This is a genomic window from Streptomyces sp. NPDC059398 (genome assembly GCF_042751845.1).
Classification (GTDB): domain Bacteria; phylum Actinomycetota; class Actinomycetes; order Streptomycetales; family Streptomycetaceae; genus Streptomyces.
The window spans coordinates 20211-61022 of record NZ_JBHYWP010000006.1 but is presented as its reverse complement, the minus strand read 5'-3'; the positions used below and the strand labels follow the sequence as shown (position 1 = coordinate 61022).

At 70.0% G+C, this 40812-nt stretch carries 37 protein-coding genes and 5 riboswitches; of the genes, 11 read left to right on the top strand and 26 right to left on the bottom strand.

Going from position 1 to position 40812, the window contains the following annotated elements:
- Window positions 1–84 precede the first annotated feature (84 nt).
- The gene (locus tag ACFXBC_RS04160) at window positions 85–291 is read right to left on the bottom strand and encodes a DUF2180 family protein (protein WP_385018458.1); all 207 of its coding nucleotides are present in this window, start codon (window positions 289–291) and stop codon (window positions 85–87) included.
- A gap of 169 nt (window positions 292–460) precedes the next feature.
- Window positions 461–539, bottom strand: a riboswitch (Fluoride riboswitch).
- Window positions 540–752: 213 nt separating this feature from the next.
- Window positions 753–1253, bottom strand: coding sequence for an inorganic diphosphatase (locus ACFXBC_RS04155; protein ID WP_385018456.1), 501 nt, complete (start codon window positions 1251–1253; stop codon window positions 753–755).
- Window positions 1254–1563: 310 nt separating this feature from the next.
- Window positions 1564–1628: riboswitch (Fluoride riboswitch) on the bottom strand.
- 245 nt (window positions 1629–1873) lie between these two features.
- On the opposite strand from ACFXBC_RS04155, the gene ACFXBC_RS04150 reads away from it, so the two are divergent.
- Window positions 1874–2890, top strand: coding sequence for a phosphotransferase family protein (locus tag ACFXBC_RS04150; protein ID WP_385018454.1), 1017 nt, complete (start codon window positions 1874–1876; stop codon window positions 2888–2890).
- Here ACFXBC_RS04150 and ACFXBC_RS04145 read toward each other — a convergent pair.
- From ACFXBC_RS04145 to ACFXBC_RS04125, 5 genes are all read right to left on the bottom strand, one after another.
- Window positions 2885–4327 (bottom strand): hypothetical protein, encoded by a 1443-nt coding sequence (locus tag ACFXBC_RS04145; RefSeq protein WP_385018452.1) that lies wholly within the window; start codon window positions 4325–4327, stop codon window positions 2885–2887. The two genes, ACFXBC_RS04150 and ACFXBC_RS04145, sit on opposite strands and share 6 nt — an antisense overlap.
- The gene (locus ACFXBC_RS04140; protein WP_385018450.1) at window positions 4315–5010 is read right to left on the bottom strand and encodes a hypothetical protein; all 696 of its coding nucleotides are present in this window, start codon (window positions 5008–5010) and stop codon (window positions 4315–4317) included. The genes ACFXBC_RS04145 and ACFXBC_RS04140 overlap by 13 nt, the downstream gene beginning before the upstream one ends.
- Window positions 5007–6104, bottom strand: a complete 1098-nt coding sequence (locus ACFXBC_RS04135; RefSeq protein ID WP_385018448.1) for a phosphotransferase family protein — start codon at window positions 6102–6104, stop codon at window positions 5007–5009. The genes ACFXBC_RS04140 and ACFXBC_RS04135 overlap by 4 nt, the downstream gene beginning before the upstream one ends.
- A gap of 456 nt (window positions 6105–6560) precedes the next feature.
- A complete protein-coding gene (locus ACFXBC_RS04130) occupies window positions 6561–6764 on the bottom strand; it encodes a hypothetical protein (RefSeq protein WP_385018446.1) in 204 nt (67 codons plus the stop codon).
- 39 nt (window positions 6765–6803) lie between these two features.
- A riboswitch (Fluoride riboswitch) is annotated at window positions 6804–6868 on the bottom strand.
- Between the two features lie 113 nt (window positions 6869–6981).
- Window positions 6982–7473 carry an inorganic diphosphatase gene (locus ACFXBC_RS04125; RefSeq protein WP_385018444.1) on the bottom strand — a complete coding sequence of 164 codons (492 nt, stop codon included), beginning with the start codon at window positions 7471–7473 and terminating at the stop codon, window positions 6982–6984.
- A 33-nt stretch (window positions 7474–7506) separates the two neighbouring features.
- A riboswitch (Fluoride riboswitch) is annotated at window positions 7507–7568 on the bottom strand.
- Between the two features lie 222 nt (window positions 7569–7790).
- Here ACFXBC_RS04125 and ACFXBC_RS04120 point away from each other — a divergent pair.
- From ACFXBC_RS04120 to ACFXBC_RS04095, 6 genes are all read left to right on the top strand, one after another.
- Complete coding sequence (locus ACFXBC_RS04120) at window positions 7791–8246, top strand: Crp/Fnr family transcriptional regulator (RefSeq protein ID WP_385018442.1); 456 nt, start codon at window positions 7791–7793, stop codon at window positions 8244–8246.
- A 68-nt stretch (window positions 8247–8314) separates the two neighbouring features.
- Window positions 8315–8378, top strand: a riboswitch (Fluoride riboswitch).
- 44 nt (window positions 8379–8422) lie between these two features.
- Complete coding sequence (locus ACFXBC_RS04115) at window positions 8423–8896, top strand: NUDIX domain-containing protein (protein WP_385018440.1); 474 nt, start codon at window positions 8423–8425, stop codon at window positions 8894–8896.
- 69 nt (window positions 8897–8965) lie between these two features.
- Window positions 8966–10633 (top strand): energy-dependent translational throttle protein EttA, encoded by a 1668-nt coding sequence (gene ettA / locus ACFXBC_RS04110; protein ID WP_385018438.1) that lies wholly within the window; start codon window positions 8966–8968, stop codon window positions 10631–10633.
- Between the two features lie 29 nt (window positions 10634–10662).
- Window positions 10663–11037, top strand: coding sequence for a hypothetical protein (locus ACFXBC_RS04105; RefSeq protein WP_385018435.1), 375 nt, complete (start codon window positions 10663–10665; stop codon window positions 11035–11037).
- A 284-nt stretch (window positions 11038–11321) separates the two neighbouring features.
- A complete protein-coding gene (locus ACFXBC_RS04100) occupies window positions 11322–11615 on the top strand; it encodes a DUF3040 domain-containing protein (protein ID WP_385018433.1) in 294 nt (97 codons plus the stop codon).
- A 167-nt stretch (window positions 11616–11782) separates the two neighbouring features.
- On the top strand, window positions 11783–12205 hold the full coding sequence (locus ACFXBC_RS04095) for a hypothetical protein (protein WP_385018431.1): 423 nt from the start codon (window positions 11783–11785) through the stop codon (window positions 12203–12205).
- A 214-nt stretch (window positions 12206–12419) separates the two neighbouring features.
- Here ACFXBC_RS04095 and ACFXBC_RS04090 read toward each other — a convergent pair whose 3' ends face one another.
- The 4 genes from ACFXBC_RS04090 to ACFXBC_RS04075 are packed head-to-tail and all read right to left on the bottom strand — an operon-like array spanning window position 12420 to window position 17233.
- Window positions 12420–13550, bottom strand: coding sequence for an XdhC family protein (locus ACFXBC_RS04090; RefSeq protein WP_385018429.1), 1131 nt, complete (start codon window positions 13548–13550; stop codon window positions 12420–12422).
- On the bottom strand, window positions 13543–15681 hold the full coding sequence (locus ACFXBC_RS04085; RefSeq protein ID WP_385018427.1) for a xanthine dehydrogenase family protein molybdopterin-binding subunit: 2139 nt from the start codon (window positions 15679–15681) through the stop codon (window positions 13543–13545). The genes ACFXBC_RS04090 and ACFXBC_RS04085 overlap by 8 nt, the downstream gene beginning before the upstream one ends.
- Window positions 15678–16670 (bottom strand): FAD binding domain-containing protein, encoded by a 993-nt coding sequence (locus ACFXBC_RS04080; protein WP_385018425.1) that lies wholly within the window; start codon window positions 16668–16670, stop codon window positions 15678–15680. Before ACFXBC_RS04080 ends, ACFXBC_RS04085 begins: the two co-directional genes overlap by 4 nt.
- Window positions 16667–17233, bottom strand: a complete 567-nt coding sequence (locus ACFXBC_RS04075) for a (2Fe-2S)-binding protein (protein ID WP_385018423.1) — start codon at window positions 17231–17233, stop codon at window positions 16667–16669. The genes ACFXBC_RS04080 and ACFXBC_RS04075 overlap by 4 nt, the downstream gene beginning before the upstream one ends.
- Window positions 17234–17408: 175 nt before the next feature.
- On the opposite strand from ACFXBC_RS04075, the gene ACFXBC_RS04070 reads away from it, so the two are divergent.
- A complete protein-coding gene (locus ACFXBC_RS04070) occupies window positions 17409–18035 on the top strand; it encodes a TetR/AcrR family transcriptional regulator (RefSeq protein ID WP_385018421.1) in 627 nt (208 codons plus the stop codon).
- 305 nt (window positions 18036–18340) lie between these two features.
- Entirely contained in the window at window positions 18341–18844 is a 504-nt protein-coding gene (locus ACFXBC_RS04065) for an RICIN domain-containing protein (protein WP_385018419.1), read from the top strand.
- Window positions 18845–19006: 162 nt separating this feature from the next.
- Here the strand turns inward: ACFXBC_RS04065 and ACFXBC_RS04060 are convergent, their stop codons facing one another.
- The 3 genes from ACFXBC_RS04060 to ACFXBC_RS04050 all read right to left on the bottom strand — a co-directional run bounded on the left by ACFXBC_RS04060 (window position 19007) and on the right by ACFXBC_RS04050 (window position 21683).
- On the bottom strand, window positions 19007–19498 hold the full coding sequence (locus ACFXBC_RS04060) for a hypothetical protein (protein WP_385018417.1): 492 nt from the start codon (window positions 19496–19498) through the stop codon (window positions 19007–19009).
- Window positions 19499–19664: 166 nt separating this feature from the next.
- Window positions 19665–20981 carry an MFS transporter gene (locus ACFXBC_RS04055; protein WP_385018415.1) on the bottom strand — a complete coding sequence of 439 codons (1317 nt, stop codon included), beginning with the start codon at window positions 20979–20981 and terminating at the stop codon, window positions 19665–19667.
- Window positions 20982–21035: 54 nt separating this feature from the next.
- Complete coding sequence (locus ACFXBC_RS04050; protein ID WP_385018413.1) at window positions 21036–21683, bottom strand: GntR family transcriptional regulator; 648 nt, start codon at window positions 21681–21683, stop codon at window positions 21036–21038.
- Window positions 21684–21826: 143 nt separating this feature from the next.
- Here ACFXBC_RS04050 and ACFXBC_RS04045 point away from each other — a divergent pair, with 143 nt between their 5' ends.
- Window positions 21827–22210, top strand: coding sequence for a VOC family protein (locus ACFXBC_RS04045; protein ID WP_385018411.1), 384 nt, complete (start codon window positions 21827–21829; stop codon window positions 22208–22210).
- 121 nt (window positions 22211–22331) lie between these two features.
- On the opposite strand, the gene ACFXBC_RS04040 is transcribed toward ACFXBC_RS04045, so the two are convergent.
- From ACFXBC_RS04040 to ACFXBC_RS04030, 3 genes are all read right to left on the bottom strand, one after another.
- Window positions 22332–25139: a glycoside hydrolase family 2 TIM barrel-domain containing protein gene (locus ACFXBC_RS04040; protein ID WP_385018409.1), complete on the bottom strand. Its 2808-nt coding sequence runs from the start codon at window positions 25137–25139 to the stop codon at window positions 22332–22334.
- Window positions 25140–25307: 168 nt separating this feature from the next.
- Window positions 25308–25814: a cupin domain-containing protein gene (locus ACFXBC_RS04035; RefSeq protein ID WP_385018407.1), complete on the bottom strand. Its 507-nt coding sequence runs from the start codon at window positions 25812–25814 to the stop codon at window positions 25308–25310.
- Window positions 25815–25958: 144 nt separating this feature from the next.
- Complete coding sequence (locus ACFXBC_RS04030) at window positions 25959–26810, bottom strand: helix-turn-helix domain-containing protein (protein ID WP_385018405.1); 852 nt, start codon at window positions 26808–26810, stop codon at window positions 25959–25961.
- A gap of 112 nt (window positions 26811–26922) precedes the next feature.
- Here ACFXBC_RS04030 and ACFXBC_RS04025 point away from each other — a divergent pair, with 112 nt between their 5' ends.
- Window positions 26923–27750, top strand: a complete 828-nt coding sequence (locus ACFXBC_RS04025) for an alpha/beta fold hydrolase (RefSeq protein WP_385018403.1) — start codon at window positions 26923–26925, stop codon at window positions 27748–27750.
- Between the two features lie 166 nt (window positions 27751–27916).
- Here the strand turns inward: ACFXBC_RS04025 and ACFXBC_RS04020 are convergent, their stop codons facing one another.
- From ACFXBC_RS04020 to xylB, 9 genes are all read right to left on the bottom strand, one after another.
- Window positions 27917–29440 carry an aldehyde dehydrogenase family protein gene (locus ACFXBC_RS04020; protein WP_385018401.1) on the bottom strand — a complete coding sequence of 508 codons (1524 nt, stop codon included), beginning with the start codon at window positions 29438–29440 and terminating at the stop codon, window positions 27917–27919.
- A 131-nt stretch (window positions 29441–29571) separates the two neighbouring features.
- On the bottom strand, window positions 29572–31149 hold the full coding sequence (locus ACFXBC_RS04015; RefSeq protein ID WP_385018399.1) for a GMC family oxidoreductase: 1578 nt from the start codon (window positions 31147–31149) through the stop codon (window positions 29572–29574).
- Window positions 31150–31242: 93 nt separating this feature from the next.
- Window positions 31243–32865, bottom strand: coding sequence for an APC family permease (locus ACFXBC_RS04010; protein WP_385018397.1), 1623 nt, complete (start codon window positions 32863–32865; stop codon window positions 31243–31245).
- The gene (locus tag ACFXBC_RS04005) at window positions 32823–34292 is read right to left on the bottom strand and encodes an aldehyde dehydrogenase family protein (protein WP_385018395.1); all 1470 of its coding nucleotides are present in this window, start codon (window positions 34290–34292) and stop codon (window positions 32823–32825) included. The genes ACFXBC_RS04010 and ACFXBC_RS04005 overlap by 43 nt, the downstream gene beginning before the upstream one ends.
- A 199-nt stretch (window positions 34293–34491) precedes the next feature.
- Entirely contained in the window at window positions 34492–35745 is a 1254-nt protein-coding gene (locus tag ACFXBC_RS04000) for a GAF domain-containing protein (RefSeq protein WP_385018393.1), read from the bottom strand.
- Between the two features lie 87 nt (window positions 35746–35832).
- Window positions 35833–36435, bottom strand: coding sequence for an N-acetylmuramoyl-L-alanine amidase (locus tag ACFXBC_RS03995; protein ID WP_385018391.1), 603 nt, complete (start codon window positions 36433–36435; stop codon window positions 35833–35835).
- Window positions 36436–36493: 58 nt separating this feature from the next.
- A complete protein-coding gene (locus ACFXBC_RS03990) occupies window positions 36494–37510 on the bottom strand; it encodes an acetamidase/formamidase family protein (RefSeq protein ID WP_385018389.1) in 1017 nt (338 codons plus the stop codon).
- Window positions 37507–39054 carry an APC family permease gene (locus tag ACFXBC_RS03985; RefSeq protein WP_385018387.1) on the bottom strand — a complete coding sequence of 516 codons (1548 nt, stop codon included), beginning with the start codon at window positions 39052–39054 and terminating at the stop codon, window positions 37507–37509. Before ACFXBC_RS03985 ends, ACFXBC_RS03990 begins: the two co-directional genes overlap by 4 nt.
- A 134-nt stretch (window positions 39055–39188) precedes the next feature.
- Complete coding sequence (gene xylB, locus ACFXBC_RS03980) at window positions 39189–40634, bottom strand: xylulokinase (RefSeq protein WP_385018385.1); 1446 nt, start codon at window positions 40632–40634, stop codon at window positions 39189–39191.
- Window positions 40635–40812: the final 178 nt, after the last annotated feature.

The following is a 40812-nucleotide window of genomic DNA, read 5'->3' as shown; positions in this document are numbered from 1 at the left end:
GCGCTCTCTCAGACCCCTCCCCCGCGGTTCGTCGTTAGACACCACCGCTCCCACCCCCCCCCCACCCACCCCCACGGACGATCTCTAGGCGCTGTGTTCGGCTGCGGAGCAGACCTCGCAGAGGATGCGCCGTGCGGTGCGGGGCAGAGTGGCCACGCCCATCCCGTTGATGCGGTGCAGCGTTTGCGGTACGACGGACGAATGGTCGGCACAGGCGCCCGCGCCGCAGGACCGGCAGAGTGCGATGGCCGGGGTGATGCGGCCGGAAGTGTGGCAGTCGTAGCATTTCATGGCTGAGGTCCGTTCTCGTGAGAGCGCATGAGCGCATAACAAGGCGCCGCTCGGCATGCTGAAGTCTGGCGGTGCATGTGAGTGGTGAGTGATGTACGAAGAACGAGCCGGAGAGCTGTGAAGAGCGGTCTACCCACTTGGTGCACCTCCCTGGGCATGCGTCCTGACGCGGAAGTCAGGAGCCATCAGCCTCTGAAGGGCGGTTCGGACCGTGACCGGCCCAGGCGGGTTCCATCGCCACTTTTGAGTGGAACAGCTGACCGGCGTGCCGTCAAGCCGTATTCATCGTCGCATTCCGCGGATTCCCGGGTCCGGTGCGGTCGCGATCCCGTGCGGGTCCGGCGTGTGCCCGGCGGAAATGCGGAATCGGAAGACACGCGGCACCGTACCCGCCGTCACCTCCGCCAACGACTGCCAGAGCCCGTTCTCCGCTCGTCTTCGGGCCGATCAGTTGGTGACCGTCATGCGTGTTGCGCCGGATTCTGTTCGGCGGCGCGCTGTCGCGATGCTTCGATCTCCGCATAGGCCTGGTCCTTTCCGTCCCAGTGAGACCCCTCGACGGACTTGCCGGGTTCCAGGTCCTTGTAGACCTCGAAGAAGTGACTGATCTCCAGACGGTCGAACTCGGAGACATCGTCGATATCCTGGACATCTTGGTAGCGTGGGTCGTGAGCGGGCACACACAGGACCTTCTCGTCCTGTCCCATTTCGTCTCGCATCACGAACACACCGATCGCCCGGCACTCGATCAAGCAGCCGGGGAAGGTGCGTTCGCCGACGAGGACGAGCGCGTCGAGCGGATCGCCGTCCTGGCCGAGCGTCCCCTCGATATAGCCGTAGTCGGCAGGGTATCGAGTGGAGGTGAAAAGCATCCGGTCCAGGCGAATCCGGTTCAGGTCATGATCCATCTCGTACTTGTTGCGTGATCCCTGCGGGATTTCCACGGTCACATCGAATTCCACTGGGGCCTCCAGGCGGGGTGGGTGAGTGCGTATTTCGGCTGCGTCCGCGAGGACACAGTGGGGATCGGGTGCGCCTCTGCGAACTCGTATCCGGGGCCCCGTATCAGAGGCAGATACTCCGTGGCAGCCCGGGACGCCCGTCGCATCCGTTCATGGCGATCGGGAATTCCGGGTCCACGCGATAGGGCGGAGCCGGCTGTAGAGGGCTGACATGCGGACAGAAAGCCACCGGATCCGGCAGTCGCGGGAGGAGTGGGTTCTGAAGTGAGCGCTTCGGTACAGCCATGGGCAGAGTCCTCCTGGTCTCGTCGAACGACCAGGGACCGTCAGCGACTGAGTGTCGCGGTTGTGGTGAGCCCCATCACCGCGTGCACAGGTACACACCATCGGTATACCGTCCTGCACTGCCTGGCAGCATAGCGAACCAGGGCGGGAAGTCCGAACGGGGGAGCGCGAATGGTCCGGGCCGACGTGCGACTGCGCAGGTCATGGGAGGTCGCGCCGGACACGGTCGCGCCACGATCCCGGTTTAGCTGTGATGATCGGAGAGGTGCGGTCCGGTCTCGGCGGGCCACCAGATGTGACGTAAAGAAATTGTGCCCTGCTGGTACGGCTGAAGCGTGGAGGCAACGAGCCCGATGTCCGGCGAAAGCACGGAGGGTGCGTCCTTTCTGGACGGTCTGCCCGCTTGGGTGCGGTCGGTGCCCGAAGTCCGTGACGGGGAGTGGGCGGCCCGTTCCTGGCGGCCGGTCGCGGAATGGCGGCACGGCAGTAAGAGGTTCGTCGCGGGGGATTTGCTCTGCACCGACGCGTCCGGTGAAACCCTGGTGTTTCACCTGCTGATCGATCCGGGCGGGCGTCGAGCACCCGTGTGGCAGATTTATGAGGGACTGAAAGCACTGTGGGGGTCGGGGATGCGGGCCCCTTCGCCGTACCGGGTGCCGCGTCCCTTCGCCTGTGATACGGCTGCCAATGTACTGGTGCGCGAATTCCTGGCCGGCAGGACCTGGGCGGATTCGGTTCTGCGGACGGGGGCGGTGGACAGTGGTATCTCCGAGAGGGTCGCCGGGTGGCTGATCGCCCTGCAACGGATCAAAGCCCCTGGTCTATTGACCGCGAAGCCCTATCCGTACCGGATCATTGAGCGCGCAACGGAGTTGGCGGATACCCTTGACTACCGGCCGGTGGCCGACCGGATCGTCGGGATCGCTGAGTCCGTCTCCAAGAGCATCGATCGGTATGCGGGGCAGCTCGTTGTCTCGCACGGAGACTTCCATCCGAAGAACGTTCTGCTGTGTGGCACCGATGTGGTGGCATTCGATACGGACCGCCTGGGGCTGCGCGAGCCGGCCGCTGATCCAGGACGTGCCCTCGGGCAGTTGATGAGCATGTCGCTCGCCCGCCTGGGGGCCACGGATGCGGGGGCCAGAGCGGGGCGTTGGTTCCAGGACGCGTACGACTCCTCGGAGGGGCCCGCCCCACGGGGCCGGGTGGCCCTGCACTTCGTGGCCACGCTTTTCGAATGTGTCCACTACCGGGTTGTCATCGGCACCGGGGCGTGGCCGGGCACGCCCCGCGCGTGGGCGGATTCGCTGGAGCGCATTCTGGACGAGGGCTCATCGGATGATGGTTCATGACCCTGCTGATGGCCCGTCAGGTCTTTCGTCGTCGTGCAGAGTGCGGCGCGCGGTGGTGATCCAGTCCGCGACGGACATTTCATCGGCCGGGCCGCAGCCGAGCAGGATGTCGATATGGCCTTCGGAGCTGCGCAGGGCGAAGGGCCGGGAGTGTCCCGCAGCGCTCCAGTGCGGTGGGACGGGACGTGACTGGGCAGGGTCGAAACCGACCCAGCAGATCCGGCCCGACAGAGACCAGCCGGACCAGCCGTGGCCGCCGATCCGGTGCAGATCGGCGCGGCCGTCGAGCAGCGCGGTGAGGTAGTCGGGGATGAGGGCGCTTTCCACATCGAGCGGCTGACCGACCGCGCCACGGAGGCAGGCCGCGAGTGCGGGGACCCCGTTGATCAGTGCGTAACGTCGGCTGCCTGCCGAAGGCCGGGGCTCGGCCGGTACGAGGTCGACGGTGACGGCGTTCGGGAGTGGTACCGGCTGTGCGGCCGACCAGACCAGGTGGGGGTCGGCGGGGTCGGCGAGGGCTCCCGGATGGGCGGGCGGTGTGTCCATGAAACGGTGCAGTTGTTCCTGGAGGTTCCAGTGGTCGGCGGGGTTACCGACGATGAGGGCGCCTCCGGTGGCGTCGCCGGCCGGACCTGGAGGGGCCGCAGCGGGACTCTGTCTCGCGCTGCCTGCGGTGGTCGGTGGCGCGAGTCGGTGAATCAGCAGACAGACTCGCGCTCCCTCTCGGGGGGAGACGAGAGCCCACATGTCGTCGCCGCCCAGGAGGAGTTCCTCGACCTCGTCGGCGTCGATGTCACAGATGGTGCCGGTGGGTGGGAGACGGCCGGGCGTCGCCGCCCAGCGGGCCGCGGCCAGCAGGGGGAGCGCGAGGCGTGCGTGGGAGGCGGTGGCTCTGGCCCAGGGGGCAAGGACGGCGGGACCGTCATCATGCGGTGGGTCGTGCCAGGCGGTCTCATGGGTGCCCACCATCGCCAGACGGTCAGCGAGTGCGCGCAGCCGTCCGTCACTCTGTCGGGCGGCGGAGGCGGAACCCGACCTTTCGATCTCGCGCTCCACTCTTCCGAGGAGGCGCGCGTACGGGAGCCACTGTGGATCCGCGGCCCAGCCTGGGTAGTCCTCACCGGCTCGCCAGTCGACGGCGAGTTCGTAGTAACTCCCGGCGGGCGGGACATCACCGGGGTGAGGCGGATGGTTGTCGAGCCACTCGTCGAGTCCGACGACCTGTACCGGCGCCGCGGGGTCGGCGGCCCACTGGAGTACGGACCGGTAGCCGTCCGCCACCGGTTCCCATCCGCCGGTGCCGGCGGTGCGCTCCAAGTCGTCGGCGTAGACGAGCAACAGGGCGGACGGGTCGGACGCCTGGGCCTGCAGGGCGGTGACGAAATCATCGAGAGCCCGCAGATGCGCGGGGGTCCGGGCGGGAATCAGGTAACGCAAGTGGGAGGAGATGGGGACGAGTTCGAGCGGACGCAGCGCAGTCGGCGGGGCATCGCGAGCTCAGGGGCGATCAGGTCCGCGATGTCGCTCTGCGACGGCGGGACACCGTTCCACTCGTAGGGTCCGCGTCTGTCAACGGCCGCACGGAAGTGGCGGTGCTCACCGGCGGGGTGGCCGTGTCCGGGCGCGACGGTCAGCAGCCGGTCGTCCACCAGCGTGCGCCGGTAGCCGCCCCCGGGCAGCGAGGAGTCGGTGAGTACCGGTACCAGCGTAGGGTTCCAGACGCGCTCGGGCAGCCACGCAGTCCTGAGCGAGCCTCCGGGCACATGAAGATGGCGCTCCAGCAGGTCTGCCATGGCGATGAGTTGCCGGCGGCCGGCCGCGGGTGTCAGCAAGGGGAGGATCGGCTCGGCGTACGGGCCGCCGAGCAGGGAAAGCCACCCCTCGACGACGCTCTGGCGGGTCCGGTCGAGAAAGCGGGGACGGTGCCAGGCCAGTGCCTCGATCAACGTTCCGGACAGGTGCAGGGCGGCCGGGATGCCGTGAGCGCGGTGCAGGGAGAGAACTTCCTCGTACCCCAGGCAGATCCGGCTGAGCCCGTCACGCTCCGCATAGCCGTCCCCGATGATCAGTTGGTTGGCATGGTGGACGAACGCCAGCGCCACCTTCGGCCTGCGGTTCATCGCCACCCCGTTCCGTGGACGCCGAGGCGGTGCAGGGCCCCCGGCCCCTCCCGGCAGATCTGTACGGCGACAGAAGCCCAGAAGGAGAGGGACTCGATCGGCGCTCCGCCGAAGCCGACTTGCTCGAAGTGCAGGACCTGGACGAAGGCACGGGCGGTCTGGACGGCGATCCGTTCGTCGGAGGCAGGCCCGCCGGCCCTTCGGTAGGCGCACCACAGTTCGTGAGCGGTCCGGGCGGACTGTTCAAGGACGAGGCCGAGATGGCCTGCCGTCACCAGGACCTGGCAGAGCGCGTAGCCGAGGTCGGCGGCCGGTTCGCGCAGTCCTGCGTGGTCGAGGTCGATGACGGTGACAGCGGGGTAGCGGAATTGCTCCTGCGCCGGGTCGAGGAACACATTGCGGGGATGCAGGTCACCATGGCTCGGCACGGGACCGGCGCCGGCTGCTGTGGTCAGAGCGGAGTCCAGGTGTTCTGCCAGTGCCTCAAGATGCCGGGTGGCCCCGGGCAGGCGGTGCGCGGCCAGATCGAGCAGCCCCCGCAGTTCAGAGTCCGTGTGCCGTTGCACCTCGGGAACCGGTGGCAGGACTGCGCGGGTTTCCTGGAGGGCACACAGGAAGTGGGCCACCGCCTCGGCCCCGCGGGCGGCAGCAGATTCCCCGACGAGGGACTCGGCCCATGGCTGTCCGGCGGCGGTCTCGGCGACAAGGGTGCCGTCCGGGGCAGTGCCCAGCGTGCGGACCACTGTGAAGGGCGGACCGGCCAGACCGGCGGCGCGCAAGCGCCGGGCAGCGTGGTCAGCGGCCCAGCCTCCTTCGGGCGGGTGGTGTTTGAGGACCAGCGCCAGTGTCCTGGTGGAGTCGGTCATATGGTTGGTGATCTCGGCGCGAACCTCGGTGATCCGTGTCCTGCCGTGGTTCCGGTCACTGATCACTTCGACCCCGACCAGGGTCCACAGCCCCAGCACAATCTCCGGGATGGTCCTGGCGATGACATCGGCGCAGCGACGGTCCGCCGATGTCTCCGGTGCCCGTACCAACGGCTCTCCGTCGATGGACGGGCCGGTTGCCCGCGGACGGGGCAGCTTGTCCGTCATCGGCGTGCCACGGGGATCGCCACGCTCCGCCGCCTGCCGACGGGGTCGCGCTGATCGGTGCGAGGCCGGGCAGATACCCGACCGGTTGTGAGGGCCCACATGCTTGCTCCTGCTTGGTGAGAGCGCCCTGGAGACGGGCACGCGTCAGCACATGCAGGGACCGTTGGTGGCGATCGGTGCCACGGTTCGTAACCGGCGAGCCCCACCGCCGTCGACGCTTCGCGGGCGTCTGGCACGGACAGTAGCCCCAGGCGGCTCCCTGGTCCGGAACCTCGTGGCGTACACGCCGAGTCGCTGCTCCTTGTGCCGCCCTGGACAGCGGTACGGAGACCGTTTGCGAGTCATCGGAGTGCGGTCATGGCGACCGGCGCCGTCCCCGGTGTCTCGGCTCTCCACCGAAGGAGCACCCGGCCGCATCCTCATCGCGGTGTTGCGATGGGGCCGGGGCCATTGTGACTAGAGCTCGTCGGCACCCGTACGCTTCCGGGCGATATGTGCGAGCGCCGGGATCCATGAGGTGATGCCGACGAAAACTGCGATCATGGCGAATGCGCCGAACGGCATCGGCCAGAGCAGGCTCGCGATGCCGGCCAGGGCTGCTCCGCCCAGTACACAGACGATCAGCATGAGGAACAGGTGGGTCGCGAGGCCAATGGTCATACCTTTTTCCTTCACCGGGCACGGCGCCGTCGGGCGCGGATTTCGGTAGAGGCCATCAGCGGCGCATCCGCGGTTATGAGGCGAGCCTCATCGCCTGTGGTCAGAATGACCAGGATTTCAATTCGTGTCAATCAACCGGGCGATGATCAGCCTGGGCGGAATCCAAGGGGAATCGCTCAGAGGTGTTGATCCGCCGTCGTTCTGCTCCACCGTCACGTCATCCCAGAGACCCGGTCAGGCGCTCGAAATTATGCCGTGCGGTGCTGACGAATTCTTCGGCTGCCAGGGGGCCGTCGATACCGCGCACCTGCCAGTCGTGGGTCGGGCCGAATCGTTGAAGTACGTCCGCGAGCGTTGTCTCGTTGGCGTGCCAGGATTCAAGAGTCCGTATGTCGGTGATCTCGTCGAATCTCGCTTGGTCCGCGGCCACGCAGAGCAGTGTGTCGTTCGGAGTACCGTCAACGGTCAAATGGGCGAGCGCAATTGGGCGGGCCGGGACGGTCAGTCCTGGCAGGGCAGGCTCGTCGAGCAGTACCAGGGCATCCGCCGGTTCGCCGTCCTCGTCCAGGCTGCCTTCGAGCCACCCCTCCCCGACAGCGCAGCCGTACAGCAAGGGCGAGTAGACGTCGGCCCGCGCCGGGGCGGGCGGAGTCTCCGTGGTGAAGAGGGAACCCGAGGTCGCCTCGACTGTGACCGTGACGGTATCCATGGTGATCCTCCTGTGTGCGGTCTCTCGTCGCGTCGCCGCATAGAGGCCATCAGCACAGGAGTGCGGTTGAGGTGAGCCTCATCACCGTTATCGCCATTGTTCCGCCGGTGGTCCTGCCTGGCAAGTCCAGCAGCCTTTCCGTGTAAGGCAGTTGCTTTTTTCATACGGCAGGTGATAATTCCTGTCCGTGGCACCGCAAGGTGTTCGTGCCAAGAGCCGTACGGCATTCAGGATGCCAAAGAGAGCGTCGCGTGGGGAAATTGGTACGACATCCCCGCGCGCCCTGCGAGGTGCTCAAGGCAAGGAGCTTGCCGGTCATGACCCCTGTGACACGTCTGTTCGCGACCCTCTCGCACGAGCACGGAGAACGCCTCAACGGGCTGGCCAGGGACATCTCTTTCCCGGAAGACTTCCGGATCTTCGAAGAAGGGCAGCCCGCGGACAAGTTCTGGGTCATCCACTCCGGCACTGTCGCGCTCGATCTGGCGGTGCCCGGATCCCGCAGGACCAGGGTCGAGACACTCGGAACAGGTGATCTGCTCGGCTGGTCCTGGCTCTTCTCGCCCAAGGTCTGGCATTTCGGGGCCGAGGCGTTCAGCCCGGTGCGGGCTCATGAGTTCGAGGCCGCCGCGGTGCTGGCCCTGTGCCAGGAGGATCCTGGTTTCGGGCTCGCGCTGACCCACTCCATCGCGCAGATCCTCGCCCATCGCCTTGAGGTGGCGCGCACCAAGCTGCTGGAGCAGTACGAGGAGCACGGCGCCCCGGACTTCTGAGGCCCCCAGCCCCGTACCGCAGGGATGCGGCACCGTCTTGCGCTTCGACGGGTGCGGCGCAACGATGGAGGGCAGACGGCGATGAGGCTCGCCACAACCGCGGACCCCTCCGCTGATGGCCTCTGTGGATTCGTAGCGCTGCCCTCGGGGGCGCGCTGGACTGCAGAGGTGTTCCTATGCCGCCGTTCGGCCCTTCGGACCTCACTGAGACACGCTGCTCCGTAGCCGTGTTCCGAGGCGATTCGCTCCTGTTGGTGGGGAGCGAAGAGGACGGCCTGGAGGTGTGGAAACTGCCGGGTGGGCACCTTCACGCCGACGAGGGCTTGATCGCTTGCGCGCGGCGGGAGCTGCGTGAGGAGTCCGGTCTCACCGCGGGAACGCTGCATTGCGCCTTCGTTCTGGATGTGCACGACAAGGACACCGGGCGCTACATGATTGAGATCATTCTGGTTCCCTCGGAGCCGGTCACCGGCGAGCCCCGAGAGTGTGAGGCAGGGCGAACGCCGCGTTTCGTACCGATGAACGAGCTGCCGCAACTGGTGCTCCGGCCGACGGAGAACGATTACCTCTACGCCCTCCACGACCTGCACAGGGGGGAGACCGAAGAACCGCCTCCGGCTGGACCGACAGTCCAAGGAGTGGTGCGCTGAGCAAGCGCTCGGAAGCGTGATGAGCCGTGGTCATGATGTGCTGACCCGAAGGACGAGGGGTGTGGCGAAATGTATGTCTACACCATGCGGGATGCCCGGATGGCGCACGGCGAAAAGGTCATTCTCGACGACGTGACCCTGTCCTTTCTGCCGGGGGCGAAGGTCGGGGTGGTGGGGCCGAACGGCGCGGGCAAGTCGAGCGTGCTGCGCATCATGGCGGGGCTGGACAGGCCCACGGACGGTGAGGCGTTCGCGGCCCCCGGTACCAGCGTTGGGATCCTGGAACAGGAACCGGCTCTCGACGAGGACGCCACAGTGCGCGGCAATGCCGAGCACGCGGTAGCGGATACCAGAGCTGGACTGAGCCGCTACGAGGAGGTGACGGCGCAGCTGGCCGGGGCCGGCGGAGAGGAGACGCGGCAGCTCCTCGACGAGCTGGGCATCCTGCAGGAATCCCTCGACCACGCCGGGGCCTGGGACCTCGACTCCCGGCTGGAACAGGCCATGGACGCTCTGCGCTGCCCTCCGTCCGATGCGCCCGTACGGACACTCTCCGGTGGTGAGCGGCGCAGAGTCGCCCTGTGCCGGCTGCTGATGTCCCAGCCCGATCTACTGCTGCTGGACGAGCCGACCAACCACCTGGACGCGGAATCGGTGGCCTGGCTCGAAGAACACCTGGCGGGCTATCCGGGCACCGTGGTCGCCGTCACCCACGACCGGTACTTTCTGGATCACGTTGCCCGGTGGATCCTGGAACTCGATCGGGGCCATGTGTACCCGTACGAGGGGAACTACACGACGTACCTGGAGGCCAAGGCCGCCCGGCTCAGGGTAGAGGGCCGTAAGGGCGCCAAACGGGAGAAGCGGCTGAACGAAGAGCTCCAGTGGGTCCGCTCCGGCACCAAGGGGCGTCAGGCGACCTCCCGATCGCGGCTGCAACGCTATGAGGAACTGGCGGACGAGGCGTCCAGGGCACGGAAGCTGGATTTCGAGGAGATTCAGATCCCGCCGGGCCCCCGTCTCGGCAGCCTGGTCCTGGAGGCGGACCACCTGACCAAGGGATACGGCGGGCGCCTGCTGTGGAGCGATGTGTCGTTCTCGCTTCCCCGGGGAGGCATCGTCGGTGTCCTTGGTCCGAACGGCGTCGGGAAGACCACCCTCTTCCAGATGATCACCGGTGGTGAGCAGCCCGACTCCGGGCGCCTCAGGCTGGGGGAGACCGTCAGAGTCTCCTATGTGGACCAGACCCGTGCGGGCCTGGACGCGGAACGCACCGTGTGGCAGGTGGTGTCCGACGGGCAGGACCATGTCCGCCTCGGTCCAGTGGAGATGCCGTCGCGCGCCTATGTGGCCACATTCGGCTTCAAGGGCCACGACCAGCAGAAGCCGGTCGGCGTACTGTCCGGCGGCGAACGCAACCGGCTCAACCTCGCACTCACCCTCAAGCAGGGCGGCAATCTGCTGCTGCTGGACGAACCCACCAACGATCTCGACGTGGAGACCCTCGCCTCGCTGGAGAGCGCCCTGCTCCAGTTCCCTGGCTGTGCGGTGATCACGGCGCACGACCGGTGGTTCCTCGACCGCACCGCCACACACATCCTCGCGTGGGAGGGCGGAGCCACCTGGTTCTGGTTCGAGGGCAACTTCGCCGACTACGAAGCCAACAAGGCCGTACGCCTCGGTCAGGAGGCGGCCCGTCCGCACCGCGTCACCCACCGACAGCTGACCAGAGGCTGACAGCCGCCCCCCGACCCGAGGAGTACGCCATGACGACGGCCGAGTCCGACGCAGTGAAGGCAGCGGTGCGCGTGGCGCAGTCAGTGACGATCAACGCCAAGTGGCGCCTCTGTGAGGAAGAGGCGCTCCGACGCCTTGCCACCTGTCCGGGCCTGGCCTGTGCGCCTCTGTTTCCGGAACACCCGGTCATTCAAGTCATCGCCGTCGAAGGGCGGTTGCTGGGCCGGGCCCGTCTCAGTCGTACGGGGAAGGCGACCCGGTGGATCGCCACGGCCGCGGACACCGGACAACAGGTCGGCGTGTGCCACACCCTGCGGGGCGCCGCCCGTGCGCTCAACCGGACCTGCGGCCGACACAGCCGGCTGCGGGTGACGTGTCTGCCGGGGGCTGGTTCTCCCCGCTGACGCGTTGACGCGTTGACGCCTTGACGCGCTGACGCACTGACTCGTTGGCTCGGGCTGGGACTTGTGGGAGGCAGGAGGGGTATTCTGCGATAATCAGTGTGCGCAGGATGGCGGAGGGGCTCGCCAACATCCGCGGCCAGCAGCCGCCAACGGTCCCTACCTTCACCACAGGTAGGGGTTTGCCATGCTCGTCGCGCCGCCACATCAGTCCGCTTCATCGCCTGTGCCGAGTTCCATGCCTGTGCCGACCGGCACGGCGTGCCAGTCGCGGCGGCGGTTCTGACATGGGTCTCTCCGAGCAGGAGCGCCGGGAGCTCGACGCGTTGGAAGCCCGGCTGACAGCGCAGGATCCAGAGCTCGTCAAGAGGATGTTCGCACTCCAGTCCCAGCTGCACGCGCGCGTGACCGTCCCCGTGTTTCTGTCGGTCGGGCCGATCATCGCCGGCATTATCGGTGTCGTTTTCGTGATCATGGGGGCCATCGTCTCCAATGCCATGTTGATCTCCACGGGCGCGGCTGCCGTCTTCTGCGGGACGTTTCTGGTTTTCAGCAACCACTTCTTCAGAGGCGGTCGGTGAGCAGCAGCACGTCCCCTTGAAGCGATATGTCGTGGATCTGTAACGGAGCGAACGCGGCGCAACGGGCTGGGCGGTCGCCTCATCTGGGTAGTCAGCAAGGCGCACCGGGCGCCTTCGCGAAGGGGTTGAGTCTCACCCTGCGGGGGAGGCCCATGGAAGGGAAGTCCATGACCAGGACGAAGAAGACCGGGATGAAGGCGCGTGGTGGCCGGGTGGCCGTGCTCGGTGCGCTGGGTCTGGCCGCAGTGACTCTGGCCGCAGCTCCGGCGTTCGCCAAGGGCTCTGTGGAGATCACGGCGCCGCACACGGCCAAGGTCGGCAAGACCATCACGGTCAAGGCGCACGGCGACGACGACAGCGCCGGCTATCTGCATCAGCTGTGCCTGGAGGAGAACGGCTTCGGCGAGGGATGGCACCAGGAGAACTGCAGTGCTGCGGTCAAGGGCGATGCGCGGGTCACCGCTCATGGCACATCCGCCCGCCGGGGCAACCTGAAATTCCGTGCGGTGCTGTACGGCCTGACCAGCAAGCACGCCAAGAAGCCGGTACGCCTGCACGCCTCTGACGTGGTGACGGTGAACGTCCGCTGAGCAGCGGCGCGGCCGTGGACAGTCGACATGACCACTGTCCACGGCCGCGTGGTACTGCGGCATCTGTCCGGTGATGCCGCCCTCCGGGCTCCAACGGACTCCGATCGTCGCTCTCTCCACCGGACAGCTGCAGCAGCCGCAGCAGGTCCGCTGCCCTTCCGGCCGTGTACCGGTCCGCTCATGCGCTCGACGTCAAGCGCCCGAGGCCCAGCGCCTAACGGGCACGTACACGGTCCGGACGGTGGATCGGCCCCCCGCCACCACTCAGCGGAGCCCCGCTGCCGCCCCGGAGGACGGTGATGATCTCCGCGCCGATGGAGACGGCTGTCTCCTCCGGCGTACGGCCGCCGGTGTCCAAGCCGATGGGGGAGCGCAGCCCCGCAAGGCCCTTCTCGTCCACCCCGGCCTCCCGCAGCTTGCGGAGCCGGTCCTCATGGGTGCGGCGCGAGCCCATCGCGCCGACGTACGCGACCGGCAGCCGCAGGGCGACCTCCAGCAGCGGCACATCGAACTTGGAGTCGTGCGTGAGCACACACAGCACCGTCCGCTCGTCGGTGACGGTGCCGCGCAGATAGCGGTCCGGCCACTCCACCACCACCTCGTCCGCCTCGGGAAACCGGTCCCGCGTCGCGAAGACACCGCGTGCGTCGCAGAGGGTCACATGGAAGCCGAGCAGCTTCCCCACCCGCACCAGCGCCCCCGCGAAGTCCACCGCCCCGAACACGATCATCCGGGCGGGCGGCACGCTCGACTCCACGAACAGGGTGACATCACTGCCGCACCGGGCCGAACTCTCCGGCACCGCACACTCCCCGGTCCTCCCGATGCCGAGCAGCGCCCGCGCCTGTGCGGCGAGCCCCGAGTCGTCCGACGAGCCGAGCGCACCCTCGGCCGACCCATCGGGACGTACCAGCAACACCCCGCCGCTGTGGGCGAGATGGCCGGGCCCATCAAGGATCCGGGCCAGGGCCACCGCCTCGCCGCTCGCCGCGGCCGCAAGCGCCGCCTCCACCGTCGGACGGGACGGGGCGTCCGTACCCACCGGAACGACATGCACTTCCACTGCGCCGCCGCAGGTGAGCCCGACGGCGAACGCGTCGTCGTCGCTGTACCCGAACCGCTCGCGGCGCACCCTGCCGTCGCGCAGCGCCTCGACGCACAGCTCGTACACGGCGCCCTCGACACAGCCGCCCGAGACCGAACCGATGACCTGCCCGCCGGCGTCGACGGCGAGCGCCGAGCCGGGTGGGCGGGGCGCGCTGCCGGTCACCGAGACGACGGTGGCCACGGCGAACTCCCGCCCCTGCAGAGCCCACTGGTGCAGACCGGCTGCGAGATCAAGCATGCCGCTCATCCCGGTGCGCCTCGGCGAGGATCACCCGGTCGGGCCGGATGGGGAGATCGCGGTGGCGCACACCGGTGGCGTGCCACACGGCGTTGGCGATCGCCGCGGCCGTGCCGACGATTCCGATCTCGCCTACGCCCTTGATGCCGACGGGGTCGTCCGGGTCCGGGTCGTCGACCCAGTCGGCCTCGATGACCGGTACATCGGCGTTCGCGGCGAAGTGGTAGCCCGCGAAGTCCGCACCGACGTGCCCGCCGGACGCCTCGTCACGTACCGCCTCCTCGTGCAGCGCCATGGACAGCCCCCACGTCATGCCACCCACCAACTGGCTGCGTGCGGTGAGGGGGTTGATGATCCGGCCGGCCGCGAAGACACCGAGCAGCCGCCGTACCCGCACCTCCCCGGTGGTCACGTCGACGGCGGCCTCCGCGAACTGCGCCCCGTACGCGTACCGCTCCTTCTCGGCGAGCGCCGCGATGAGCGCTGCGGTGTCGGTGCGGGCCGTGAGACCTTCGTCCGGGATCTCCCCGCCGGACAGGACGAGGCGCTCACGCAGCTCACGCGCCGCGGACATGACGGCCCAGCCCCAGGACCGGGTGCCCATCGAGCCGCCGGCGACCCAGGCGGACCCGAAGTCGCTGTCGGCGATGCGGACATGGACCTGCCCGGGAGCCACGTCGAGGGCGTCGGCGGCGATGAGGGTGAGGGCGGTCCGTGCGCCCGTCCCGACGTCGGACGCGGTGATCCGGACGGTGAAGGTGCCACCGGGCTCCGCTGTGACCGAGGCCGTCGACGGGGCCGCGCCCGCCTGGAACGTGGAGGCGGCGACGCCGGTCCCCAGCAGCCAGCGGCCCTCGCGGCGCACGCGCGGACGGGGGTCGCGCCCGGCCCAGCCGAACCGCCGCGCCCCCTCGTCGTAGCAGGAGAGCAGGTTGCGGCTGCTGAACGGCAGCCCGGAGACCGGGCCGACCGAGGGTTCGTTGCGGACGCGCAGCGCGATCGGATCCATGCCGAGCCGCTCGGCGAGCTCGTCGAGCGCCGACTCCACAGCGAAGGAGCCAGGTGCCTCGCCGGGAGCCCGCATCCAGGTGGGGGTGGGGACGTCGATCGGCACGACGCGGTTGACGGTGTGGTGCGCGACGGCGTCGTACATGGTGCGTCCGTACGAAGCGCTGCTCTCGACGAACTCACGCAGATTCGAGGTGAGCGAATGGTTCTCATGGGCGAAGGCGCGCAGCCGCCCGTCCGCATCGGCTCCGAGCCGCACCCGCTGGGTGGTGGGGCTGCGGTACCCGGTGATCGCGAACACCTGGCGTCGTGTCAGGGCGATACGGACCGGACGGTGCAGCTCGGTCGCGGCCATCACGGCGGCCACATGGTGCGAGCGGAGTCCCTTGGAGCCGAAGGCGCCGCCGACGTGCTCGGAGCGTACGTGCACGGCGGACAGATCGAGCGAGAACAGACGGGCGAGGTCGTCGGCGATCCACTTGCTGCCCTGGTTGGAGTCGTGGACCTCCAGCCGCCCGCCGTCCCAGCGCACCGTCACAGCATGCGGCTCCATGGCGCTGTGATGCTGCTCGGGCGTCGTGTACCTGGCGTCCAGGACCACGGCGGAAGCGGCGAGTTCGGCCTCCAGGTCGCCCTTGGTGCTCTCCGCGTCCTCCGGCGTGTAGACACCCTCCTTGTCCGGGTGGAAGGAGACGTCATGCGGCTCCTCGTCGTACTCGACGGAGAGCGCCTCGGCGGCCTCGCGCGCCTGCTCGGGTGTCTCGGCGACGACCAGCGCGACGGGCCACCCGGCATGCGGGATCCGGTCGTGCTGGAAGACCTCGACGATCGGGTCGGGGCGGCCGAGCACCCCGACGACGTCGTCGTTCACCCGTGGCGCGTTGCGGTGGTGCAGGACGGCGAGCACCCCGGGCAGGGCGCGCGCCGCGTCTTCGTCGATCGCGCGGATACGGCCGCGGGCGACCGTCGACAACACCAGCCAGCCGTGGGTGAGTTCGGCGAAGGGAACCTCGCCGGCGTAACGGGCGGCGCCGGTGACCTTTTCGAACCCCTCGATCCGGGTGTGGGCGACGCCCACCGCTTCGGGCTTCGCCATGGTGGGCGCTGTGGGAGCTGTGCTCATCGGGTCGCCTCCTGCTCCAGTTCCGTGAGCAGTGCCACGACGAGATTGCGCATCAGTGGCACCTTGTACGCGTTGTGCGGCAGTGGCGATGCCTCTGCCAGCTCGGCATCGGCCGCCGCGGCGAACGAGGCGCCGTCCGCGGTCCTGCCCAGCAGTTCCCGTTCGGCGGTCCGGGCCCGCCAGGGCCGCGACGCGACCGCCCCGAAGGCGATCCGTACGTCCCGCACAGCCCCGTCGCGTACATCGAGCGCGGCGGCCACCGATCCGATGGCGAAGGCGTACGAGGCCCGCTCGCGGACCTTGCGGTAGCGGGAGCGGGCAGCGACCGGAGCGGGCGGCAGGGTGACTGCGGTGATGAGCGCGCCCGCGGGCAGCGCGGTCTCCAGGTGCGGGGTGTCACCGACCGGGCGGTAGAAGTCGCCGAGCGCCATCTCCCCGGTGCCGTCCGCGGTCTCGTACTCCACCACGGCGTCGAAGGCGGTGAGCGCGACACCCATGTCGGACGGGTGCACGGCTACGCAGTGCTCGCTCGCTCCGAGGATCGCCGCGTTGTGGTGCTCGCCCCGGACGGCGGGGCAGCCGCTGCCCGGTACCCGCCTGTTGCACGGCTTGCTCACATCGGTGAAGTAGCCGCAGCGGGTGCGCTGCAGCAGATTCCCGCCGACGGTCGCCATGTTGCGCAGCTGGCCGGAAGCCCCGGCCAGCACGGCCTGGGCCAGCGCCGGGTAGCGGCGGCGCACCTCGGGGTCCGCGGCGAGATCGCTGTTGGTGACGGTCGCCCCGATCCGCAGGCCGCCGGCGCTGGTGCGCTCGACGCGGTCGAGGGGCAGTGCCCGTACGTCGACGAGGCGTGCGGGGCGCTCGACGCCGGCCTTCATCAGATCGACGAGGTTCGTGCCGCCGCCGAGGAACCGCGCCTCCGGATCGGCGCCGAGCACCGCCACGGCGCCCGGCACATCATGCGCCCGCTCATATACGAACTCCCTCACGCCGCCTGCTCCTTCACGCTCTCGGCCGACTGTGCGGCCGCCTGGGCCACGGCCCGCACGATCGACACATAGGCGCCGCACCGGCACAGATTTCCGCTCATCCGCTCCCTGATCTCCTCCGGTGTCAGTGGCTGAGGGCCGGCCTCGGGCCGCACGTCCTCGGTCGCGGCGCTCGGCCAGCCGGCCGCGTGCTCCTCCAGGACCGCGAGGGCCGAGCAGATCTGCCCTGGGGTGCAGTAGCCGCACTGGTACCCGTCCAGTTCGACGAAGGCCTGCTGGACGGGGTGCAGCCCGTCATCGTCTGCGACGCCCTCGATGGTGGTGATCTCGCGGCCCTCGGCGGCGACCGCGAACTGCAGACAGGAAACGGTCCTGCGCCCGTCGACCAGCACGGTGCAGGCGCCGCACTGCCCCTGGTCGCAGCCCTTCTTCGTACCGGTCAGATCGAGCCGCTCGCGCAGGGCGTCGAGCAGTGTGGTGCGGTGGTCGACGGGCAGGGTGTACTTGTCTCCGTTGATGTGCAGCGTGACGGCGCTGGAGGTCGGGGTGCCCGCTGGGGCCATGAGGGGGCCTTCTTTCGCGTTCCTGTTGCGAGGAGAATCAGCGCTGTGAGTCGGGAGGGGCGACGGGGGTCGGCACGGTGCCGGGCCTGGTCCGCCGCTACGGTGATGAAGGCTAAACGGACAGCTGTCCGTTCAGAGTTCCCGACCGTAGTGGACAACTGTCCGCCCAGCAAGGATGATTCCGCGCCACACCGGAGGAGGACGTGTGCGACACCCCAAGAGGCAGCCTGCGCTGCGCTCGGACGCGCAGCGCAACCGTGACAGCATCCTTGAGGTGGCCCTCGCCGAACTGACGCGCTCGGCGGACACGCCTCTGAGTGCCATCGCGCGTAAGGCGGGCGTCGGGCAGGGCACGTTCTACCGGAACTTCCCCAGCCGGGAGGCGCTGGTCCTGGAGGTGTACCGGTACGAGGTGGAGCATGTCGCGCAGGCCGCCGAGCAGTTGCTGTGCACGCGGCCGCCCCGCGTGGCACTGCGCGAGTGGATGGACCGGCTCGCGCAGTACGCGATGGCCAAGGCGGGCCTCGCCGAGGCGCTGCGCGAAGCGACGGCCGCCCGCGGCACCATGAAGAGTCTCGCGCACGGTCCGCTGACGGAGGCTGTCGCGCTGCTGCTCGCGGCGAATGAGAAGGCGGGCACGATCCGTCCCGGAGTGACCTCGGACGACTTCATGCTGGCGATCGCGGGTCTGTGGATGATAGATCCGCAGAGCGACTGGCAGACGCGCGCCGGCCGGCTGCTGGATCTGGTGATGGACGGGCTGAGGTCGGGGGCGCCGGAGACGTCGCCGCGAGCGTTCTGAGCACTCAGGGATCTCGGTGCCGAACCGCTGACCGCGCCGGCCGCCCGCGTTCAAGTGAGTTGTCCGTTAACGGTATGAGCTGCTTTATGTCATCAAGACGGGTTAATCACTCCTTCTCCGGCATACCTCCGTACGGCCGATGGGGAGGCTCGCCCCCGTACATCCGTGGCAGGTGCGCGGCCGGTTCGAGGCCGCCTCCTCGTGGAAGGGGTTCCATCCATGCTCGTCCGAAAGCCGCTTCGTTCCCACCGGGGCCTGGTCTCTGCGCTGCCGCTGTCGCCGCGGTCAGCCTCTGTGGTGCCGTCATGCCTGGGCAGGCATCAGCGGCGCCCGGTGTAAGCAGTGTCCGGCATCAGGAGATCGTCAACCGGGCCGATGGCTCCCGGATGGAGTCCTTCAACGACTCCAAGGCCGCGGGCACCGCGCTGGCCACGATCCGTGCCGCGGTCTTCGACAAGCGGGTGGTGGTCGGCTGGGAGTTGGAGAGGCGGAGCGACAGCACCTGGGTGATCCGCAGTGAGGAGGCCGGGCTCTGTCTCCAGCCGACATCCACTGCGGCGGTCGGAGTGGCGGTGTCCATGGAGAACTGCGACGGAAGCGCGGCGCAGAGCTGGAAAATCGTCCCCGAGTCGACCAACACCGGTGCGGAGGGGGCGACCGGGTGGTGGAGCCTGCGGCCGGCCGGGAACACCAGGCTGGCCGCGGCGGTGGACACCGTCGGCGGCGCGTACTCGACGGTCAGCCTGTACCGGGCCACGAACAGCGCCGACCGCCTCTGGCACCACGAGGACCCCGGGCAGAGCTGGTAGGTGCCCCTCGGGCAGGCCGGGGCCCCGCCCTGGCTGCGGCGCTTGCGCCCTCCTCGGCGGTGAGGGCGGGTTCCGGCGTGCCGTCGTTGGCCCAACCACCCCTGTCCGCTGCCCCGGTAGGTCTTCCGCGACCTGCCGGGGCGGTTCCGTACCCGAGCACCGTCAGGATCCGTCCCACTGCGAGCCGCACTTGCTACGCCGACCGGCAGGTACCGCCACATCGTCGGAGGCCGCGGGAGCCGCCCCGGTGAGTTCGGGGGCGGGCTCGGGCATGACGGCGGTGAGTCCGTCCCGTGCCCCGAGGGGAGAGAACCCGGTCGTCCCGGAAGCCCGGGGAGCGGGGCAGGGGGTGGCGGCCTCGACGGCCGGGGCTGTCCCGGTGAGTCCGCGGTCGGCCCGGGCCATCCCCGCACGGGCGGCGCGGCGCAGCTCGCGGGCCCCGGGCATCGCCCGGAACAAGGTGGAGAGCACGGGAACCGCGAGCAGTGCGAGAACGGTGGCGGCGACCGGATGCGCCCCGGCCCAGTGCGCGAAACGTACGAAGAGCAGCACGGCGGCGCAGAGCACGGCTCCCACCAGCGCGAGGAGAACGACGGTGGGGGACAGCGCCTCCGTTGCTCCGGGACGTTTGGTGTCAGTCCTGGTCTCCCGCATCGGCACCGGGCCTCCTTCACATCGTCATGAACCCCTTCGAACGACGTCTGCCCCGACCACCGCAATCCATGATCAACAACATGGGTCCCGCGTCCCGTTGCCGAGCGGCAGGCCCGCCCGACCGCTCTTCCGGGCACCGCTGCCCAGCCCCGGCCGCCGTGGGGCGCTACTCTTCCCGAGCCGCCCGGAACCGGCTCTCCCGCTCCACCACGTCCGCTCTCATCTCCGGCCCCCGCAAAGGTTCTTGGACCTCTCGCCCCTCCGGCCGCCGCACTCCGTGGACCACGACGGCCAGGCACCCGGCCGCCACTGTCGCCACACCGGTCAGGAGCACCGGATACGGCACCCGGACGGACATCAGCGCGAGGAGGGTGGGCAGCAGAAACCCCGCATAGGCGAGTGCGTAGTACACACCGGTCAGCCCCGCCAGATCATCCGCACCGGCGATGCGCTGCACCTCAAGGAGCCCGGTCACCACCGCGATTCCGTACCCCGCGCCCAGCACCAGCGCCGCGGCCAGCGCCAGCCAGGGGGAGCGGAGCACCGCGTCGACGGCGCACACCGCCGTGCCGGCCACCATCACCGTCATCGCGATGACACCGGGATTCGGTGCGCTCCGCGCCCGGTCGAGCCGCTTGGCCAGCGGTTGGACAGCGACGCCGGCACCCAGATAGAGGACGGTGAGGGCAGTCGCGTAGACCAGGCCCCAGTCCCCGAGACGGTCGTCGACCAGTTGCGGCATCACCGCGTAGGCCAGCCCGGCCGCCCCGAACACCCAGGGCGCCATCGGCAGCACCAGCAACCGGAACCGGCGGCGCCCGCGCGGAGGGACACGCAGATCGCTCAGCAGTCCGCGGACCGTGCCCGGGGAGGCGGCGCGCGTCTCCGGCACACCGGGCAGAAGCGCCAGGACCGGGAGAGTGAGCGCGATGTGCACCACGTACGGCAGCACCATCGGCCACGGCCCCCACTGGGCCAGCAGACCTGCGAGTCCCGCCCCGAGGCCGAAACCGGACGTGAGCCACAGCGACGCCCGCCGGGCGCCGAGGGTCGCGTCTGCGGACGCCGTGGACAGCTCCTTCACCCAGCTGCTGCCGACGGACATGGCGACCCCGACCGCGATACCGGTGAGCAGCCGGCCTGCGTAGATCGGCCACGGGCCCTCCGCGCCGAAAGCGAGAACCGCGCTCGCGATCACCGACAGGACCGTCCCCGCGAACATGACGCGACGTCGGCCGTGCCGGTCGGACAGCGGGCCCGCGCACAACAGGCCGGGAATCAGCCCCACCACGTAGGCGCCGAGAAACATGTCGACACTCAGCACCGAATAGCCGCCGACCCGGCGATACATGATGAGCAGGGGGGTGAACTGGTTTCCGCCCCAGCCACAGGCGAACATCGCGGAGGCCGCGATCCTGGGCCACGCCGGGGGAGTGGTGGGAGCGCTGGGAGTGGTGGTGAGGGTCGGTTGAGCGGCGGACATACGACTCGCGGTCTCCTGGAGCTGGCTGTGTGCGTGTGCCTGGTGCCGTACGGCTCAGGTCTGCCGGTGTGTGTCGCGCAGATGTGATCTCAGCGTCGTGGCGAACCGTGCGCTGTCCCCCGACAGCAGCAGCTCCAGCAGAGCGGTGTGCTCCCCGGCAAGTTGGGCCAGGCGCTCCGGACGCAGGTGCAGTGCGTAGACGCTCATCCGCCGCTGCCGGTCCGTCAGTGTCCGGTAGAACTTGCTCGACAGCGTGTTGCCCGCCGCGTCCACGACGCCGCGGTGGAACATCTCGTCGGCCTCGGCGAACCCCTCGACGTCCCCGGCCTCCGCCCGCTCGTGCTGGAGATCGATCACGGCGCGCAGCCGTGCCGTGTCCTCGTCCTCCAGGCCCTGCTCGGCGATCCGTTCCGCGGCCGCCTGTTCGAGCGCCTGCCGCAGCTCCAGGACGTCCTGTGCCTCACCCGGCGAGACCGGCACCACCACAGCGCCGCGCTTGGGGTGGAGCTCAAGCAGATCCTCACCGGCCAGCCGGAGGAAAGCCTCACGCACCGGTGTACGGCTCAGGCTCGCCCGCTCCGCGATCTCTCCCTCGCTGATCAGACTGCCGCCGGGCAGCCGGCCGCTCAGGATGAGTTCCTTCGTGAGCGCGTAAGCGGCGTGGGACGCGGAAGGTCGCGCTGTGGTGTCTCGGGTGGCCATGGCGTCACTCTAACTCAATAGATGCATGCATGGATACATGCAGATAGCATGTTTGCTCCGCCGGGTGCCTCTCCGGTCCGTACAGGCCGGTGATGGCTGCAATCCGGTGGCGTCGGACGCGGCGATCAGGAAGGCTCGCGTGCATGGTCTCGGTACTGCAGAACGTCGCGATCGACTGTGCGGACGCCTACGGGCTGGCCCGGTTCTGGAGCCGGGTGACCGGCCGCCCGCAGCACCCCGAGGACAGGCCGGGTGACCTGGAGACCCAGGTGCTGCTTGCGGAGGGCCCGGTGCTGTACTTCAACCAGGTGCCGGACGCCAAGACGGTCAAGAACCGGCTCCATCTGTGTCTGCGCCCCGAGACCTCACGCGATCAGGAGGTGGACCGGCTGCTGGGCCTCGGAGCCACCTTTGTCGCGGATCGCCGGAATCCCGACGGTTCGGGCTGGGCGGTCCTCGCCGATCCCGAAGGCAATGAGTTCTGCGTTCTGCGCAGTGAGGCCGACCGGGCGGCCATGCTTTCCTGACGCTCGCGTGCCGCGCCCCTGGACGGTTCCGTACGACAGACCGGCGCAGCCGCTGCGAGAGCACAGGCAGAGCCAGAACCGTGGGCGGGCCGGACGGGACCGGCCCACCCACGCGTCCCGGTTACCCGCCGAAGGTCTTCTTGGACGGGTGGGTCGCGAGTGCCGCCTGGTTGAAGGTCACGGCGACCCCGTGCCCCCGCAGCCGGGAGGCCCGCTGGTCGATCTTCCAGCCGTCGATCCGTACACCGACGTCCCGGTGGTGCCGGATCTGGTCGTCGTCGAGCTGTACCCGGACCGTGCGGGATTCGCCGCCCACCAGGTTGAGGTAGTTGTCGCTGAACGTGGCGGGCAGGACGCGTTCACCGGTCCTGGTGTCGTACACCTGAAGATGCAGCATCAGCGCCACGGCCCGGCCGGTGTTCTCGACCTCCACCGACAGGCCGAGTCCGTCCCGTCCGTGCTCCGTGCCGGCCACGACGGAGACGGCGGCCGCAGGTGCCTCGTCCAGGCTCTCGAATCCCGCGGCGCGGGCCGGATTCTCGGCCCAGTAGAAGTTACGGACCAGTTCCTTGCCGTGCGCGTCGCTGAACACGAGCCGGACGAAAGCGACTTCGGACGGTGCGTCCTTGAGCTGTGAGGCGATGGAGCCGATCACGGTGTGGTCGGACGCATCCGCTCCACCGACGCGCAGGGAAGTGTGGGCGAAAGCGGCCCCGTTCAGGTCGTGGAGCGTGACGGCGACGGTGCCCCGCACCACCGAGCGGGTGTGGTTGGCCACCACCACATCAAGGGTCTGGCTGTTGAGGATCACGTTCACCCGCCGGCACGCGTGCTGGACCGCGTAGAACGTCGCATGCGCCTCCAGGTCGTGGCTGTACATCTGCCAGACGAAGCTGGGCTGCGCGGGGTTGGTCATCCACATGATGACACCGGTGCGCGGATACGGCTTGTTCTCGGCGGCGCTCTCCATGTTCGCGGCGTGCGCCTCGTAGATCGCCTTGGTGCACTCGTAGTTCATCAGCTGGGACTTGCGGGCGAAGTCCGGCAGGTTGAGCACTTCGCCGTAGCGCTCCGCGGTGAGCCGCAGATAGCCGGCGCCGCCGCCGTTGCCCCCGTTGCCGTTGACGTCCCGGTCGGCCCAGAAGTCGTCCGGGTGCTCCCACGACGCCTCCGGGAGCATCTTCCTGATGAACTCCAGCGTGGGTATCGAGTACGAGCCGACCTCGTTGTGGAACGGGGGCCAGTGCGTGCCGTCGTTGAGGGAGAAGTGGGTGCTCGGAGTGACCCAGTGGTACGGCCCGCCCGAGCTGTACCCGCCGATCGGGTCCTTGCCGGTGTCCCCGGCCGAACTCGTCAGCACGGCGCGCTTGGGGTCGAGTTCGGCGACCAGCGAGTCCAGGCCGTCGATGAGCTGCTGCGGCGGCGGGCCCTCGTTGCCGCCGCACCAGAGCAGGACCGAGGGGTGGTTGCGGAACCGCACGATGCAGTCGCGGATGTTGTCCAGGTCACGGGCGACGTTCCCCGGCGGGGGGCCCTCGGTCGAGCAGAAGAAGTCCTGCCAGACGAGGATGCCGTACGCGTCGCAGGCATCGAAGAAGTCCTCGGTGCTGCTCTGGCCGTTCCAGTTCCGGATCAGGTTGAGGTTGGCGTCGCGGTGCAGCCTCACCTGCTCCCGCAGCCGTTCCCGCGGAATACGCCTGAGTGCCTCGTCCAGGCCCCAGTTGCCGCCCATCACCAGGATCGGCTGGTTGTTGACGGTGATCGCCAGGCAGTCGGCCGGGGAGCCCGACGGTGACTGGATCGGCTTGGTGTACTCGATCCGCCGGACGCCGAAGTCCACCGTACGTTCGTCGTGGACCTGGCCACCGGACTCGACGCCGATCGCCAGCCGGTAGCGGTAGGGGTCACCGTAGCCGTTGGGCCACCACAGCTTCGGGCGATCCAGCCGCAGGCAGGTGATGTCCTTCGACGTCAGGGTGACCGAGGACGAGCCGGCCGGCACGGTGACGGTCCGTTCGAATGCGTGACCGTCGATGGACCCCTTCACCACCACGGCCCTGGCCTTGTCGAAGGCGCTGTCGAGGGCGAGGTCGATCGCGATGTCGGCCGTACGGAGATCGGCGGAGAGCGTGGGGTCGACGCGGACGTCGGTCAGCCGGACCGGCCCGGTGGTGGACCAGGTGACCGGCTGCCAGATACCGAGGTCCCGGTCGGGGATGGTGGGCAGCCAGTCCCAGCCCGCCGTACAGAAGGCTGTCGGCCCGTTCTTCAGGGTGATCCCGGTCTTGCCGCCGTTGTGGCCGCCGCGGGTGACGCCGCTGGCGTAGCTCGGCAGCGACGGGGGGTCGGTGTACTCCAGCTTGCCGACCAGCACCGCGAGATGGGCCGTACCGTGCGCCTTCGCGACGATGTCCGTGACATCGAAGACACCGCGCCTGTACGCCCCCTCGATGGTGCCCACTTCGGTGCCGTTGAGCCAGATGGTTCCCAGGTAGTTGATGCCCTCGAACTGCAGCCAGAACCGCTGGCCCGGGATCAGCCGCGGTACGGGGAAGGCGACCCGGTACCAGTAGCCGGTGTCCTTGAGGGTGTCCGGGACCGTATCGGTCACGATGTGGCCGTAGAGGGGATCGGGGTACTCGCCGTTGGCGATCATGCTGGTGAGCGGTGTCCCCGGCACGACGGCCGGCTTCATCCCGGCGATGTGCCCGGCGCCGGCCAGCCCCTCACCGTGCAGGCCGGCGCCGTCGGCGGCCGCGAAGGTCCAGCCGCTGGTGATCTCGTGGCCGTGGCTGCGGAGGGGGCCGGTGCCTGCCGGGCCGCCCTGGGCGGCGGCCGCGACGTCGGAGAGCCCGAACGCACCGAGGACTCCACCGCCTGCGACGGCGATCCCACTGGACAGGAAGTGCCTGCGATTCAACTGGGTCACGTCGCTCCCGAGGTGATGACAACGTTGTCAGACGTGAGTTCTATGATCGATAGGCCGCACTCTCTTTGTCAAGAGGTCTGCCCAGGGGGAGGACCCGGTCGTCGGTCACCCGCCGGCCCGGTCAGGACGCTGCCCGCGAGAAGGGCCGCCGGGGACCGGGCGGGTGGGTCAGGTCTGCGCGGTCGGCAGCGCGTACAACCCGGCGAGGTTCACCACGATCGCCTCCTGAGTGCTGCGGGCGATGACGACAACGGCCTCGTCGTCGGGGTCGGGGTTCTCCTCCCGGTGCGGTACGAACGGCGGGACGAAGACATAGTCACCGGGCCCGGTACGCAGCCGTACCTCCTCCGGCCCCTGGCCCGAATCATCCAGGAAGACGAACTCGGGGTGACCGCTCACCACATAGATGGCGGTCTCGGACTCGCCGTGGTGGTGGTCGGACGATGAGGTCGCGGCCGCGACGCGGGTCTCGCCCATCCAGAGTTTCTCGGAACCGGTCGTCGTCCCGCTGATGGCCGCGAACCGGCGCATCCCGTCGGTCTGTGCCGTGCCGCCGTCCAGGGAGCCCGCCCGGATGTGGTGCAACCGGGTGCGCAGCGGTGCCGCCGCGTGGTCAGGTGAATCGTGCAGGTGTGGGTGGAAACCCTCGCCGGGGCTGGTCAACGGCTCGCTCATGGCCGCACGCTAGGGCCCGCCCAGAAGGACGTCAAGCGGCGCCCTCCGTACGGCGTCCGGTCGCGCACCTGCTACTTCCGTTGGTGTTTCACCCGGCATTTCACCTGCGGCAGCGCAGGCTCTCGGGGTCCCGCGGCGGCGGAATCAGACCGAGGTGAGGCCCGTGCGCGGCTGTGTGATCTCCGTGGTCCGCCAGGCGCCCGGGCGGACACCTGTCGCCCTCCGGAAGAACACCGAGAAGTTGGACGCGTCGGGGAAGCCGAGCGCGCCGGCGCAGCCGGCCGCGGTGAGGCGGTCGTGAGCGAGGAGCCGTTTGGCTTCCAGGACGATCCGATCGGCGATGTACGCCTTCGCCGTGCGGCCGGTGGCCTGCTGCGCCGCTCTGGAGAGGGTGCGGGGCGCGTACCCCAGGGACCGGGCGTAGTACCCGGCGTCGTGGTGCTCCCGGAAGTGCGCTTCGACACTGGACCGGAACAGACTGAACACCGGATTCGCCGGCCGTGCTTCGGAGTGCGGCGGCCGGAGCCGGGCGATGAGCGCGGAGAGCAGGATCCGTGGCAGCTCCGCCGATACGTCTCCGGGCGGGGCGGATGCTTCGAGGAGGAGATGGTTCCGCGCGGCGTCGACGTACGGCCATTCGGCGTCGGGGACGGTCCACCGCGCGTCCGTGTCCGGGGTTGCGACGAGTTCGCGGGTGGTGTGGGTGACCGGTGCGGTGGGGACGAACAGCACGATGTGCCCTGCCACGCCCGCGATTTCGTCCCACCGGTGCACCGTGCCAGGAGGGAGCCATACCGCGGACCGCTTCCCGAGCGGGTGCCGGAGGAAGTCGACCATGACGGATCCCTGTCCGGCGTCGACGACGGCGAGTACATGGAAGTCGGCACGTTGTGTGCCGCCGTCGTTGAGCTCGCGAAGCCGGTCGAACGTCATCGTCTCGACAGCGGCGGCGTCACGCCCGACGGGCTGGTAGGTCATCTGCCGGATCGCGGTCATGTGTCCAGTTTCCACCATGGGGCGACCAGTCACGCCGATGCCCGGGACGTCCCGCGGACATTCAATGGATACGCGGAAGATCCGCCACGGCACACCGATCGAGGGAATCGCGATGAACACGGCACCACAGTCCCTGCTGCCCGCTTACGACCACCGGCCGGGGACCGGACCGACTCTGGTGTTCCTGCACTACTGGGGTGGATCCGCCCGCACCTGGGACCTCGTCGTCGATCGCCTTCCGGGACATGACGTACTCACCCCGGACTTCCGTGGGTGGAGCCGCTCAAGCGGTCTGCCCGGCCCCTGCACGCTGCGCCGGCTCGCGGACGACACGCTCGCCGTGATCGCCGACGCGGGTGTCACCGATTACCTCCTCGTCGGACATTCCATGGGCGGCAAGGTCGCCCAACTGGTCGCGGCGGCCCGGCCCACCGGCCTCCGGGGGATCGTCCTCGTCGGCTCCGGCCCGGCGAAGCCCGCCGCGGAGATCACCCCCCAGTACCAGGAAGACCTCTCCCATGCCTACGACTCCGACGAGTCCGTCGCCGGAGTGCGGGACAACATTCTCACCGCGACCGAGCTGCCCGAATCGGTCAAGCAACGGATCGCGGCCGATTCACGTGCCGGCGCCGGCGCCGCCCGTACGGAGTGGCCGCTGCACGGCATCGCAGAGGACATCACCGGGCACACCCGCCTGATCAGGGTGCCCGCGCTGGTCGTCGCCGGAGAGAACGACCGTGTCGAGCCGGTCGGCGTGCTCATCGAGCACCTGCTGCCTTATCTTTCCGGAGCCGACTTCGTGGTGATCCCTCACACGGGTCACCTGATCCCGCTGGAAGCTCCGGCCGACCTCGCCGAGGCGATCACCTCCTTCGTACTGAGGGCCGTGCCGCGGGTCGGCCAGGATGATCCTTGGGAGGTGGACGCGTCCCGGGAGTAGACGCCGCGCGGGCCCGCGGGCACAGGCCACGATCGCCGGTCGGCCGAACCGGCGATCGTGGGGAAGTCCCGGTCCCGGCCCCTGCGAACACCCGCGAGGGCCCGGTGGCCCGGGGCCGCCCTGGCCTGCTTTCCGTGCGCCCGCCAGGGATTACGGGACAGCCGTGTCAGAAGAACCCCAGCTTCTTCGGCGAGTAGGACACCAGCAGGTTCTTCGTCTGCTGGTAGTGGTCGAGCATCATCCGGTGGTTCTCCCGCCCGATCCCCGACTGCTTGTAGCCGCCGAAGGCCGCGTGCGCGGGGTAGGCGTGGTAGCAGTTCGTCCAGACGCGGCCCGCCTGGATGGCGCGGCCGGCACGGTAGGCCGTGTTCATGTCCCTGGTCCATACGCCGGCGCCGAGCCCGTACAGCGTGTCGTTGGCCGTGCTGATCGCGTCGTCGAAGTCGGAGAAGGACGTGACGGCGACCACCGGGCCGAAGATCTCCTCCTGGAAGACCCGCATCCGGTTGTCGCCCTCGAAGACCGTCGGCTGGACGTAGTATCCGCCGGCCAGTTCGCCGTCGTACTCGACGCGCCGGCCTCCGGTGAGGACCTTCGCGCCCTCCTGCCGGCCGATGTCCAGATACGAAAGGATCTTCTGCAGCTGGTCGTTGGAGGCCTGCGCGCCGATCATGGTGTCGGTGTCCAGGGGGTGGCCCGGCTGGATCTGCTCGGTGCGTGCGATGCCCGCTTCCAGGAACTCGCTGTAGTGACCGCTCTGGATCAGCGCGCGCGAAGGGCAGGTGCACACCTCGCCCTGGTTGAGCGCGAACATCGTGAAGCCCTCAAGTGCCTTGTCGCGGAAGTCGTCGTCCGCCGACCACACGTCGTCGAAGAAGATGTTCGGTGACTTGCCGCCGAGTTCGAGTGTGACCGGTTTGATGTTCTCGGAGGCGTACTGCATGATCAGCCGCCCGGTGGTGGTCTCGCCGGTGAACGCGATCTTCGCCACCCGCGGGCTCGACGCCAGCGGCTTGCCCGCCTCGGCGCCGAAGCCGTTGACGATGTTGACCACACCGGCCGGCAGCAGATCGGCGATCAGGCCCATCAGGAAGTGGATGGAGGCCGGGGTCTGTTCGGCGGGCTTGAGCACCACCGCGTTCCCCGCGGCCAGCGCCGGTGCGAGCTTCCAGGTCGCCATCAGGATCGGGAAGTTCCACGGGATGATCTGGCCGACCACACCGAGCGGCTCGTGGAAGTGGTACGCGACGGTGTCGTCGTCGATCTCGCTGAGCGTCCCCTCCTGGGCCCGCAGCGCGCCCGCGAAATAGCGGAAGTGGTCGATGGCGAGCGGGATGTCGGCAGCCAGCGTCTCGCGGACGGGCTTGCCGTTCTCCCAGCTCTCGGCGACCGCCAGCTCCTCCAGATGCGCCTCCATCCGGTCGGCGATCCGGTTGAGGACGGTGGCCCTGTCACCCGCCGGGGTGCGCCCCCAGCCGGGGGCCGCCGCATGCGCCGCGTCCAGGGCGCGTTCGACGTCCTCGGCGGTGCCGCGGGCGATCTCCGTGAACGGCCTGCCGTTGACCGGGCTCGGGTTCTCGAAGTACTGCCCGCGTGCGGGCGGGACGAACTCCCCGCCGATCCAGTGGTCGTAGCGCGACTCGTACGAGACGATCGCGCCCTCGGTACCCGGCGCTGCGTAACGGGTCATGTCAGTGGCCTCCCGGAATCCGCGCCGCCCGCCGTCGGACGGCGCTCGGAGCCGAGGGTAGGGAGCGCGACGTTGCGACCACGTTGCGACGGCGGACTTCCTGTTTCAGCCCTCAGCCCTCAGTTCTCCGGTCAGCCCTCCTTGATCATGTCGGCGCACTTCTCGCCGATCATCATGGTGGTGATGCAGGGATTCACGGTCGGCAGGAACGGCATGACCGAGGCGTCGGCGACCCGCAGCCCGGTGACGCCCTTCACGCGCAGCTGCGGATCGAGCGGCGATTCCGGGTCCCCCGGCGCGCCCATCCGGACCGTCCCGGCCGGGTGGTACACGGTGTTGTGGGTCTCCCGGATGTACGAGAACAGCTCGTCGTCGGAGCGCACGGCCGGCCCCGGCGCCAGCTCGGGGCCCGCCCAGTCGGCCATCGGCGCCTGGGAGACGATCTTCCGCGCGAGCCGCAGCCCGTAGGTCATCACCCGGATGTCGTGGTCGTCGGTGAAGTAACGCGGATCGACCCGGGGCTTGTCGCGGAAGTCGCGGGTGCGCAGCCGTACCGTGCCCATCGAGCGGGCCCGGGTGACGTTCGGCGTGAGGCAGAACGCGTTGTCCGTCGTCGGATAGCCGCGCCGGTAGGTGTTCATGTCGAAGGGCACCGAGCCGTAGTGGAACATCAGGTCGGGCCGGTCCAGGTCCGGTTCGGTGTCGGAGAAGATCCCGATCTCCCACCACTGGGTGGACGAGGTGACCATGGGCTGCTTCGCCTCCCACATGATCACGCCCTCCGGGTGGTCCTGGAGATGCGACCCCACCCCGGGGGAGTCCACCCGTACGCCGATCCCGTTCTCCCGCAGATGCCCAGCAGGTCCGATGCCGGAGAGCATCAGCAGCTTCGGTGAATCGATGGCCCCGCAGCTGACGATCACCTCACGCCGTGCGGTCACCGAGCCGCTGTGGATGGTGTCGGGCTCCAGATACTCGACACCCGTGCAGCGTTCGTGCGCGTCGAAGAGCAGCCGCCTGGCCTGGAGGCCGGTCCGGATCTCCAGGTTCGGCCGCTCCGCGAGCACCGGGTGCAGATACGAGACCGATGCCGACGAACGCGTGCCGTCCGTACGGGCGTTGATCTGGAACCAGTCGGCCCCGCGCACCACGGTCCGCCCCGTGTTGAACGGTGTACGGGGGATCCCCGCTTCCGAGCAGGCGTCGAGCAGCGCCACACCGCACGGGTCGGCCGGCGGGACGGTACGAATGGTGACAGGGCCGGAGCGGCCGTGGTGGTCACCGGGAGCGTCGTTGCTCTCCAGCCGCCGGTAGAGCGGGAAGCAGTCCGCCGCGCTCCATCCCGTACAGCCCAGCGCGCCCCACTCGTCGAGGTCCTCGGCCGGGGCCCAGAAGGCGATGCAGGAGTTGTGCGACGAGCAGCCGCCCAGCACCTTGGCGCGGGCGTGCCGCATGAAGCTGTTGCCGTTCTCCTGCGGCTCCACCGGGTAGTCCCAGTCGTAGCCGGACTCAAGGAGCTCCATCCATCGGTCGAGTTGCAGCACATTGTCGTCGCCGGCGTCCGAAGGCCCCGCCTCCAGCACACAGACGGTGACCGAGGGGTCCTCGCTCAGCCGGGCCGCGATGACCGCGCCCGCGGTCCCGCCGCCCACCACCACGTAGTCGTACGCACCGCGCTCGTCGGCGCGTTCGGGTGTTTCCTCGGACATCGCTGCTCCAGATCAGGGGATTCGACGGGGAGGGAGAGGCGGGAGGGAGTGGAGGGGCGGGGCGGACGGCCGGTGGCCCCGGGGCGGACCGGTTCACGCGGTGGGCGGCGGCGGTTCCTTCAGGACGGCGCGGTGCGCGTCCAGTACGCCGGCCTTCTTGCGCTGGACGAACCAGTAGTACGCGAACCCCCCGCCGCCCACGATCCCGATGAAGACGAACGCGCCCCACTGCAGGTACCAGTGGTGCGGGCCCGTCGCGTTGTAGACCTGGCTGCGAGGCCAGGCCAGATTGAGCGACATGGCGAAGCCCCACAGCACCGCGAGGATGTTGACGGGAAGTCCGAAGCGGCCGAGCGAGAAGCGGCCCTCGACCGGCTCCCAGGTGCCGCGCAGCCGCCGGATCAGCATCGGCGTGGTGACCATCAGATACGCCACGTAGATCATGATGATCGCGATGCTCGTGATCACCGAGAAGATCTGCGGCTGATTGATGTTGATCACCAGGATGACGATGCCGACGACCCCGATGATGATCGCGGGCAGGACCGGTGTCTTGAACCGCGGGCTGACCCGGGCGAGCAGCGACGAAGCCGGCAGACAGTTGTCGCGGGCCATCGCGAACGCCAGCCGGATGCCCGCCGCGTGTACCGCGAGTTCGCAGACCGTGATGGCGATGACCACGCACCACAGCACGATCTGGCCGACCGTCGAACCGAGCGTGGAGAGCACCACGTACTGCAGACCGTCCGCGGACAGCTTCTTCGACGTCAGATCGGGGACGGCCAGCAGCGCGAAGAGCAGGATGAGCCCGCCGAGCAGGAACGAGAAGAACAGGGCCCGAAGGATCGCCCGCGGGGCGTTCCGGCTGGGATCGACGCTCTCCTCCCCGAGCGAGGACGCCGTGTCGAAGCCGTACATCACATACGCGGAGGCGAGCGACGCGGTCAGGAACGCGCGGAGGTAGCCCAGGGTCTGCCCGGCGCCGATGCCATGGGTCTGGGTGATCGCGGCGGGGCCCCTGGTGATGTGCGCGGCCAGCAGGATGATCAGTACGACGGCCGCGATCAGCTCGACCATGACTCCCGCGGAGTTGATCCTGGCCATCAGCTTGACCCCGAAGGCGTTGACCAGGGTGGTGAAGAGGATCAGTACGCTGCCCAGCAGGACGGCGTTCTCCGCGGCGTCCGTCTTGCCGCTGCCGTTGCCGATGAACTGGAACGTCGATGAGATCTGCGGCAGCGTGATCTGGTACGCGAGCGCCACGGCGGCCAGCGAGACCATCGTGGCGGTCATCATCATCCAGCCGCCCAGCCAGCCGATGTGCGGGCCGCCGAGCTTCTTCGCCCAGTTGTAGACCGAGCCGGCCACCGGATACCGGGCGGCCAGCTCGCAGAAGCAGAGGGCCACCATCAGCTGGCCGACGAAGACCATCGGCCAGGACCACCAGTAGGCGGGCCCGCCGAAGCTGACCCCGAAGTAGAAGAGCTGGAAGGTGCCGGTCAGGATCGAGATGTAGCTGATCCCGGCGGCGAAGGTGTGGAAGTTGCCGAGGGTGCGCTTGAGTTCGGGTTTGTAGCCGAAGGCCGAGAGCGAGTCGTCGTCGTGCTGGTTCTGGGTACGGGCGGCGTCCGCGGGCTCCGGTGCGGCGCCGTCCGTCCCGGCGCCGTCCCGGTTCACTCGAACCACCGCAGCGGACGCGGCGACAGATTGCGCCACACATGTTTGGCCTCCTGGTACTCCGCGAGACCCGCGGGGCCCAGCTCGCGCCCGAAGCCCGACTGTTTCATCCCGCCCCACTCCGCCTGCGGCACATACGGCTGGAAGTCGTTGATCCATACGGTGCCCGCCCGCATCCGGGACGCCACCCGGTGGGCCCGGCCCACGTCCTGGGACCAGACCCCGCCGGACAGCCCGTAGACCGTGTCGTTGGCGAGGGCGACCGCCTCGTCCTCGTCGCGGAACCGCTCGACGGTCAGGACCGGCCCGAACGACTCGTCGCGCACCACGGACATCTCCCGGGTGCACTCGTCCAGCACCGTCGGCAGGTAGTAGAAGCCGTCGTCGAGCGCCGGGTCGTCCGGCCGCGCGCCCCCGCACCGGAGCACCGCGCCCTCGGCCACCCCCGCCGCCACATAGGCCTCCACCTTCTCGCGGTGTGCCGCCGAGATCAGCGGACCGGTACGGGCGTTCTCGTCGAAGGGGCCGCCCAGCCGGATGGCCCGCGCCCCGGCCACCACGTCCTCGACGAACCGGTCGTGCAGCTCGTCCTGGACGAGGAGCCGCGCCCCGGCCGAGCAGACCTGGCCGGAGTGGAGGAACACGGCGGTCAGGGCGTAGTCGACCGCGCTCTCGTACTCCGCGTCCGCGAAGACGATGTTGGGGTTCTTGCCGCCGAGTTCCAGGGCGACCTTCTTCACCGTGGGGGCCGCGGCGGCCATGATGCGGCGCCCGGTGACCAGTCCGCCGGTGAACGACACCATGTCGACCCGCGGATCCTCACTGAGGGGGGCGCCGACGTCCGGCCCGGTGCCGAGCACCAGGTTCGCCGCTCCGTCGGGCAGCCCGGCCTCGGCCAGCAGCCGCATCAGGAAGACGGCGGTGTGCGGGGTCAGTTCGCTCGGCTTCAGTACGAACGTGTTGCCCGCCCCGAGCGCGGGGGCGACCTTCCAGGCGGTCTGCAGCAGCGGATAGTTCCAGGGCGTGATGAGCGCGCACACCCCGACCGGTTCATGCACGACCCGGCTGTCGATGCCGGGGTCCCCGGTGTCGACGATGCGGTCGGTGCCACCGGACGCCACCAGATTGCCGAAGTAGCGGAAGCAGTTGGCGATGTCCGCCATGTCGTACTCGCTCTCCACGAGCCGCTTCCCGGTGTCCAGGGACTCGGCGCGGGCGAGCGCGTCCTGGTCGCGTTCGATCAGGGCGGCGACCCGCAGCAGCAGCGCGCCCCGCTCGGCGGCGGGGGTGGCAGGCCACGGGCCGCGGTCGAACGCCTCACGCGCCGCGGCGACCGCGGCCGACGCGTCCCGCGTCCCGCCCTCGTCGACCGTCGCGACCAGGGTGCCGTCGGCGGGGCAGCGGATTTCGCGGAGCCCCCCGTCAGCGGCGGCCTGCCAGATGCCGCCGATGAACAGCTCAGGCATGGGGACTCCTCCGGTTCGGGCGTCCGGCTGACGCGTGGACACTCCATGCGGTCGCGCCCCGGCGGCGGCGCCGCACCGGTCCGCGGTGGCTGCCGGCCGGCCGTGCCGCACCGCCGGGCACGTGCTCTATCAGCCGACAGTAAGGAGCACCGGGCGACCGCGCAGTACGGGAGAGGCAGTCGGGGGAAGACGGCCGTGCTCAGGAACGCTGCCAGGCGTCGAGCTCACGCACCCGTGACACGGCGGACGACCGCTGCCGGGCGGGCAGCGCCGTGGCCAGCGCCTGCCAGACGGGGAGGTCGTCCTCGCCCCACGGGCTGTACGCCCAGTCCGCGAGCAGCCCCGGATCCCCGCGTGCGATCAGCGCCTCCCGCAGCTGGTCGGCGAGGCGCCTGCGCAGCCGGACCACGGCGGGCGCCCGCGATCCGGGCAGCGGCGGCCCGGCGTACGCGTTCATCGCCGAGGTCACCGCCCCGGACGCCAGCAGGCGTGCCACCCGGGCGAAGTCGGTGCCGACCGGCCCGGCCAGCCGGTAGGGACGCGACCGCAGCAGGTCCGGGCCGAGCAGCCCGCGCAGCCGGAACAGTTCCGCGCGCAGGGTGACCGGGGTGACCGACTCGTCCTCGTACAGCTCGACCAGCAACTCGTCCCCGGTGACACCCTCCGGGCGCTGGGCGAGCACCGTGAGGATCTCGCTGTGCCGCCGGCTGAGCCCGTACGTGCGGCCGTCCGCCACCAGGAGCGCGGCGTCCCGCCCCAGCACCGACAGCTGTACGGAGCCGGGTGCGGGCGGCGGCGCGAGCAGCGCGAGCTGTGACTCGGCGGCCCGTGCGACCGCGCCGACGAAGGCCAGGCTGTGCGGGTGGGCCAGCCGGTCGCCGCCGGTGATGTCCACGGCGCCCAGCACCCGTCCGGTGCCCGGATCGTGGACCGGCGCCGCGGCGCACGTCCACGGGTGGGCGGGCCGCTGGAAGTGTTCGGCCGCGAAGACCTGGACGGGGCGGTCGACGGCGATGGCGGTGCCGGGCGCGTTGGTCCCGGTCGCCGCCTCCGCCCAGCGCGCCCCCGGGACGAAGTTCATCAGGCCGGCCTGTCTGCGGGGCGTCGCGTGCCCCTCCACCCAGAGCAGCCGCCCATGGGCGTCGCACACCGCCAGCAGATGTTCGCCGTCCATCGCGTAGGCGCCCATCAGCTCGCGGAACAGCGGCATCACCCGGGCCAGCGGATGGCCGTCCCGGTATGCCGCGAGCCCGTCGTCGTCCATCTCGACATGCGCCGTCCCCTCGCGGCTGACCCGTGCGCGGGCCGAGCGCCGCCAGGACTCCGCGACCCCGGCGCGCACCGGCCGCTCGACGCGCCCCGCTGCGGCGAACGACTCGTACGCCCCGCGCAGCGCCCTGCGGCGCCGCGCGGGATCGGCTCCCGCCTCCAGAGCCACCCATGTGTCGGTCAACTCGGCCTCCCCGGCCCCGGTGCACCGGCCAGGGCCATCGTCGCCCCGCCATCGTCGCCCCGGCGGCGGGAGCGGGCAAGCGTCCCGTCAGGCGGAGTTGACCAGCCGCAGATAGCGCACCCAGTCCCAGTGGGGGCCGGGGTCGGTGTGGTCGGTGCCCGGGACTTCGACGTGCCCGATGATGTGCGTGCGGTCCTTGGGAATCGCGTACCGGTCGCAGACGGACGCCGTGAGCGCCGCGGACTTCTCGTACAGGGCGTCGGTGAAGTACTCGGGCTTGTCGACCCAGCCCTCGTGCTCGATACCGATGCTGCGGGTGTTGTAGCCCCAGTTCCCCGCGTGCCAGGCGATGTCGTGCTCCCGGACGCACTGCGCGATGTACCCGTCGTCGGAGCGCACCACGTAGTGGGCGGTGACCGCTTTCGCCGGGTCCTGGAAGATGGCCAGGGTGTCGGCGAAGGTCTCCTGGGTGACGTGGATGACCACCCGGTCCACCAGATAGGCCGAAGGGCGGGTGGAGGCGGTGTAGTTGGCGGTCGACGCGGGGTGCCAGTGGGCGGTCGGGTAGTCGGTGTCCGTCGCGCTGTCCGCGTCCGCGTCGGTCGCGGGCAGCAGGGCGCTCGCGGCGGCCACGAACGCCGCGCTCTGCAGCAGCCGTCTGCGGCTGGGACCCGGTGCGTTGGGGGCCATCTGTCTCTCCTGGGGTGGGGGGAACGTCTGTCTGCCGGCGAAGCGGCCCGGTGCGGCCTCAGAGCCGGGGGAGTGTCGCCGCGGTCTCCCTGAGATGACGGTGCAGACCGCGGTGCGGTTCTCCCGCGGGCAGCCATTCCTTGCGGATCTTCGCGACACAGGTGTAGTTGGTGTCGCAGACATTGCCGAGCGGGGCCTCGCCCGCCTGGGAGAGCAGCTGGTACGCGTCCAGTTCGGACAGACCGTAGTCGCGCGCCATCCACTGGACCAGGTCGAGCTGGGAGATCCGGAAGGCGTCCTCCAGCGGGCGGGCCGATCCGGTCGACATCAGATGGGTGTCCGACTCCAGACGGGGCCAGGGTGTCGCCACGCCCTTCAGCAGCTCGACCACGACGACGGTGTTCATGGCGCACTCCACGGCCACCCCGCAGGTCTCGCCCTCGCCCTGCCGGGCGTGCCCGTCGCCGAGGCTGAGCAGGGCGCCTTCGACGTTCACCCCCAGATAGCAGGTGACACCCGCCCGCATCTCGGGTGTGTCCATGTTCCCGCCGTGCGCGTCGGGCACCAGCGCGGAGCGCACCTCCAGATTGGCCGGGGCCACCCCCACCGTCCCGTGCATCGGGTCCATCGGCAGGGCGACCTCGATGTCGCTGTCCCGCGCCCGGAAGAGACAGGTGCGCCGCTCGCGGTCCAGCTCCCACATCCATACGACCTCGGGCAGCGGGGGCTGCAGGGTGGCCGTCGTGTGGGTGGAGGTCAGCGCGCCGAAGAGCGGGACGGTCGTCGACGCGGCCCAGTCCCGGGCCGGTTCGACCGACACAAAGTGCACGGCCACCGTGTCGCCGGGCTCGGCGCCCTCGATGTGGAAGGGGCCGGTCTGCGGGTTGAGGAAGGGGAACTCGCAGACCTCGGAGACCAGGTCCTTCTCGGAGCGCACCCGTCCCGCGAAGCAGTCCTCGGTGAACAGATCGAGGACGGTGCCGGGGGCGATGCGGGCCACCGGGGCCGCCCCGCCGAACGTCCAGGCGTACTCACCCTCGTTGGGCCGCACTGTCAGGATGCGCGGATCACTCATGCGGGCAACTCTCCTGTCTCGTCGGTCGTGTGGTGCGTCGGGTCGTCTTCCCCGGTAACGCCGCTGCGACCCTCCTGGTTCCGGACCCCGGCCGGGACCGGCGGCCCGTCCAGATGCACCCGGCCCGTCTCGGCGAGCCGCGCGGGGTGTCTGCGCACCAGCACGGCCAGCACCACCACACCGGCCAGCATCCAGCCGCCGACCACCGGTCCCGCGTACGAGACGGGCGGCTTCAGCGGGGAGACGAAGTCGAAGGCCGGGATCCCGGCCGCCGTCAGGAGCGCCGGGACGAAGGCGGCGATGCCCAGCACCGGGAAGAGCAGATGCGGCACCGGGCGGAACAGATCGCGCCTGCGCCGCAGGAAGTACCCGGCACACGCCAGGTTGACGACGATGTACACGCCGATGACCACCGTCACGATCACCGTGGCGAGCAGCGCGAAGGCGGTCTCCGGGCCGTACGCGAGACCGAGCCCCAGCACGGCGGCCACTGCCACGGCGAACTGGGCCGCGACCCCCGTGACGGGGGAGCGGTGGCGGGGATGGACCCGGGCGAACGGGCGCGGGAACACCCCGATCCGCCCGAGCGCGAAAGCGGTACGCGTCGACACGTTCGCGCACGCGTTGGCGTTGGCAATGGTCGAGTTGACGACGGCGAGGAAGAGCAGCACCCAGAAGAACCCGAACGAGGCGCGCGCCACCCCCTCCCAGGACGCGGCCCCCGCGACCCCGAACCCGGCGAACCGGTCCGGGCCGAAGTACACCGACATGGCGTAGGTGGTCAGGACGTAGAACAGGCCGATCGCCAGGGCCGCCCCGAGCACCGCCCGCCGCATGGTGCGCCGCGGGTCGCGTGCCTCCTCGGCGAGCGGTGCGGCCGCCTCGAACCCGGCGAAGGCAAGCACTGTGTAGACGGATCCGGCGAAGACCCCGCCGGCCCCCGTGTATCCATGGGCGGTGTGCGAAGTGCCGAACACCGAGAGGGTGTTGGCGTCCCCGGCCTTCACGATCAGCAGGACGGCGAAGACCAGCAGGACGAGCACTTCGAAGACGCCGAGTAGGGTGCCGAAGCGGGCCGAGGCCCGGACGCCGTAGAAACCGGCCAGGGCGATGACCACCGCGCCCGCCAGGGACCACGGCCACCACAGATCCGCCGGGTACGAGGCCCACTCCTGGTGCAGGGTGCCCCCCGTGGTGAAGCCCAGCTGGAGCAGGAGCAGCGCGGGCACCAGCGCCTCGACGAAGACATAGCCCCAGCCGACCAGGAACCCGACCGCCGGGTGCAGTCCGCGTGCGGAGTACGTCGCCACCGAGCCGGCGGCGGGCAGTTGCCGTGCCAGCTCGGCCACGCACGACGCGGTGAACAGACAGGCCACCAGTGCCACCAGCACCGAGAGCGGCAGACTGCCGCCCGCGAAGGCGGCGCCCGACGGGATCGACGCGGCGACGGCCGCCGCGGGCGCCATGGCCGTGATGCTCTGGAAGAGGACCTCGCGCAGCCCGATGGCGTCGCGCCGCAGTCCTGGGTCCGATTCCCCCGGCATTCTCCGACTCCCTGTGTCCGTCGACCGGCACGAGTCCCGCCCGCCAACCGTACGGGCAGGGACGGGAGGGACGGAAGAGGCCGATGTGCTCGCGGAGCGGGGGGAGTTGCCCGGTGCGGCCGGTGCCGGTTCGGTCAGCCCCGGTGCTCGCCCCCGCGCAGCAGCGGATCCGCGTCCGCGAGGACGGCACCGATCCGGTGCAGAGCCGGTTCGTCCACGGCGAGCGGCTCGTACCGGGGGCCCCGCGTGGTGTCCCAGCGGCGTGCGACCTCGGCCGCGTCCTCGCCGAGCAGCAGCCCAGCGGCCTGCGCCGCCGCGCCGAGTGCCACCAGCTCCTTCGCCTCGGGCACCTGGACCGGCCGCCCCGACAGCCGCCGTACGGTCTCCCGCCAGGCGGTGCCCTGGGCCCCGCCGCCGATCAGCAGCAGCGGAGCGCCGGGGTCGGCCTCCTCGTCCAGGACCCGGTCCAGGGCGGCGAGCAGCGCGTGGACCGCGCCGTCGTAGGCGGCCTGGAGGAGCTGGCCGCCCGTCGTGTCGTGGCGCAGCCCGTACATCAGCCCCGCCGCCTGCGGCAGATGAGGTGTGCGCTCACCGCCGAGAAAGGGCAGGACCACCGGGCCGTCGCCGGGCTCGACGGCCTCCCGGTCCAGCTGGAGCAGTGCGGCGATCCGGTCCACGGCCAGGGTGCAGTTGAGGGTGCAGGCGAGCGGCAGCCAGTCGCCCCGCGCGTCGGCGAAACCGGAGACCGTGCCCGAGGGATCGACGGGCCGCCGCCTCGACACCGCGTACACCGTGCCCGATGTGCCGAGGCTGAGGACGGGCCGGCCGGGACGCAGCCCGAGGCCGAGAGCGGCTGCGGCGTTGTCACCGGTGCCCGGCGCCACCAGGGTTCCGGCGGCGAGCGGCAGGCCGGGCAGTCCGCGTACCGTGCCCGCCGCTTCCGACGGCCCCACCACATCGGGCAGCAGTTCGGGGGAGACCCCGGCGAGCTGCAGGATCTCCTCGTCGTACGCCTGTGTGCTGGTGGCCCACCAGGACGTGCCCGACGCGTCGCCGCGGTCGGTGGTGCCCCGGCCGGTGAGCCGTTCGGTGAGGTAGTCGTGCGGGAGCCGGACCGCGGCGGTGGCGCGGGCGGCGTCCGGCTCGTTCTCCAGCAGCCAGGCCCATTTGGTGACGGTCATGGCGGGGCCCGGCAGGCTTCCGGTGCGCCCGGCCCAGGTGTCCGCGCCCAACTGCCCGATGAGGCGCTCGCTCTGCGGCGCGGAGCGGACGTCGTTCCAGAGCATCGCCGGACGTACCGGCCGTCCCGCCGAGTCCAGCGTCACGAGCCCGTGCTGCTGACCGCCGACCGAGATCGCGGCGGCCCGGCCCGCGGCGGGTCCGCACTGCTGGAGCGCGTCGGTGAGCGCCCCCCACCACTGCTCCGGATCGCTCTCGCGGGCGCCGCCGCTGCCCGTGACGGTGTGCGCGGCCTGCCCGCGCGCGACGACCTCGCCGGTCGCGGCGTCGACGACCAGCACCTTGGTCGACTGGGTGGAGGAGTCCACTCCGATGACCAGGGGGCCTTCAGGTGCTGTCATCGGTCTGCTCCGCTCTGAGTGCCGGGCGCCGGGTCGCTTTCCGGCGGCGCCCTGGATACTAAATTGTTCAGCGCCATGACGAAACAGGCGGGCGGCGGAGCGGTGCTGACGGCGGAGCGGTTGACGGCTGCGGCGCGGCGTCGGCGGCGGGGCCGGAGCGGGACGGGCGGCCCCCCCC

Excerpts from the sequence above, each read along its gene's own strand:
- ACFXBC_RS04035 (WP_385018407.1), bottom strand. The coding sequence starts at position 25,814 with ATGAGCGAGCCGTTGACCAGCCCCGGCGAGGGTTTCCACCCACACCTG.
- ACFXBC_RS04085 (WP_385018427.1), bottom strand. The coding sequence starts at position 15,681 with ATGAGCACAGCTCCCACAGCGCCCACCATGGCGAAGCCCGAAGCGGTG.
- ACFXBC_RS04090 (WP_385018429.1), bottom strand. The coding sequence starts at position 13,550 with ATGCTTGATCTCGCAGCCGGTCTGCACCAGTGGGCTCTGCAGGGGCGG.
- ACFXBC_RS04045 (WP_385018411.1), top strand. The coding sequence starts at position 21,827 with ATGGTCTCGGTACTGCAGAACGTCGCGATCGACTGTGCGGACGCCTAC.
- ACFXBC_RS03985 (WP_385018387.1), bottom strand. The coding sequence starts at position 39,054 with ATGCCGGGGGAATCGGACCCAGGACTGCGGCGCGACGCCATCGGGCTG.
- ACFXBC_RS04140 (WP_385018450.1), bottom strand. The coding sequence starts at position 5,010 with ATGAACCGCAGGCCGAAGGTGGCGCTGGCGTTCGTCCACCATGCCAAC.
- ACFXBC_RS04060 (WP_385018417.1), bottom strand. The coding sequence starts at position 19,498 with ATGCGGGAGACCAGGACTGACACCAAACGTCCCGGAGCAACGGAGGCG.
- ACFXBC_RS04070 (WP_385018421.1), top strand. The coding sequence starts at position 17,409 with ATGATTCCGCGCCACACCGGAGGAGGACGTGTGCGACACCCCAAGAGG.
- ACFXBC_RS04075 (WP_385018423.1), bottom strand. The coding sequence starts at position 17,233 with ATGGCCCCAGCGGGCACCCCGACCTCCAGCGCCGTCACGCTGCACATC.
- ACFXBC_RS04030 (WP_385018405.1), bottom strand. The coding sequence starts at position 26,810 with ATGACCGCGATCCGGCAGATGACCTACCAGCCCGTCGGGCGTGACGCC.
- ettA (WP_385018438.1), top strand. The coding sequence starts at position 8,966 with ATGTATGTCTACACCATGCGGGATGCCCGGATGGCGCACGGCGAAAAG.
- ACFXBC_RS04055 (WP_385018415.1), bottom strand. The coding sequence starts at position 20,981 with ATGTCCGCCGCTCAACCGACCCTCACCACCACTCCCAGCGCTCCCACC.
- ACFXBC_RS04125 (WP_385018444.1), bottom strand. The coding sequence starts at position 7,473 with ATGGATACCGTCACGGTCACAGTCGAGGCGACCTCGGGTTCCCTCTTC.
- ACFXBC_RS04025 (WP_385018403.1), top strand. The coding sequence starts at position 26,923 with ATGAACACGGCACCACAGTCCCTGCTGCCCGCTTACGACCACCGGCCG.
- xylB (WP_385018385.1), bottom strand. The coding sequence starts at position 40,634 with ATGACAGCACCTGAAGGCCCCCTGGTCATCGGAGTGGACTCCTCCACC.
- ACFXBC_RS04115 (WP_385018440.1), top strand. The coding sequence starts at position 8,423 with ATGCCGCCGTTCGGCCCTTCGGACCTCACTGAGACACGCTGCTCCGTA.
- ACFXBC_RS04135 (WP_385018448.1), bottom strand. The coding sequence starts at position 6,104 with ATGACGGACAAGCTGCCCCGTCCGCGGGCAACCGGCCCGTCCATCGAC.
- ACFXBC_RS04160 (WP_385018458.1), bottom strand. The coding sequence starts at position 291 with ATGAAATGCTACGACTGCCACACTTCCGGCCGCATCACCCCGGCCATC.
- ACFXBC_RS04020 (WP_385018401.1), bottom strand. The coding sequence starts at position 29,440 with ATGACCCGTTACGCAGCGCCGGGTACCGAGGGCGCGATCGTCTCGTAC.
- ACFXBC_RS04095 (WP_385018431.1), top strand. The coding sequence starts at position 11,783 with ATGACCAGGACGAAGAAGACCGGGATGAAGGCGCGTGGTGGCCGGGTG.
- ACFXBC_RS04015 (WP_385018399.1), bottom strand. The coding sequence starts at position 31,149 with ATGTCCGAGGAAACACCCGAACGCGCCGACGAGCGCGGTGCGTACGAC.
- ACFXBC_RS04105 (WP_385018435.1), top strand. The coding sequence starts at position 10,663 with ATGACGACGGCCGAGTCCGACGCAGTGAAGGCAGCGGTGCGCGTGGCG.
- ACFXBC_RS03995 (WP_385018391.1), bottom strand. The coding sequence starts at position 36,435 with ATGGCCCCCAACGCACCGGGTCCCAGCCGCAGACGGCTGCTGCAGAGC.
- ACFXBC_RS04130 (WP_385018446.1), bottom strand. The coding sequence starts at position 6,764 with ATGACCATTGGCCTCGCGACCCACCTGTTCCTCATGCTGATCGTCTGT.
- ACFXBC_RS03990 (WP_385018389.1), bottom strand. The coding sequence starts at position 37,510 with ATGAGTGATCCGCGCATCCTGACAGTGCGGCCCAACGAGGGTGAGTAC.
- ACFXBC_RS04100 (WP_385018433.1), top strand. The coding sequence starts at position 11,322 with ATGGGTCTCTCCGAGCAGGAGCGCCGGGAGCTCGACGCGTTGGAAGCC.
- ACFXBC_RS04065 (WP_385018419.1), top strand. The coding sequence starts at position 18,341 with ATGCCTGGGCAGGCATCAGCGGCGCCCGGTGTAAGCAGTGTCCGGCAT.
- ACFXBC_RS04120 (WP_385018442.1), top strand. The coding sequence starts at position 7,791 with ATGACCCCTGTGACACGTCTGTTCGCGACCCTCTCGCACGAGCACGGA.
- ACFXBC_RS04050 (WP_385018413.1), bottom strand. The coding sequence starts at position 21,683 with ATGGCCACCCGAGACACCACAGCGCGACCTTCCGCGTCCCACGCCGCT.
- ACFXBC_RS04005 (WP_385018395.1), bottom strand. The coding sequence starts at position 34,292 with ATGCCTGAGCTGTTCATCGGCGGCATCTGGCAGGCCGCCGCTGACGGG.